The following is a 44,527-nucleotide window of genomic DNA, read 5'->3' on the forward strand; positions in this document are numbered from 1 at the left end:
CGCCTGCGTCTGCGGCACGCTGGTACCAGGTTTCGGCTTCGACCTGCTCGCCACGTTCGCTGAGTAAGTAGCCCAGGCTGGTCATCGCGCCGGTATCGCCTGCTTCTGCAGCCCAGCGGTACTTGTTTTCCTGCCCTGGTCGTCCAAACAGTCGTACCTCCCCAGCGATGTCAATACGGCGGCGCTGGGGGCGTGAGTGTCCGCCGCGGTGTAGGCGTCGTTCGGTCTCCTCGTACAGCTCGTCAAGGGTGCCGTCCGGTGCCTCGGCGGCTGCGGCCAACATCGCGCCTGTGAAAGCGGTATTGCGCTCTCCAAGCGGAGCGAAAGACGGTTCGTTGGCTGACGAGGACGCGATCGTATAGGTGCCACGCAGCTCTGTCTGCCCGCCTACCAGGCCCGGAAGGTCTGTCATGGCTTCGAAGGCGCGGCCGGCGAAACAGCAGTCCAAGATCAAGACCCGCACGCGGGCAGGGCTTTCAAGAATCTCTTCGCGCAGCGTCTCGAACGGCACTGTTGTCCAGCGGATACGGTTGGGATCGCTCCCGGTCACCGCCAAATGTAGACGACCCTTACGGTCAAGGAGCCCATGACCGGCGTAGTACACCAGCAGCACCTCCGTTGCCTCTCGGGCGGCGAGTCCAACGGCGTCCCCGACGTCGGACGGACGTGTTGGGTCGGTCACGGTCACGCACTGTGTGCCAGTGAAGGCTCCGCCACGGCCGGAAAGGATCTCAGCTAAGTCAGTAATGTTCGCGGCGATTGCGGGAATCGGGTCGAGACTGTGGTCGTAGCGGCTGGTGCCGATCAGGATCGCACGAGAACCTTCTTGCGCCCGGGGCTCGGTCACTGCTTGGTGTCCGGCGGATCGAGCAGGTCCTTCAGTTCGCGGATCACCTCTGGAGCCTTGACGCGGACAGCGTCGAGTTCGACGGTGGTTTCGCCACGGGTGACGGTGATGGTGACATTGGAGCGGCGGTGCGTCACCCATGCGGTCAGCGAGGTCATCAGCGCTGAGCCGAGCCCGCCAGCGCCGAGCGCCACCACCAGCACTTCGACGACCCCGCCGCTCATCTGTCCCTTATCGGAGGGCGCGGACCGGGGATGCACCCGGCCGCGTAAGACATCGTCGTGGCTGAACCAGTCCAGTAGTGCGAGCAACTCGTCCGGGCCGCTATCGACCCGAATCGTCAATCCTGAATTCCCCTCTGACACAGACACATCCTGCCTCAGCACTTCCCCAGCTTCGCCCGGAATCGGTACCCAGTTCACTCACACTCAACATGTTTCCTCGACACTGCCCTGAGGAGTGGACCTGGACTTCCGTTCTGAAGGAATGGACCTGTCGAGAATCGATCGTTTTCAGAACACCAGGTCCCGGTAGAACTCGCCGAGAATCCAACAGTGTCAGCCGTATGCACTGATCGGACTGCAATGTGTGTGCGCCCCCGCCTCGGAGGACGCTCCTTGTCCACGTTTCCGCTGTTGGCAGTCCGAACCGAGACGATGGCACACCGCCCGGCGCCCCAGCACGCGAACGAATTACACCCGCACGCGGGCCCTCGGGCACCATGGACTTGTGGACGCGAGCAGATCCCTGCCGGGGCCGCCACCCTCACTAGAGGATCGGTCGTACACGGGTGCGCGCCTGGGCTCATGGTCGGAGAGTGGGCCGCCGATTTTCGTGGGTGCGGTTAGATCGAGGGCGGGTTCGAGCTTCCCCGCGTCGTCGACGGCGTCGCGGCGCTGGTCGGTGATAGCGAAAACCAGCGACTGGTTCGGGCGGCATCTGAGCTCGCTCATCACTGCTCGCCCCCGCCCTCGCCCGCCAGCAGAGGCCGAACCCATGTCTCGGAGTCTTTATGACCGGATCAGCATTTCCAGCGGGTGGATCACTAGCGACTACCCATCCATGGCACTTGTCGTCGCTGAAGACCGAGACCGATGGACGCTGACCCCGCCCAGCGAAACCGAGCGATGGGCGCATCTACAGATTCCCGGCCCCGACAGGGTGATACTCCACCCTGATGCGATCGAGCGACTCGCTGCATTCGCATGGACGACGAGTTTTCTGCTCGTGCCGCAGGAGGAAACCCGGCCGTGCGGAAAGCCAACCGAACAACCTGCAGCGCACGTCCGCATTCCACCCGCGCGTGAACGCGGCGACCCACCCAGCCAACTCGCCTCCACCGGCCCCCACATCGTGCGGGGCCCTACTTCCGCAGGTCGGACCTCAGTTTCCTGACCACCTGCGGGAGTCCTCGAATGTGCTGTCACTGCACGCTCCCGTTTGCTCATACGGGAGTTCCTCATGTCCCCCGATTTTTCGGCGGGTTCGGCGTTCGATCCGAATCATGCCCTCGATCTCACCTTCTGCTTGGCCGTATTTGTCGTCGCTGGATTGATCGTTCTGCTGGTGATCGCCCTGCGCCACGCACTGGGCGCAGGCAGCGATGAGGAGCGTGACCGCGCAGAACGCATCTTTGTCGCGCTGCTCAGCGTGCTCGCCCTGTTCCTCACCGGGCTGTTCACAGCGGTAAACGCGCTCGGGGGTGCAGTGCGTCGCCGAATGGCACGACCCGATAAGTCGGATCTGTCTGACGGCACGGTCTCTGTCGAAGAGCATCCACTCGCACGGCGGGCAGATGGCCCACCTTCACAAGGAAAGATTGGGTACGGCGACAGATCCAGGTCGTGACCGCGGCTGCGCCCGGGGGCGAAGGCAGACGTCGCCGACGGCCCCGGGCGTGCCCTGACCAGGTGCTGGACCTGATCCTCGATCTGCGTGAGCAGGGCCTGTCTTACCAGGCCGTGGCTGGACATCTCACCGCACACCAGGTCCCCAGTGCCACAGGCAAAACGGTGGCCTGGGACCGGAAGACCGTATGGGACCGGCTCCACACGAACAGTGCGCTCGACTACGCCGAGAGCCGGGCGCTCCGGTTGGCAGAGTAGGGCAACACGCCGCGAATCGCGTTCTCCAGGCACATATCCCGAACCTCGCTCACCGGGGCAACCTTGGTGGCCGCCAGCGTTGTCGGCGGCGATCGAATTCCTGCGCTGGCTCGTCGGTGACACCGACTCTCTCCCCGCCCGGCCGGAAGTGCCTGTGCCGCAGCCGGAAACGAAGTCGCACCGAGCCCGCCGGAAAGTGACACCAACCTCATGAGATGGAACAGCTGGACGTCGGGCGCGCTCGCTGTCCTAAAGGCCGTCCCTCCGAACCGGCTCCGGGATCGATAGAAGGAAGGGCTGAGGTCACTGGTCGTTGTCCGAACAGCACCAGACCTACTCTGCGGATTCAGGCTGGTCGGCCTTCTGGATTATCTGGCCGCTTACGGTGGCCGACGGCCCGGAAGCGGTGAGGCTTCCGGGCCGTCTACGTGCTGCGTGGGTGGTGCGTCTGCGCGGGCATTCCGCGGTGAACCGTCCTGACCGAGGGGTGCAGTTCCTGGAGGGTCCGTTTACGGCCTGCCCCACCACGCTCGCAGCAGACCGGCACGCTCGTCGCGCACTGCCTGCGGATCTCGCACCGGTCCACAACGAGTGTCACGGCTCCCGATGATCACCTGCCAACTCGAAACAGCCCTATTGGCACGGTAAGTCGCGTACTTGGCACGGCCGGTCGCCTGAAACAGGGGCCTATTCGCGCGGCAAAACTAGGATGACTTGCAGAGCGACCGGTCGGTGTCTCAAGTGCTAGAACGGATGAGATTGCAGCTGTAACAAGGGCTTTCGCGATTCTCTAGCGCTATCGGTGTGTCGCGGGTCCTCGGGGGCGAGTGGTGCCATGCTGTCGGCCTGCGCCATGCGTGCGGATGGGAAATCCTGAGGGGGTTCAAGATGACATCGCGGGAACTGCCGCGCCACTACCACGTCTGGGACGCGTGGGATTACCGGATGGTGGTGGCGGGATGTCTGGAAGGGCTGAGCGACGAGCAGGTCGCGCGCAAGGTCGGCCGCACGGTCGCAGCGATCCGAGACCGGGCCGAATACTTCATCGACCCCGACCCCGGCAGCACCCGCTCGGCCTGGTCGCGGCTGCGCGAAGAACTAGCGCTGGACCCGGACTACGACTGGGAGCCGGTGGTGCGCCGCCATCACGACGCCGAACAACTGCCCTACTGGGACGAGGCCGCCGACGAGCTGCTCGAACGGACCTGGGCGCACGCCGCACCGGTGGTGCCAGCGGGACGCTGGCCCTGGAACCGCGCGAAACAGGAACCACCCAGGCATCTGGCCCAGCTCGAAGAGGCGCTGGGCATCCACGAGTTCGAAATCTTCAAACGCCTGCGCTACAAGGCGCTGACCACCGACATCTGCGAGGTCGTCGAGCGTCTCGGCGCCGCCGAGAACGGTGTAGTCGCCGCGCGGGCGCGCATCCTGGCCGATCGGCACGCGGTGACCCTGTACATGCTGGTCGTGACCGACGAATCCGGCGGTGTCCTGCACACCTCCCTACACCCGGACCTACCCGCCGCGGTGGCGGCCAAGGACAGCGCGGCCGCCGGGTTCGCCAAGCATCCCCTGGCCGTATGGACGATCAGCGGGCGTTCGGTCGGTGACGGCATACTGGGGGACAAGCCGCTGACCGGGTCCTTCGAGATCGCGGCCACCCCGATCGTGGATCTGGACGCGCTCGACTTCGGGGCCTGAGCCGACAGTCGGTGACCGCAGCGATGGACGAGAAGGTCCTCAGGGCAGTTCCGAAGCCCTGAGGACCGTTTCACTGTGTGGCGAGGGCTGCGGGAACAGAGATCTCGCCCGACCCGGTGCTCGGCTGTGTCAGTGCGACCATCCGGGGACACCAACAACGCAAACGAACTTACCGTTCGGTAGCTATCGCGCTGTTGATTCCACTCTAGGTCACGCCATACCGCGAAGAGTTCCTTCTCAGATGTGCAATTAGGCATTGAACAGGGAAAAACCCGCCATACGGTCACGAAAGCGGGCTCTCGAATCTCGCAGGTTCTGTCTCGCGAAACAGCTGCTGGACACGGCGTTGGACAATCGCTGCGGGTCGCTGTGCAGCCGCCTTCGGCGTGTCGAGTCCGGCACCGAAGTCGGATCCTCGACCGGTTGGACGCCAATTTCCCAACCCTGGGGCTTAAGCCGGAATTCTTCGTTTCGTTACGGGTCTGTGACGGGCAAAATGGTTTGCCGCAGGCCCCTGACGGGCAAAGTCGCGGGCCGCCTGCACCAAACGAGCGGGAACTCGTCGGCGCAGGTGTCGTGACCCCAAGTCTCGGCTGTGTCATTCGCGGTACCCCGAAGGCAGATCGATCCGTTCGTCGTGTTCTGGGCGCAATCTCCACCCGCGTAAGGGAAACGAGCAGGGCAGAGCGATCTGCCTTCGGGAATCCATTCGAAGAGAAAGGGATTCCCTGGTGATCCCTGGGTCCATCAACCCTGGACGCCCCCCAGCGCCCGAACCCCCCGCCTCAGCGGTGTCCTGGCCGGTCGCCGTCCTGGCCTCGGTGGTCGTCGTCGCCGGACTCGGCTACCACTACCTGCTGATCATGCACGGAATCGCGCCCGCACAGGCAACCCGCGACCTGCTGACGACCGCGGTGCCGCTGGTCGCCCTCGTCCTGCCGGCCAGCTCACTGGGCACCGCCGCCCGCACGCTGTGCCGGGCGGCCGCGACGATCCTGGGCAAGATCGGGAGCGGCGGCGGCGCGTGACCCTCGACCACTTACCCCCCGAGCCGGCGATCACCGCGGCCCGATTCATGGCCAGCCTGCGTCGAATCCATCGGCAGTGCGGTCTGACCGCCGGCCAGATCGCGGTGTCCTCGGGGCTGCCCCGCTCCACGGCCTACCGATTCATCAACTCCGACAACAACACCCTGCCCAAAAGCCGCGACCAGGTCCTGGCGTTCCTGCAGGCATGCCGCGCCCCCGCCCCGCAGATCAAAACCATGCTGCACCTATGGGACCACCTCACCGGCAACGGCGGCCCCGACGAACCCGCCCGCCCGATCGCTGTCTCCCCGGTCGAGATGGTGTCGGGCCTCGACCCCGCAGACGAACGAACACGCCTGGTGCGCGTCGCCGAGGTCGACCTGCTGCTGGGCGAGTTGGTGCGGCTCACTCACCAGGTCAGCCATGACAGCGCACCCGAAGACGGGCTCGAGGTACGCGTCGATCTCGGCGGCGACATCACCTGCACGTGCCCGGTGTGCACCACCCCGGTCACGCTCGGTCCCGCCGACTGCGCCGCGATCGAAGCCGCCGCGGCCGCCCCGGCACTGTGGTGGCGCCGGCGCGCCACCTGGCAGTTGCACATCCTGGTCATCGTGCTGCTGATGCTCGCGGTCTATCCCGTCACCCGGCAGGCCGCGTTCGGCTACGACGTGTTCGCGGTGATCCCGCTGCTCGTGGTCGGCGTCGGACTGCTGTTGCTGCTGTCGAGCTCGCTGAAACAGACCGGCGCCCAAGTGGTCACCGCTCCCAGGCTGGCCGCCGTGACCGCGGCCAGCCTGGGAGCAGGCGGGCTGTCCTGGCTGGCCGCCGGCACCGCCCTGATGGGGCTGCTGAGCGGGTTCAGCGTGTTCGCGCTGGCCCCGATCTGGCTGAGCCTCACGCAGCTGCCTGGGCTGTGCACCACGGTCCGCGGCCTGTTCACCCTCATCTCCGCAGGCTGGTTCGGTGCCGTCCTCGGCTGCATCGCCGCGGCGGCCGCCATCCCCCCGGCCGGCGCTGCCCTCACCGGCATCGCCGGAACTGCGGCGTCGATCATGCTGCTGTCGAGCCGCCTGCTGCCGGTACCCGTCTCGAAATCCGAACCCCTACGCTCGAAGGCCGACACATGACTGACTGCAGATCCCTTTCCCGCACCGGACAACTCGGCTACGACGCGATGATCGCCGAGAAGCTCGCCCAGCTGAAGGCAGCTCGAGTACGCGCGCAGGGCGAGCTGAAGACCACACTTGCGGCCGGACTCACCACCGCCGCGATCGAGGACCGCATCCTCGACCTCAACGACCAGATCGCTGTCATCGCCGAAGTAATCGGCGACTCGAAACCGCCTGGGAGGCAGGAGTTCTGCCATTGAACTACATCGGCAGCTGATCGCGCGGCCGTCGCTGGGCTGGTGAGGAGGCCTCGCCAGGGTTGCTCGCGTATGCCATCCATCGTTTTCCGAACACTGCGTAGGTGGCGCGAAGCGTGGTGGTGCTACTCGACCGTTGGCGGCCAATCCTGGGGAAGGATGTTACGGGGCTTCAAAGACGCATCCTGGTCCCAATCGAACCGGGGTGCCGGATCCCACGTGCGTGGACTACGGAACGACACGGTGCTTTTTCCGAAGTCCACGCGCTGAAACTCCACCACGCTCAAGAAGGCCACCTGGTCGAATCTCGTGTCGAAATCCGCGTAGCTGGAGAAGGCCGCCCCCGTGAAGCTCGTGTAGCTGGAGAAGGTCGTCCCCGTGAAGTACGCGCCGAGGGAGAAGGTCGCCTGCTCGAAGTACGTGATGTCTGAGAAGGTCGCCTGCTCGAAGCCCGCGTAGACAGAGAAGGTTGCCTTCCTGAAGTCCGCGTCGCCGGAGAAGGTCGCCCCCGCGAAGTACGCATCGACGGAGAAGGTCGCCTGCTCGAAGCCCACGTGGCCGGAGAAGGTCGCCCCCGTGAAGTCCGTGCTGTCGGAGAAGGTCGCCTTCTCGAAGTTCGTGTCGTCGGAGAAGATCGCCTGCCTGAAATTCGCGCCGAGGGAGAAGGTCGCCTCCTTGAAGCTCGTGTAGCTGGAGAAGGTCGCCTGCCCGAAGTTCGTGTCGCGGGAGAAGGTCGCCCCTGCAAAACTCGTGTGGCCAGCGAAGGCCGATGCTTCGAAGTGTGCGATGCTGTCGAAGCGCACACGGCTGAAGTCTGCATCTTCCAGATGGGCGGCGCGGAAGTCGAAGGCGTTCGTTCGCCAATCCGGGGTGCTGCCATCGCGTAGATGCTCGGCGATGACGCGAACAATGGTCTTGCGGACCTCCCGGTCGTTCTGCCGGTATTCGGTGGTTTCCTCCAGGTCGACCTTTTCGTTCTGTTTGGTCTTGGTGACGAGCTTGGTGCGCCCGGACCCGCCGTGCGCGGCGTCGTAGGGCAGACGCAGATACCCGCAAAGCACATCGATGCACTGCTGTTGGTTGGTTCCGTTGGATTCGTCGGCGACACCGGCCATCGCGTACACCCCGGCGATGCGGACCGCGACATCGCCTGAACCAAGTTGCGCGGCGGCGGCGCCGAAACGTTCGACGAACCGGTTCTGCTCCAGATCACGCTGACGCCGGTAGGCCACCACCAGCGCGACCGCACCACCGACACCACCGACGACGGTCAACGCCAGTTTGGTGACGTCGATCGGCGGGGCAAGCTGGTTGTGGTTGGTCGTGATAATCCGGGCCAGTACGAGTTGCGCGGCCACCGCGATCCCGGTCCCGGCGGCCAGGGCCAGGGTGACCGCAGTGAACAGCCGCACCCGGCCGACCCGGTGCCCTGCCCGCACGATCGACCGCTTCGCCTGCGTTCCCGCGGGGCGCACCCACCCGAACATGACCAGATTCTGCGGGAACCCGCCCTCTGACACCCCCGAATTCGCGTGCAGAAGCATCGTTTTCCGAACAGCCCCTCGGCGCTGCGAAAGCGTTGCGATTCCCCTGGTCGCGATATTTCGCTCGTAGGTTGATCGACATGAGTGCCGATACGGAGAGGGACTACTTCAACGCGCGGGGCATCTTCTTCCAAGACATGGAGAGGGTGCCAAAGGATCCGAACCTCTGCGGATGCCTCCAGGTGCGCAAGGTCGGTTCCGACTTCGATGTGAAGGTGTTCGTCCGTCCGAATCTCACCGGCAAAACACGCCGAAGGTTCGCCGATGCGGCTGAGGCCCGCTTGAAGGGGTTCGTTGCGGACGGCCCCAAGGTGAGTAAGGGTTGGCGCCCAGTGGGCGATGGTCGATGGGAGATCTGTATGGCAGTAATTCAACTGGGGTGATCAGGGAACCAATCGTTTTCCGAACACGGCAGTGGGGTCGTGCAAATCCGATAGTTGGTGGCCGACGCAGCCTAGAGATTGGCGTTGAGGCGAGTCAGCACCGCGGCCCGCTGACGGGCGACGTCGGCGACGGCAGATGGTTGTTGCGCCGCCCTCGAACGGCTGCCGTGTCGCGGGGCGGGGCGGTGCAGTCGAGGACCGCGCGGGCGTCGCGGCGGCGTGCGCGGTCAGGGTGCCGGACGGCGGTGATGCCAGCGTAGAGGCGGACCGGGCCATCGTGGCGCAGCCACCAGACCAGGCCACCGACCGCGCTCACAGCGCCGGTGCCGGTGAGGATGTGGTCGATCATGCCCGAGGTTGTATGCGGCGCCCGGCGCGCAATGCGCGGGGCCTCGCGGGTATCGGACATGTTGGGAATTCAGGGATTCCGGCCCGTGCGTGGGTTCCCGCCGCCGCATACAACCGAGGTATCCGGTCGCGGCCGGGGATATTCGACCAGGAGGGCATTCGGCCCGTGACCGTGAAGAAGGGACACATGGTGGCTGTCGATGACGAAGGCGGCGAGACCTACTACACACCTGACCTGATCAGAACCATGGCCGACCGCGGGGCTGACCACATGGTCCCCTACCTGGTCCACGACCCTGCTTGTGGCACCGGAGCCACACTGATCCAGGTCAAGTGGTCTTCGGTTCGGCATGCCAGTGGTGTTCTGACTGCCGAGATCCCGGACCTCGAACGATATTTCACCGACGAATCGGAGCCTGTTCGCGTATTGGCGGGGGTCCTGGCCGACTATCTCGCCGACGAGACTCACCGCCAGCAGTTGGCGGGCGACGCCAAGCTCTTCGCGGCGCTGCAGGCGGTCGGGTTCGAGGGTCCCGCGTGGGAAACGTTCACGCTCAAACTCCTGAAGTACGGGGCCGGGGTGCTCGAAGCGTGGATGCGCGCCGGCCACCTGCTCGGGATGTTCAAGAGCAAGGGGATCGTATTTACCCCGTCCCCGCGCGAGGCCGACCGGCTCATCTACGACACGGAATTCCGTACGTCGCTGGTCGACATAGCAGTGATGACCGCACTGCACACCTTCCGCCGTCGCTGCCTCGAAGGCAGCGGATGGCGCGCCGACGGCGGAGCCACCCTGACGACCTACTTCGCGGTCGCCTGCCTGCACGCCACTGCGAACGAGCTGCACAAACATCGGCGCGCCGACGCGCGTGCCCACAAGAGCCTCGAGGCCGCGCTGCGGCTCGAGGCTGCCAGGCCCAGCCAGGATTTCCACGTTCCTGACCCGAGCCAGGAGGCCATCGACCAGCTGATCCTGCACCAGCATATGGCCGAACTGACCCAACGCGACCGAAACATCGTGTGGGGCAAGGCATGTGGATACTCGAACCGGGAAATCGCGGAAATCTACGGCGAGTTGTCCGCGCGAGCGGTGGAACAACGCTGGTCGACGTTGACCAAGAACGTGGAATGGATCGGACGACTGGCTGGTAAGGAGTCGAAATGACCGACCACAACACCGATATCGGCTTCCGTCACAACAACTTCGTCACCGATATCGACGACCTGATCGCCGGGTCCTCGCTGGGAGGCGAGGCCGCCCGGGACATCCAGAACAGGATCTCGGACGCCCGCGCAAGCCGGATCAGCTCGGCACTCGCCGCCCGGTACCGCTGCGAACAGGCGCAGGCGGCAATGGAACTCGACGAGACGAAGGACTGTGACCGGGGACCGGACGAGACCGAACTCGCCGCGATCGTCGAGCTCCTGAAGGCGCGCAACGAACCGTGGCGAGTGGCGTGCTCGTCCGAGCAGCTCTCGATGCTCCTCGGCCCGGCCCAGCGCACTGAACAGCCGTAACCGGCACCACAATGGATTCGTATAGGCGCATTCGACAGTTCCGCAGTCCGGGCTGCGGAACTGGCGAATGCAGAGCGTCATGCCGTCACGGCTGCGGGCAGGTGGCCTGGTCAGGGTTGTGAGGGTGCGGTAGGGCTGAGTTGCATGGCGTGGTTGGCGATATTGCTGCCGACGAAACACGGGATCGGTACCAGCAGCAGGGTTGCCAGAGCCCAGACGATCAGCCGGGTGCGGGTGATCGCTGCGATGATCACGCAGCCCAGTCCGATCACGAGGACCGCGCCCATTCCCAGCAGGGATACGTTGATGCCGCGGCCGACCTCGTCCATGCAGGGACTGCTGGGCGCACACGAATCGCCCGCCATCGCGAACATCCCCGTCACCCCCGTCAGGAAGATCGCGGCCATCAAGGCCAGCACGAGGCACACGGCAGCGATCCCCTTGTCCCACCCAGGAATTCGCTGCGGCCGGGTCGGCGCGCTCAGGGCCGGGTCGGATGTCGTCGTCATGCGTACCAGCCTCGTCGCCGCACGACGCTCGGCAGATGCGTAGAACTACCCGATCGTTGTGAGTACCGCGGCGACCCGCTCGCCGCCGTCGAGTTGCTGTCTGTCTCGCCGAGTCGGTCAAGCTACCGCGGCGCACGGATGACTAGACGTCCGGCCGGTCGATATCTCCAGTTCCGCAGTCCGGCAGTCCAAACTGCCAACGAATCTATGCTCTCCTGTTGGGGTGACGTCCAGCCGCGGTTCGGCGGGTAAGGGACCGGCGTCGACTGCCCTGCCCCCGCGACCGCCGGTTGTGCGCGACCTCGACACGTCCGGACAAGACGTCACACCCGGCGGAATCTGCTGCAGCTGAAGAGGTTTCCCGCTGTCGCTCGACCTCATCCGTCTGGTCGTCATCGAGGTCGTCACCGATCGCCTCGGCCAGCCGTGCCCAACCGGCATCCGCATCGCCGCCCCGATGCTCGACCAGATAGTCGCCGAGCTCGGCGAACATCGCGGCACCGAACTGTTCCGACACATCGGTCGCGTCGCCCAGGAACTGCCGGTCCGTGCCCCGCTTGTCCGTCGCGCTCATGGGTGTACCTCCTTGGTGGATGCGGTACCGCGGTCGCGTACCTCGTCTGAGGCCGCGCTCCAGATCTCCGTGCGGCGGCGGGGATCGCTCAGCAGTGCCTTGATCTTGTGTTTCGCGGTCGAACGCTGCGCCTGCACCGTGCGGCGCGTGGTGCGCAGCGCGGTCGCGATCTGTTGGTCGGGCAGGTTCATGCGCCAGCTCAGGAACGCCACCCGAAATTCGCCGGCGGTCAGTTCGGTCGACAGCACCTGCCACAACTGGCTCATGAGCACGTTGTCGACGGCCAGGTCGCCGGTGTCGGGCACGTGCCTGTGGGAGCCTGCGTCGCTCAGCTCGTCCAAGTCGTCACCGACCAGGTCCAGTCGCCGATCCTCGGCGCGCCACGAGTCGATGACCAGGTGCGACGCGATGGTGATCAGCAATCCGCGCGCTTCGTCCACCGGCTTGTCGAGCAGGCCGTGGCGGTATCTCTTCCAGGCCCGCAAGAACGTCTCGTGGACGAGGTCCTCGGCGTTGCGGGTGTTGCCGCGTAGCGCGACCACGACGAACTTGTAGAGCTCGCGCTGATCACGACGGTAGAGCCGCTCGAACGGCGACTGCTGCCGGTAGTGAGGATCCCGCGGTACAGGGGGATCGGCGACGGTCGGCTCACTCATGAACGGATACCTCGACGACGGGCGGTAGGACCGCGACGATCGGTGGCCCCGCCACCACCGACTCGTGTGAGCGCGTGGGGATGGGGCCCACCTCCACGATATGGGACTGCACGACCCCGGCTCGGCGGGACTGATACACCACGCGGGCGTAACCAGGTGCCTCGCGCAAGATCATGCGGGTTTCGAAATGCCGCTGGCAGTGGCGGATACCGCCCACCACCGTGCGCCAGAACACCGCGAAGACCACAAGTCCGACCATCCACGGCGACAGGCTGCCCGCCAGATCACCGGCAAACCAGCACAACTTCGTCATGACCGGAACACGTCTGAGCGCCGTGAAACCTCAACGCGCCCAGGTCAACGCCCACGTCCGTGATCTTGCACTGACCGGCCGTGACCGATCGGGTGCTGATGCCATGTCCTGGTGACGGACAGGGAAGGACGCGCGATGCTGAAGCAGTTCCGCAGTCTGGCATTCCGGACTGCTGGTCCCTGACCTCGACGTACGAGTCGTCCGGCGGAGGTTCCAAACAGCCTCTGTGGACTCGGCTATCCGGAGGCAGGTGGAGTGCGGAAACCGTGTTCGGTTGGGCGGATCGAGGTTTCGACGATCCGCGCCCTCTCGCCGTCGAGTTCGATGACGATCCGCTCCCGCGGTGGTCCGGGCTTCGGGATGCCCCCTGGTGGGCGGTGGCGCATGCGTTGACTGAACTCCCGCATCCGCTCCCAGCAGGCCTGTGCCGCGTGCTGGTAGGCCTGGTCCCATTCGACGTCGATGTTGTCGAGACGGATGCTGGTCCACATCCCGCGTTCCGGGTAGTAGTTCTGCATGACCTCGTGCGAGGTTTCGTTGACCGTCACCCGCACATTGATCTCGATGTCGGCGTAGAGATCGGTGATGCGGAATTCGAGCCGCCCCTGGTTGACCAGATAATTGCACCCGAGCTTGCGGGTGGTGGGGACACCGAACTGGTAGTCGGTGACGTCGCGGCACAACAGATCCAGGTCGATGTGCTGCTGGACAGGTTTCCCGGTGGCGTCGAACGCGGGTTTGAGCTCGATATCGTCGAGGAACCACTGGTATCCCGGCTGCTCGTAGCCACGCGAATGCGCTTGGAACACAACGAAACTGCTGTAGGTACGTTGCCGGTAGCTGTAGTAGCTCTTGGCCAGGAACGGGCACGGCGCGACGTCGGCGGCCGACCATGCACCGACCCCGACCGCATGCTGGTCGATCATGGGGTCGCCGATATCGACCCAGAAATCCTTCCAAGCGTCCCCGCCGCCCACGGTCAGGCTGATCTGGCTGAAGTCCTCGTGCACGGAGTTGACACGCACGACGAACGCGCCCGCAAACGAGTGGAAATCCAAATCTCCGCTGACACTCTGCAAGTCGATCCGGCTGACGTAATGGATACGGCCGGGCCCTCCGGTGCCGGTGTAGAAGTTGACCGCGAACAGCAGCACGCTGGCGTGGTCAATGGCCTGATCGTAGAACTGGCCGGGTCGGCGCAACTCGAGGAAGTAGGTGTCACCGGACGGGATGATCGGCGGGATCACGGCCAGCACGCTGCGCCGGGTGGGCCAGTCAGCGATCGCGATGTCGAGCGCCGTCAGCGAGAACGTCTGGGGCGTGTGCTCGTAGGCGACCGACAGATAGTTGACCGAGTAGATGTTGTTGAACGCCCCGAACTGGTGGACATACATCTGAACCGCGGGAACGTAGGGGCCGACCTGCATCATCGGGTCGAAACCGGCACCGATACCGACGGGCAGACGAGCATCGAACGGTCGCACGAAGCTCAGTTCGCTGGCCGCGCTCATCGACGAGAACGGGCACCCGTATTCGTTCTGATTGCGGTCGAGTTCATGCGCGAGCCCGAAGGCGTGCCCCACCTCCTCGCAGATCGAGTCGAAGCCGCTCTGGATATCGAAGACGGCGGCCGACACCACCCGTGGGGTGCCACGCCCGGACTCCAGGCGGAAAGAGCCGCCCCCGAACAGGTCGGTGCCTTGCGCGAACCAGATGAACACCTTGTCGAACGGTGCCCAATCGGGATTCTCGGCTACGGTGACCGCCTTCAACACACCCAGCACCAAAGCGGTGCGGACGGTGTCGTTATCGCCCTGCGGCGGCCGCGGATCATTGAGCACCACCGGCGCGAAGCTGTGATAACTGAGATCGAACTGCCCGAACGAGGTCTTCGTCCAGAAATGCGCCAGGCTGTACGGAACGTTCGGATCCATGAAATTGGCGACATCGGCATCCGACCAGATCCGCGCCGCTGGAGTGCCAGTGAACCGGGCACGAATGAAAGCAATCATCGGGACTCCCTCCCCCACGTTGAGTGTCCCCGAGCGGAAATAATGCTACGCCCGACCCGCCTACCTGCGGAATGAGTTCGCCCTCGGTGCTTTTCCCGATATCGGCAGTCCGGCAGTCCGGACTGCGGAACTGGAGAAGCCGCGTCCGACACCCGTCTATCTCACCAGTCTGGCAGCCCAACCGAACACCGACGGTTGCTGCACGCGTCTGGGCTGACCCGGCAAACCGTGTAAGAGGGCTTACCACGCGCCGTGGAGCGGCGGCGCTGGTCACAGCGTTGCGCATAGGTGACAAAGACCCTCGACCGTGACATCAAAAGTAACTGGCTGGTTCCGGGGCGGTCAGCGATGGCATGCTGGCGATGCCCTCGGTGCAGCAGAGGGACGCGCGGATGGGACCAGAAGTGCCGTGCGGGTGGTGCCGGTGTTTTCCGAATCCTGGGCTGCACCCGACGCTTTGGGAGTTCATGAGGGACACGAGGGGTCGCCCCGAGCTTCTGTCATAGTGCGCGCAGGACCTGCTTGCTCAGGGCAGGTTCGGCGGATCAGAGTGGGCGGGCCATCGCGCCTCGGGGACTTCGTTTCATGTTCCGTGAGGAGTATCCGGTGTCCTGCTGCGCGCCTGTGCGGTCCGCTGCGTATTCGAGTGTCGAGACGGTTCGTGTCAGTGCCAGCCCTCGCGAGGGCGGACTATTAGCCACGGTCCCGGTCAGCATCGGCAACTCCCCCACTCGGTGAACGAGCTGCCGCGGACCGCGGCCGCCCGCATCGCCCAGGAACTGAACCTGGTCCTGGACATCAAACACCACCGGCTATCCGCGGTCCGTGACGAATTCCTGCAGATGACGCACACGGCGTGGGTGCGGACCGGGGAGTCGCAACATCAGATCGCGAAACGCAGCGGGCTGGCAGTCGCGACAGTGAACAACTTCGCCGCCGGGCCGCGCCCGCGCGATCCGGCGAAGACGAACTACGACTCCTGGCCTCGGCCGGACACGCTCAGAAAGTATCTACGGGCGTGCGAATTCACCCCCGAGCAGGTCGATTTCGTGCTGGACCGGCTCAAAAAGCTCAAGAAGCAATTCCCCAACGCTCGCAAGATCCTCGCTTCGGCAGATCCGGTGTCCTGGCGTGATGGCCTCGTCGCGCGCGAGATCCGGCTGTGGGTGCCCTCACCGGGCGAGCTCGCGTTCCGCGAAGCCGTCCGGCTGCAGCCCGCACCGTGGCAGCAGGACTGCTGGATGGTGATGCTCGCCTACAGCCTGGTCGGGATCGAGATGCTCGATCGCGCCGCCCCGGCCGCCGCAGGTGTCCCGGTCCCGGTGGAGGCGACCCGACTACGCGTGGGCGACATCATCATCGACCGTGCCGGCGCCACCCTGGGCCTGTACAAGGGCGTCGGGCTCGTGCTGACCGGCACTCGCGGCGCAATCCGGCTGAGCGCGCTCAGCGCCACCGCCGTCGCCCGGCGACTGCCCGGCTGGCCGGCCGAGCCTGTGCCGACCCAACCAGGACTCCAGGCGCTGACGGTGACCGACAATCTGCCGCGTGGCCGGTTTCCCGGGCAGCAAACCGATTTCGTTGCTGCCGCGTTCCGGGCGGCCGGAGTCGAGTTGCCTGATAACGCGTTCACGACCACCACGCTGCGCGCCTACCCGCTCGAACGCTCCCAGCACCGCCGCGGCGACATCGTCGTCACCGTCGACGGCGACATCGGTCTGTACGCCGGCGACAACAAACTGCTGTATGTGGGTGCCGACGGTCGCGCCACGACCTTGACCCTCCGACACCATCACATCGTGGCCACCCGCCGCGCCGTGCTCCGCCCGGGTTCCACCCCACGCTGCGCGGTCATCGACATCGCCGGTACCGGCACCGGCTTCTACATGGTGCCGCGGCTGCGGCAGAACACCGAAGAATCGCACATCGCCGGGATCGCCGACGCGGTCTCCAACCCGCAGGCCCTCGACCACCGCCCGCCGCCAGATCCCGGGGATTCCGCGCCGGTGCAACTGCCGCCGGCCACCACCACCGACCATTTCGTGGCCGCGGCCCTCACCCTGGTCAGCCCCGAAGCGCTGCGCGACGCCGTGCGCACCTACATGGCCGACATCACCGGCGACGCCGACCCGGTTGCCGCGATCATCGCCCAGATCGACGACCACGCCACCCATCAGCCGGTCCCCGACTTCGCACCGACGACTCTTGAACAGCACGTGGTGGCGGGCAACGAAGTCACTGCCCCCGAGATGTTCGACGAACAGGTCGGGGACGGACAGGTCCTGCACTGGCACAAGACGATCGGTGACGTTGTCGACGTCGGTGAACCGCTGCTGCACCTGGCGGCACCCACCTTCGCCTTCGACATGCCCTCCCCGGTCGGCGGAACCATGCGCGCGATCATCGCTCCGGTGGGATCCATCGTGCAGGCGAACATGGTGCTCTGCGTGATCGCGTAGCCATCGGCCACCTCGTTCGCAACCGGCCTTCGTCACCGCGGCCGTGGTGGGGCCGCTGCGCCGCCCGTGCACACGGGCCAGCACGCGAGAAGGCCTGGCAAATGCCGGCGCATCGACGACGGAACTCTGGTGAGACGCAATCACGGATGGTGCTGGCGAGTGTCCAAACATGCGGATGGAACCCGATTTCTGTGTCCGTTTCCCTTTCTCTGTCGAGAAGAGATGACGCTGGCGTGAGCCCTTGTTTGCCGACAAGCGCCCACCGGCTGTCCCTGACGTTCGGCCGCATTCCCAATTGCGCGATCCCGGGACGACTGACCGAACTTTCATGCACCTTTCGTTCAGTCGCCTGCCATTGAACACCAGGCTCCGGTGATTAACAACCCCGGCAACTGGCCGGTCTAAATTCAAGATCATTCAACCTCTCTTCGCTGGTGTACAAATCTGCAGGTAGAGTGTGCTTTTGAACGTCCAAAACATGTTTTTGAACATGAGGTTGTGGACGGTCTCGCGGAATTTGAACACATTTGAATACCCTCGGAACGCAAAAGTTTCAATCCTAACTCCGAACGGGCTTCCGGGACTATCTCAATCTGCTAATAAAAGAAATAGGTGCACTGTTGTGACGGCCGGGATGGATGTGATTCAGTGAATGCCGAGTTTCCAGGCAGTGGAACTCGGGGTGTTTGCGGGATTGCCGTACCGCAAGCTCAGCTGGACAACTGAATAGCAAGCACTAGGCCGCATTTCCCAATTAGTGAACAAGCGCGGATCTTCAAGAGCGCCGGTATCCACCGCCACCCACCGTGGATCCGTGCTGTTCGGAACGGAGCGACATCTCAATGCACCTCCACATGGGCACGATCGCCTTCATCTTCGGCACGATCACCCTCGTCGCCGTCATCAGCGGGCTGCTCACCTACCTGATGTTCAGAGCCCGGAAGCTGAGCATCGCCGCCGCCGCGCTCGGCGCGTTCGCCGCCGTCGGCTCGGTGCTGATCATCAGCTGCACCGCCCTCATGGCGCTGGCCTCCCTCGTCTGACATCGACCGCGGGCCGGATCCGGTCGGACCCGGCCCGGCGGGTCCTGCTCGACGCCCGGCGACCGGATGGGATTCGACATAGGTGTCGGGCCACCCAGGGGTTATCGGTGACGTGCATCACAATTTGCCGCAGATTGCTGCTGTGGACTGGTCCAGAGCCCCAAAGGGTGAGGTCATTCATCTACTGATGGGGTTGAGAATGGAAAACCGCAGTACGGCAGGTGTACACACGAGATTGGCTGTCCTTGTCGCGGTGCGCGACGAGGACACACCCGCGCCAGGGCGGGCCGGGGCCGGGCGCAGGATCGCGGCATGGCTGACGGGAAGGTCCGCGCAACCACACTTCGCGGTCTCCCGCGAGGCCGGCCTGCAGGAAAGCGCCGCCGCGACGCGATTGGTCGTCATCCCGGACAGCCCAGCCCTGCGTGCGCGCTTCGGTACAGACCGCATACCGTTCGTCGTCGATTCTCGATTGCCCAGTGCAGCGCTGCGCATCGTCGCCCGCTACGCCGAGTTGCATCGCATCGACCTCGTCGATGCGGCACCGCTCAAGCGATGGTTCACCTTTCGGTCCAGTCACACGCTCACGCGCGATGCAGCGATTGGTCACCTGCTCTCCACGTGGCCGGTCCTTGTCGGCACCTGCGAGGCGTACCAGGAAGCCCACGAGGCAATGACCGCCTATGTCTTCGACGGTGACGAAGACAAGGCGGTCGCATTCGCCAAGAAATGGTCCTTGACCATTCAGAAGCGGTCCGCCGTACTCGACGGTCTGGTGGCCATCGACTGGGATGGCGTCGAACTGTGGCATACCGGCAAGGTCATCAACGCACTGAATCGGCATATCCGGACCGCGCGCGACAACGCGATCCCGCTGCACCGCCGCAAGATCCACTACCAGCGCATCACCTACATCGACAACCACGACATCCCCGACGCACCGAACCCGGTCGAAGACCACCTCACCGACAACGACGTCATCGGTCACAACCCATGCATCGACGTGCTCCTGGCCGACTTCACCCCGGAGGAATCGAGAACCGTCGCCGCATACGTCTTCAACGGACCACAAACGACCTGGCTGGAAGCAGCAATGCTGGCCAAGGCGGACAAGCCTGGTTTCGCGGAACGAGTTCGTCGTCGAGTTAAGCGAGCAGCCGAAAAACATCGACGCACCGCACACAGCGAGATGTGCCGACATGCAGACGGTGGCCGCCCGGAGAACGCGCAATGAGAATCACCGCGCTCATCATGGCGCTCACCCAGTCGAACCTGCCGGCCTGGCTGTGCACGATCGTGCTCCTCACCGCCGCGATCACCATGGTGATCACCGCCTGTGCCCGCGCGAAGGCGAAAATCGTTCGTGCTCAGGGAGAATCCAAGTACACCGTGGCCAACTATGAATCAGGGCTCAGGTTCAGGCGCTGGAGGCTGCAGCGCCGCGAACGCTGCTTCGGCCACTGCAGCCGGCACCGACGCTAACCAGCAGAGGGCCTTCGCCAGTTCCGACTGTGGACAGTCGGAACTGGCGAATCCCCAACGGCCAGTAGGGGAGTCCGGATTGCGTGACTTCCCAGCCTGCCTAGGGCTCGTCGTCATCGTGATCGTAAGGATCCGAATCCCATTCCAGATGAGGAAACAGAGCGATCCACCGTCGAAGGGCCGCCGGATCCAGAAGCGTGCGCGCGGTCCTGACGTCCGAATCCGACAGCTTCGCCTCGACCGACACCTCGTGAGGTTCGTCCTCGGCGGCGGGGGAAAACCAGTGCGCCACATCCACCACGGTCAGCGCGAGTCCACCGGGCGCCACATCGAAATGCATGGTTTCACCGATCCGGGGCACCGCGATCCCGTTGGCCACGAAACGAATAGTGCTACCGACGATCTCGCCGGCGGCGTTGGGAACCTCGATCCACACCTTGAACCGGACCAGCCCAGGCGTCGCGGAGTTGCAGGCGTCCGTGGCTGCCTCCCGCTCGACGTGGTGGAGGGATTCCGTGTCGGTCAGTCCCAGTTCTGCCGGATCGAACTCCCCGCCGCAGCCCAAAGCTGGCCTCCCACGTCGATCGGCTGGACTACATCTATGAACTGCTAGTTTCCGCTCAGACTGGTTGCGTTGCGGGTGTTTTCGGCTTCTGCGTGCATCTCCGGGCCAGGATTGAACAACAGTCTGGACTGTTAGACTTTCGGCGGCCAATCCTGCGGCTCGACGTTGCCGGGTTTCTGACCTACATCCTGGTCCCAATCGAAGGTCGGCGCCGGCGGACCCCACTGCAGTGGGTTCACGAACGAGACAACAGCGGCACCGAAATCTGCCCCTTTGAAGTCGGCGGTGCCGGAGAAGGTCACACCTCCGAACGTCGTGGTACCGGAGAAGACCGTGTGGTCGAAGTCTGTGTCACCCGAGAAGGTCGCACCCCCGAAATCGGTGGTGCGGGAGAAGGTCGCGCCCCCGAATCGGGTGTCGCCGGAGAAGGTCGCGCTCACGAACGTGGCGCGGCTGGAGAAGGTCGCACCCCCGAAGTCGACGCTGCCGCAGAAGGTTGTGCCTTTGTACCCGATGCTGTTGGTGAAGGTCGCGCCCCCGAAGTTGGCGCTGCCGGTGAAGGTCGCGCCGCCGAAGTCGGTGAAGTCGGAGAACGTCGCGCCTGCGAACGTGGCGCTGTCGGAGAAGGTTGTGTCAGCGAACCAGGTCGTTTTGGAGAAGGCCGCCCCCATGAAATCGGTGGTGGCGCAGAAAGTCGCGCCCTCGAACCAGGCGCTGTCGGAGAAGGCCGCCCCCTCGAAATCGGCGGTGTCGCAGAAAGTCGTGTGCCCGAACCAGGCCTCGCCGGAGAACGTCGTCTCGCCGAAGTAGGCGCTGCCGGAGAATGTCGCCCACAGGAAGTCGGCGCTGCCGGCGAACGTCGCGCCATCGAAGCGAGCAAGGCCAGCGAAGGTCGTGCCATCGAATCGGGCGGCACCCGAGAACCTGACGGCACGAAAGTCGACGTCTTCGAGGTGCGCGGTTCGGAAGTCGAAATCGCTTGTCGACCAACTGTACTCAGCATTCAGTCGGAGATGATCAGCGATCACGCGGACGATGGTCGCGCGTACCTCTCTGTCGTTGTGCCGGTATTCGAGATGGCGCTCGGAGTCGTCGGCGCGGGTACCGTCCGCGGTCGCGCGGTGATGCTTGAGGACCAACTTGCTCTGATGGTTGGACCCGAGCTCGGGACTGTAGGGCAGACGGAGATAGCCACACAGGACCTCGATGCACTGCTGACGACGCCGATCAGCGGATTCGTCAGCGACACCCGCCATGGCATAGACCCCGGCGATGCGGACAGCGACATCGGTAGCACCGAGTTGCGCGGCCGCAGCACCGAAGCGTTCGACGAACCGGCCCTGCTCAATATCGCGCTGCCGCCGGTAGGCGATCACCAGCGCGACCACACCACCTACTCCGGCCACCACGGTTAACGCGATGCGAGTGACGTCGATCTGGGCAGCGGGTTTGGCCGTATCCACCGGCGTTACCCACCGGAGGAATCCATCGGCGGCGACCGCGATTACCAGCCCTCCACAGAGCGCTGCGAAGATCGCCGGAAACAGACCGACTCCCCTAGTGAAGCGACCAATTGCCTTGTTACTCTTTCCCGCCCACGCGAGCACCATTCGATTGTGCTAGAAGTCACGCCTTCGCTACTCGCGATTTCGCCGGCGGCGAGAGAGATGACCGTCGATCCGGTACAGCAGGAGCCTGAAACCATCCTGCCCGCAGAGCCTGTCGGTCGGATCCGTGAGACTCCAGACAGGCGATGGCAGGTCTATTTGGCAACCTTGAATGGGCGTTCGGATGCGGCCGGTGTGCCGAAACGGGTGGCGAAGTCGTCCCACCAAGCCGACGGGTCGGTGTGCAGCGCAGCGTCACGGAGCGCCTGACCGGTCGCTGTCGTAATCATCGGAATCATCGACTCGATATAGCGCCCAATGGATTTCGGAGCACGACCAGCTTCCTGGTATTCGCGGGCAGTCAATAGCAGCTCAAGTTTGTCCGCGTCACGGGAACACATCGCTTCTTTGCTGGCACCAGGCCGTTTTGACGACTCGTGCTCGGCGATGGCGCCGCGGATTCTTTCGGCCAACTCGACAGGCAGGCTGGAAGTTTGGTCGGCCGCTACCTCTGTCGCAGGCACGGTCTTCACATACGGTTTGCCCACCGCGTCCACGTCGCCGTAGCGCGCCTCGGGAACATCGTGGAAGAGGCCCAACACCGCTGCTCGTTCGGGATCGGCGCCTTCTCCGACTGCGATCACGAATGCCAGTACCGCGGCACGCCAGCTGTGGGCGGCCACATTCTCGCCGTCGCCGATGCCGATTCGACGCCACCCTGACCGCGACACCATTTTCAGGTGCCCAAGCTCGTAGGCGAAGACGGCCGTTTCGGTGGCTCCTGTGGTCGCGTCGCTCATGCTGTGCTCCCGATGAGGTAGTGGACTTTGTTCGAGTCGCTGCCGCGCCTGAACGCTGGCCACCGACAACACCTTTGCCGAAAGGCTGGACTGCCTGCAGTTTATTCAGCCAAGCCCGACGGCGGGCCTCAGTCTGCTCGAGTTGCGATGCTTCGCAGAGCGTTTAGGGCATGTCGTCAGTTGGTACTGAGCGGCGGCATAGCCAGCCGATCGGTGTCGGCCTGCTCGGGCCTCTGGACACGGGCGAGCCTATCGATAATCAGATGGTTCGCGGCGATGTCGTCCAGCACGCTGGAATCGGTTGCGACAGTGCGGTTTCGAAACAGGAAGGTGGATAGCAGGACAGCTGCTGTCGAGAGTCGGATTGGTGCCATGTCTTCACGATCTGGCGACACCCGGGGACGTTTGAACCCAACAAGAGGGACATCTTGGGCCATTTGGATGGTTGTGGCAATAGGCGGAGGTGCTTGGCTAGCGTGTTGGTATGGAATCAGCGTTCTCGGACCTTCTGGCGCCGCTTTCGAGCACGCGGCGAGCTCACACCCTGGAGGTGGGCCGGAAGGTTCGAGGTGTCGCGAGTCGTTTGCCGGAGACCGTGCGTGACGACGCGGTGACCGCTGCCTATCTGCATGACGTGGGATACGGGTTCCCCGCAACCGGATTTCATCCAATCGACGGTGCGAATCTGCTTTCGACCCGGAGGTTCTCCGCGGCCGTATGCAATCTTGTGGCCTTCCACTCGGCCGCCGTCATCGAAGCCGAGGTGCGCGGTCTCGATGCCCAGATTTTTGAGCCATTCGCGCTCGCCGATGCGCCGGACATTGATGTCGCCAGCGACTTCGTATGGTGGGCGGACATGACCACGGGCCCAACTGGGGAGACGGTCACCATCGACCGGCGACTCGCTGAGATTCGAGAGCGATACGAAGAAGGCAGCGTTGTCAGGACCGCGATCGATCGGTCTGAGCCGCTGCTACGAGCTGCGGTTCAGCGCGCCGAGGGGTCGATGTAGGGAGCGGTGTTCGTGATCGCCCAGTCGATGCGTTTGCGCTGACTGGGGTCCATCGCGAGACCGGGAATCTTGTCGACGGGCACCCACTCGACTTGTGTGCTTTCGCTACTGGGCGTCGGCACCCCGCCGATCGGCTCCGCGCGGTAGATGATGGTGAACTCTTGCCGAACCTCGTCATTGCTCGTGTAGTGGATGACGTGTGTCGGATCGGTGAAGATCCCTACGATTCCCGTCAGCTGGACATCGACGCCGGTTTCCTCCTGCGTCTCCCGCACGGCTGTGTGGCTGAGAGATTCGCCGGGATCGTGTGCGCCACCGGGCATCGACCAGTTGCCGTTGTCGGAGCGACAGATCAGGAGAACGGCGTCGTCGCGGCGGACAAAGGCGCCGGCGCTCGGCCGGACACTATTGGCAGCTGGGGCGTTTGGGTCCTGGTGGTAGTCGATGCGGCGTCCCATGGCGTCAGAGTACTGCTGGCCGCGCGACTGCCCAGACTGCTTCAAATGATTCCTGGTAGTAGTCGAACAGCTTCCCGTTCGGGACGTGCTGCAGGTGCTGCACCGGTGATTTCGCCGCATACGCGCCGTAGCTGTGGGTGTTGAGCAGCATGGAGTCATCGAATCGGTAGATGCTGTTGTACAGCGGCGTTTGATGGATACGGATGTCTACGCGCGCCAGGTCGTGGACTTCCCAGAGGTACTCCAGCGTCGAGCGGCACCGTTGCGGGAGCGACGGAAGACCTTCCTCCCGGGCGCGCTGACGAACAGCCTCACATCCGCTGTCTCCGAGCAGGATCCGAACTTCAGCACCCATCTCGGATTTCAGGCGGACGACGTTGACGAAGTCGAGCGATTCGACGAGGAATCCGCCTGCATAGACGAGAACCTCGATGTTCCGTGACGCCTGGCGCATGAGCGCCCTCCAGATCTCATGCGGAACTTCGGAGCGTGTTGGCCAGATCTGAACGACTTCGGACATGGAGACATTCGCGCGACTCCCGGCCAACAGCTCCGGCCACAGGTACGTCTCATCTCGTTCCAGCTCTGCGGCGACCTTCAAACGCATGCCTGGGTGAGGGATTCGACCCTGTGTAACCCAGCGCTCAACGGTTTTCGTACTCACCTTGAGCGTCTCGGCGAGAGCGTGATTGGTGAGACCCCGGGCGGCCAATGTGCCCCGAAGGCGGAGATTCGACACGCTCCCAAGGCTAGCCAGTGAATGTCCCTAAGTGTCCCTCTTTCGGGATTTAAGCGTCCCTGCATGTCGCGGGATCGTAGGAGACATAGCTGAAAAACCTGGTCCGGACCTAGGTGTTTGCCATTCCCGTACTGCTGCCACAGTACGAGTAATGGACTGTTGACAGTTTGAAAGTCTAGACTGTTGACAGCTTGAAACCGCCTGGGAGGAGCTTCCGTGCTGTGCGACCAGAAACAGACCGTTGAGCCTGTTAACCCCTGCCATCTGCCGACGCGCCGTGGCGCGGGAAGACGGTGAGGTCATGGCTCGAACTCGTTCTCTCGCTTCCACTTCCGCAAGAACTTCCACCGTGATCGTGCAGGAGGCGGAGCGGCCCTCGCTGGGCCGTGACTGCCTGGTCTGCGCCGGAGTCGTTGTCGGCCTCGGTATCTGGACTCGCCCGCTGTGGCCGGCCGACACCGTGCACCGGGTCGAAACCCTCGTGGTGCCGATCGCGGCCGGCACGCTGATGGTGCTGACCGCGCTGGTGCTCATGGCGATGGCGGTCGCGTCGGCATCCGGGCGCGGCTGGCGATATCAGCTGTATCGGCGCCGCTGGATCAAAGCGCTGTCCAAGACCAGGCTGACCGACGAGAAGCGCGACGAGCTGCTCGCACCGAAGTTGAAGTCGGTGACCAGCGACGGCACCGAGGACGTGCTACGCATCCGGATGCTCGATGGCCAGTCACCGAAGGACTGGGACCTGCGCGCCTCCCGGCTGGCCACGGAGCTCGGCGCGGCATCGGGCCGGATCGCCTGGCGGCCGGACCGCATCGACGAGGTCGAGCTGATCCTGGTTCGCCCGCAGGGCAAGCGTGCCCGCGCGGAGGCGGCCGAGACCCGCCAGGCCCGCAAGATCCGCTTGCAGCCGGGGACGGAGGCGGCGTGATGGGCGAGCTGATCGGCATTCTGATCCTGGTGGCCATCGCGATGGTGCTGCTGGGCGTCGCGACCGCCTATTACACCGCCGAGAACCTGGGCTACTCCGGTGCGACGGGCGTGACCGCCGTACTGGTCGTGCTGGTGCTGGCCGCGGCGCTGATTATCTGGGCCAAGTGGTCGGCGCGGCTGGCGCGTGAGCGGGCCGAGGCGGCCGAGGTCGCCGACTGGGCGGCGTGGGTGCTGACCTTCCACGAAGACCTCCAAGACGTGGTGACGACCCTGTCCTCGCCGTGGGAGGCGTGCAAGAAGTGGACCAAGGTCGGACTGGGGCGGCTGCCCGACCCGGCGAAGGGCGACCCGGGCGAATACCCCGAGCTGGTGGCCTCGACGAACTCCTACCCCGCCGACCGTGGCCTGTTCGAGGTACCGGTGGGGCTGCGGCTTCGGATCGCCATGACCGACGGGCAGGAACGCAAACACTACGAGGAGAAGCTGGCGCGCCTGGCCGTCGCGCTGGAAGCCGACGCGGTGCGGGTGGTCGCGGCCAAGGGCCGCCAGATCTGCCTGGACATCCGCTACTTCGACCCGATCGCCGATCCGGTCCCCGTGCCGGTCCCGGTCGAACCGGTCGATCTGGCCAAGCTGAACGCCGGAATGCGCGACGACGGCGATCCCTGGCCCGTCCCGCTGGACGAGCGCAACATCCTCGGCGTCGGCGAGCCCGGGTCGGGCAAGTCCGGGTTCGTGCGGGCCATGGTGTGCGCGGCCTCGCCCGCCGCCCGCGACGGCTACCTGGTCAACATCATGATCGACCTGAAGTTCGGGGTGGAGGCCGCCAAGCTGCGCAAGCTGCTGCACGGCACTGCCACCAGCGAAGAGGCCGCCCTGGGCCTGTTGCGCTGGCTGCGCCGCGTCGCCGTCGAGCAGCGCGGCCGCCACATGGAACGCCACGGCCTCGACAAGCACGTGCCCACCTACGAGGCACCGTTCTTCCACCTGATCATCGACGAGATCGCCGAACTGCTGGACAACCCGGAAACCCGCAAGGAGTTCCTGCGGCTGCTGATCTCGATCGGCCGGCTGGGGCGCGCGCTGAAGTTCTCGATGTCGGCCTACACGCAGCTGGCCAACAAGCAGATCCTCGACATGCTGCGCGACCTGTTCCAGGTGCGCGTCGGCATGCGCCTGAACTCGGCCGAGCAGATGGTGATGGTCTACGGCGACCACCGCGCCCACGAACGCGGCGCCGACAACACCACCATCCCGATCAGCGGCGCCCAGGGCGTGGCCTACGTCGTGGACGACACCTCCGCGCAGATCGTGCGGGTGCGCGCCTACCAGGTCACCACCGAGAACCTGGAGTGGTTCGCCCAGCACTACCCGCCCGCCCGGCACCCGGAACTCGAGGCCGTGCTCGCCGAGATCACCGGCACCGCAACCGGATCCAGCGCCGACACCGGCTCCCCGATGGCCGCCGCGACCGCCGAGGTCACGGCACTGCCCGAGCGGAAGCGCCGCTGGGACTCCGACGAGCTCCCCGAACTGCCGGAGGTCTTCGCCGAGATCGACGAGGAAGCCGAGGCCCTGTCCAACAAGATCGGTGAGGCCATCGCCTCCCTCGACCCCGAGGAATGGCCGGTCGGCAAGGACACCGCGGTCGGATCCGCCCCCGAGAACGCCGACGACGCGCAGGCCTCCGACGCCACCGTGCTGCCCCTGCAGGGGCGCCGCAAGCGTGGCAGCGACCTCGCGCCAGTTCTTCCCGGCGACCCCGACGGCGACCAGGACGACGTCGTCGACCTCTACGGGTGGGAGGACGACGGCTGGGACGACCTGGGCGGCAACGGCTCCGGCGACGAAACGGCCTGACCCGAAAACCGCCGCCTCCAGACTGTTGACAGTCTAGACTGTTGAAAGGTTGGCAATCCTGTATCCCCCAGACTCCCGTCCCCACAGCGGGCGGGTCAGCAAGAGAACACCAGTTCAGGAAGGAAACCCGACCCATGACCATCACGATCCCGGTGGACATCCCCCTCCCCTCGGTCCAGCTGCCGGATGTGGAGATGCCGTTCTGGCCTGCCCCGATGACCGCGACGACCACCGAGCTGGCGCCGACGTTGGTGGCGGAGTGGGCGATCAAGCTGCCGCGCGGCACCTGGTGGCGCAAGCTGTCCACCCGCGTCGCCGACCCGAACGGCACCACCCCGACCGTCTTCCACGACCGTGGCCGCGCCGAGGACGAACTGTTCGACCTGACCTGCCAGGCCGTGAGCCAGTTCGGTGTCCGCCGCCGCGACTACCAGCCCACCCTGATGGTCCGCAGCGTCGCCACCACCTCCGACGGCATCCTCACCGTCGGGCAGTGGCGCACCGCCGCACCGCTTCCGGCGACGAGCACGGCGCGGTGAGCACCATGACGCTGCTGCACCCGTTCCGCCACCGCCCCCACGAGGTCGACGAGCTGGCCCAGCTGCGCCCGCAGATCCTCGCCCGCGCCAAGAAGGTCAAGACCGTCCGCGAATTGGCGGTCCTGATCGACGACGTCATCGACGCCCTCGACCACCACCGCCTGGCCGCCGCGCCCGAGGACACCGGGCCCTGCGTGGTCACCGGCGTCGCCTCCGCTGCCGCTCTCGCCTGACAAAAAAAGGGGGGACGTCCCAGCCAGCGTGAACCTGGCTGGGACGTCCCTCTCCAGATCATCACAGAGAGGACTTCCCCGATGCAAAACCCCACCATCCCAGCCGAATCCCTGCTCGCCGGCCACTACGCCGCCATGCTCGCCCAGCTGAAAACCAACCTCGCCGAGCTGGGCGACGCCGACACCCTGCTGCAGCGTGTCGTGGCGCTGGCCGACTGCGTCGATGACCTGCACGTCGCGGTCATCGACACCATGGAATCCCCGCTGCACGGCCCGACCCTGATCGACAAGATCCGCGCCCAGGCCCCCGCCGAGCTGCATCACCTGCTCGGTGAGACCGGAAGCGAGGCACCGTGAGCGCCGCCGTCATGAGATCGGCTGCGCCGCAACCGGGTTCCCCCGAAGGCGCGTCGGTGACCAACCTGCAGTGGCGTGACCGGGCAGACTGTCGCAGCCACCCCTCGGAGCTGTGGTTTCCCATCGGCAACGACACCGGCGAGACCGGCAAGAAGATCTGCCGCGGCTGCCCGGTCCGGGAAGCCTGCGGGCGCGAGGCCATCCGTGTCCGCGAAACCCATTCCATCGCCGCCGGTTTCCGCTGCTCGGATCCCGCCGAGCGCCAAGAGCTGCGGATCTGGCTGGGCCTGGACTCGCCCCCACGCGAGAGCCGCACCTGCATCCAATGCCGAAAGGAATTCACCACCCGCAACCAACGCCGCCGCACCTGCCCCGACTGCCGCGACCAGGTCGCGCTCGCACCGGTGACCCGCCATGTCCGGCGCCTGCGCGACGAGGCCCGGCTGACCTACCGGGCCATCGCGCTGCGCGCCCAGGTCAGCGCCTCCAGCGTCGTCAAGATCGCCAACGGCCACCCCGACGGCGACTGGCAGCACGTCGCCCGCGACGTCGCCGACCGCCTCCTTGCCCTCCCTCTTCCCGACACCACCCCGAAAGCGAAAATCGCATGAGCACACCAGGACCGGGAGCTCGACTCCTGCGCGGTATCCCCAACGACGACACCCAAGACCCGGCCGAGGATCGCGCCGCCCGGCCCGTTGCGGACATCTCCGCGGTGCCCGGCAGCGCGGCCACTGATGCCGCGTGCTGGGCCACCGCGCTGCTGGACTTCCTCACCGCCGTGGACGCCGGTTCGATCGACGACTGCTTCGCCGCCGCCTATCTCGGCCGGACCGCCGCGGACGCGCTGATCACCGCAGTCGAGGACCTCGACAACGCCGGAGCCGGAACCCGCGCGGACTCCGCGCTCCTCACCGAATTCCGGCAGCAGGTCGGCGTACACCTGGCCGCCGCGGTGGAACGCTTCGCCGCCTCCCTCAGCAGCCAGACCGGCGGTGAATCCCGATGAGCATCAACCCCTTCCCCGCCGCAGGCCCCGACCCCGTCCCCGAACCGCGGTCGTGCTGCGACCAGCCCATGGCCAAGGTGCCCGGCCGCGCCGCCGATCGCGGCATCGGCGTCGAGCACCTGGCGCTGTGCCACGAATGCGGCCACTACGAACCGTGGGACTGACCAGCGCCCGAACACCCCTGCACATCCACCGATCGAGAGGAGCAACAGATGAAATCGCTACGCCGCCAACGCCATCCGCAACCGGCCACCAGCAGGCAACACCAACTGCTGCTGCAACCGGCCCCGGCCGAGTCCGCCGCCGCCGAGCGTGAGCTGCAGACCGGGGCCTGCGCCTGCGGGCTCATGCCGCAGACCCCGGCCTGGGATCTCGCCCCGATCGAGGGCGCTTTCACCCTGCACCTGCACTACATCGACGCCGTCGCCGAACTGCGCCGCACCCAACTCGCCTTCCAGGAACGGAGAAACCAGCGATGAGATTGCTGAACATCTATCTCTACCGCCGCTTCGTGCGCCGCGAAGCCATCCTCGCCCGCACCGAACCCGACACCGTGCGCTGCCACCTCGAGAACGCCTTTGCCGAACCCGATGCGCTGCGCACCGTCGTCCTGCGCGACCGCGTCGGCGGCCCGTGGTGGCTGCTCGGCACGTATGGGCCGATCCGGTACCTCGATATCTCCACCCGCTGCCCGCGCTGCGGGGAACCGCGCGGCGTGCCCCGCCGGCGCGGTCGCACCGACACCTGGACCAACCCGTGCGGGCATCGCGACCGGACCCGTGAGGTCGTCACGGAGGCCGACGCGATCATCCTCGGTGCCCGCCGCGACGCCCAGCTCCAGCGAATCCTCGCCCGCCCCAGCGCTTCCGAGGGAGCCAACCCCCATGCCTGACACCCTCGCGGTCCTCGACTGCCCCGTACTCGAGCTGCCCCTCGCCCCCGACCCCGGCGAACAGATCGTCTACGTCGCCCCGGTCTCGGTGCGCGCACTGTTCGTCGACGACACCTACCAGCGCGAGCTCGACGAGCCGCGCGCGAAAAAGATGGCCCACGAATGGGATCCGCGCCTGGCCGGTGTCATCGACATCTCCGACCGCGGCACCACCGCCGCGGGTACCGGGGGCCGCTACGCCATCATCAACGGCCAGCACCGATGGGCGGCCGCCACACTGCTCAACCCGGACATGATCCTGGTCGCCAACGTCCACACCGGCCTGGACCTGGCCGACGAGGCCCGCCTGTTCTACGAGATCGACGCCCGCACCCGCCGACTGACCGGCTGGGACCGGTGGAAATCGCGCCGCGGCGCGGGCGATCCGGCGGTACTGGCGATCGAGACCGTCGTCGCCGAGGTAGGGCTGCGCGTGGACCAGGCCCCCAAAGACGGCAACATCCGCTGCGTCTCCACCTTGGAGAAGGTGCTCGGTGTCGGCGGTGAGCTGCTGGTGGAGAACACGCTGCGGCTGATCGTCGAAGTCTGGGGCCACCGCCTCGACGCTGTCGACGCGCCCCTGATCGCCGGGATGGCGCAGATCCTGCACAGCTACGAGGACCAGCTCGATCACGAACGCCTCGGCGACGTGCTGCTCGACCTGGCGCCGCGGCAGATCAAGGCCCGCGCCCTGGCCTTGCGGGAGACCGAAACCGGACAGGTCGGCAAGCTGGCCGCCCTGGTGATGATCGGCGCCTACAACTCCGCCCGCGGCCCCAAACTCGACCGCACCCAGCTCGGCCGCCGCCCCGCGATCGCGAAAAACCAGCGGCACACCACCTCCGGGAAGGACAGCGCCCGATGAGCGCCCTCGAATCCGTCGAATACCTCCTCGCCCACCTCGATTTCGACCACGACCCGCCCTGCGACGGCAACCATCACGGCGCCCAGGTCCGCCCGGCCGCGCGATTCCGCTGTGACCAGCACGGGTGCGACGTCTTCCTCTACTGCGCCAGCTGCGAGCACCGCGAACGCACGCAGATCGAGCAGACCCTCGCCGCCGGCGGCACCCTGACCTGCATCCACTGCGCCCAGGATTTCGAGTCGTTCACCGAATGCGTGCAGGTCGCGCCGATTCCACCGTCAGGAGGTGCTCGATGACGTCGACAACGCCGGCGGTGAACCTCGAGCTGGTCTCGCGGATGCCGTGGCTGCTGCCCGAACCCGAATCGATCTGGTGCATCACCGGCACCTACGGCCACGGCCGCGGTCAGTTCCGCGGCATCCTGGCCATGGTCGCACCGTTCGACACCACCGACGGGCACGTGCTGTTCATCCCGATCCACCCCTGCCTGCACGAGGATCCGACCTCACCGTTCCGGTGCATCGCGCCGAATCAGATCTCCCACGCGCACCGGCTGGTCCTGGTGGACGCCGAACGGCCCCACCTGGCGTACTTCCTGGCCGAGCAGGACCTCGTCGACTGCGGTCGGGAGGAGCGATGAAGCGGGGCACCACATTGGAATGCCTGTGCGGCGCACATCTGAACGAAGTCGACACCGACGGCGGCCTGGCCCTCGTGTGCCCCGACTGCGGTGCCGCGGAGAACTGGCCGGAACACCTCACCGAGTCCACCAACCAGCGCCGCGAGGAAGTGGCATGACTAGCGCCGAACCCGCGCCCTCCAGCCTTGAGGAGGAGTGGCTGGTCACCCTCACCGGGCCGGTCGGCAACACCTACGTGTGCCTGACGTGCACCGCCGCCGAAGCTGCGGCGTACGTGCGGCTGGTCCGTGCGGTCGCGGCCACGATCACCGACGACACCCAGCCCGGCATCCGAGTCCAGCCCCTCGACGATGCCGGCCCCACCGAACGTGCGCGCCTGATCTATGCCGACCGGGCACGCTTGCGGGCCGCGCTGAACTACCGACGCACGGCCTGACCACTGATCCACCGATTCAAGGAGATCCGAGAATGCGCGCCACCGTCTATCCGCCCTACCCGTCGTTCGACGGTCCACCACCCATCCATCAGCGGCCCACCACGAACATTCCCGCAGCCTCGCGCAGCGAGGATGCCACCGCCGTGGTGGTGGCTGTCGTGAGCATCGTCGCGGCCGCCGCGTTCGTCGCCGGATTCCTGCTCGGCTGGCAGGAGCGAGAAGCGCGACCGTGAACGCGGGTCGCCCCGGCGTGAACCCGGGGCGCCCCTTCCCCACTCGGCCAATTCATAGACTGTCGACAGTCTGGACTGTTAGACTGTTGTAAATCGACGGACCGGATCAGCGGGTCGGACATCGTGAACATGCCCGACCCGCTCCCACCGAGACGAAAAGGGCCCCCACCCATGCGCGACTACTCCGAAACCACCGTCCGCACCCTGCTCGGCCTCCCCGCGGACGACCACCGCATCACCCTCCGTATCGACACCGACGGCCGCGAATTCCGCGACACCTGGTGCGACGTGCAACCCGACGAGCCCGCCGCCGTGCACGTCACCTACTGGCGCGCCACCGGCACCACCCCCGACCCCGAATGGGACGAGATCACCCCCACCTACAGCTGGAATGTCGCCGCCGCCCAGATCGCCGCCATCCTCACCGACCCCACCGTCAACCCCGACGCCGAAATCCCCATCGTCGTCAACAGCTGGTACCTGCTCTACGCGCTCAAAGACGCCGCGTGACAGGCCTCGGCCGAGAACCCGGCACGACACCCTGACACCCTCCAGGCCCAGTGTCGCCCGGCTGCATAAGCGGGCGACACCGGTCAGCAACCCGACATCCCGACACGGAATCCACTGTTCGGCAGCACCTCTCTATGGACATCGTCGGCCGAAGGAAGCCATGACCATGCGCACGATCGAGCACACCCAGCCCGGCCCCGTCCTGCTGGTGCTGCATATCTCCGCCGGAACGGTGACCGTCACCGCGGACCCTGAATTCACCACGGCCGCTCTGACATTGGCGCCACTCACCGACGGCGACACCACCGCCGAACGCGCCGCCGCCAGCACCACGGTGTCGCACCGCGGCGCCCGCCTCGACGTCCGAGTCCCCGCCACCCCGACCGCTCCCCAGGTGATCGGGCTCTCGCTTCCCGGACTGACCATCACCGGCGGCACCGTCGTCGCGGGCACCATCGGCGGCCACGGCAATAGCGGCAAGGTCACCCTCGGCCCGACCGGGCTCGCCACCACCAGCGGCGCCGGCCTGGCCGCCGACGTCCGCCTCCCGGCCGGATCCACCGTGCGCATCACCGCCGACTCGGCCGCTGTGATCCTCGACGGCCCGCTCGCCGACGCCGAAGTCGTCACCACCTCTGGATCGGTCGACATCACCGGCGCCGCCGATGTCTTCGCCTCCACCGACTCCGGCGCGATCCACCTGTACGTGCCGACCGGCGGCCGCGCCTACGCCCGCACCGGCAGTGGCAGCATCGACATCACCACCGCGCCCGACGTTCCCGCTAATGCCCTCGACGTGGCCTCCCGCACCGGCCGCATCCGCATACGACCCACCCCGGGCCCCGCCAGCGAACTGTAGGGCGCCCGCTCTACCCCGCCCGGAATCCGGGCGGGGTCGACGCCTGTCTCTGGGTTGCTACCTCCGCGCGGGGGCATGGTGCAAAAGGTGTGTCGGAATTTCTCGGCGGTTGCCGCCACCTGCCTCGGCGGTCACGCGCGGCTCGCCGTGTTGCTGAACTGTGTCGGCGAGACCGAACGCGCCGCCGCCGACCTGCTTCATCGGCCGACCATCCGAGACCGGGTCGAAGCGGAGGAATCCGTACAACTAACAGCGCCACACCTCTTGCACCATCGGGCCGCACCCGCCCTCGCGGCCGCTGGAATTCGTTGGGCTGCACCGGTCTCGACACAGGTGCGCGCAGCAATTGCTGCGATGGACTGACAACAGTCTGACAGTCTATGCTGTCGGCATGACGCGGAGACTGGTGGTGGGGATCCTCAAAGGTGGGGCCGGCAAATCCACCTCGGCCTCCCAGCTAGCCATCTGGCTGGCCATGCTGGGCCTGGGCCCGGTGCTGGCCGGAGACGCCGACACCGACCAGACGACCTACGAATGGATGATGGCCGTCCGCGACAAACTGCAGGAGATGTCGAACGGGGATCCGAAGTCGAGGATCGATCCGGTCGACCTGACCCACGGCCGCACCCGGCGCCTGCACGAGCTCGAACGGACCTACCCGTTCTCGGTCATCGACATCGAGCCCAAACGTGAAGAGCTGCTGCGCGAAGCGCTCTGGCGCCCCGACAAACAGCCCACCGATCTGATCATGCCGATGAAGCCCTACCCGCCGGACGTGCGGAAGGTGCCGCAGACGATCGCCCTGGCCCAAGAGGTGGATCAGCACAACCCGGTGCACCCGCGGGCGCTGCTGGTGCAGGTCCGCCTCGGCACGAGCCATGCCCGCGACATGCCGGAGATGCTGGACGACAACGGGATCCCGCGCTTCAAGACGCTGATCACCCTCAAAGAGTCCATCGGCTACAGCCTCAACACCACCTTCGTCGACAACGGCTACGCCGACGTACTCGAGGAGCTCGGCATCACCAACTTGAAGCCGCCCAAAGCAGCAGGAAAGGATTAACCCCCATGGCTGACCGCAGCACCCGCGCTTCGGCGCTGCACGATGCGCTCAACAGCGGAGCGAAGATAGCCCCTGCGCAGACCCCGACGACCGACAAGTCCGACTGGCTGACCTGGACGCTGAAGATGCCGCCCCAGCAGGCCGACGACTGGGACGCCCTGGTCACCAAGCTCGCCGCCGAGACCGGCCGCCGGGTGCGCCGCGGCGGCCGCTCCGACAACGGCGTCAACCGCCGCGACATGGTCGAAGCCCTCGTCGACCTCGCCGAGCACGACCGCGAGGTGTGGGACAAGCTGGTCGACAAGATCCGCTTCTGGCAGTCCAGGTAAACCCGCAGACCCTGCCATCCGCTGTGAGGCCCGGAAGCGCATGCTCCGGGCCTCACAGCTGTCAGCGCCCGGCGACTACTCTCCCCCACCACCTGGCAGCTCAGCTTCCACCAGCTCGGCCTCGTCGATCCAGCGGGCGAACAGGCTCAGCGCGCACAGCCGCTCCAGCGCCACCTGCTCGTCCAGCTCCAGTTCGTCATTCGGCAAGTGCCCGACCGGATTGCGGATCGCCGCGAAGCACCCGCCGCCGAACTCCATCACCCCGCGCCGCATCGATTCAGCGGTCTGCTCATTGCTGATGCCCGGGTACCGCAACCGGGGCTTCCCCGGCTTGGGGTCCTGATCGGTGAACGCCTGCTTGACCAAGTCGGACTCGGAGACGTCGCGGCGACCGACCTTCGCCTGCAGAAGCGAATTGACCGCCTTGGAGGCCGCCAGTACCGCCTCGTGGCGATGCCCGGTCGACCACTGTGCCGACGCGGCCTTCCAGATCAAGGGATGCAGTGCCGAGGCCGTGATCCGCGGAGAGGTGTCGGCGCCGCCGAGCCGCGCGATGACCTCGACATGATTGGCCAACCGCGCCAGCAGCCGGCGCGCGGCATCACGTTCGGCCTTGAACTCATCGTTGCTGCTGCGACTGTTCTCCGACTGCCACTCCGGATACAAGCGAGTCAGGATCGGCCGCACGGTCTCGGCCATCGCGATCGTCGCCTCGCGCCCGCACTGCGGTGCGGTCTGGGTGGTTATGACGCCATCGCCGGATTGATTGACCGGCTTGGTCTTCGCGACGAAATCCTCGAGCTGCTGCTGGACCCAGTCGACATCGATTCCCTCAAGGTTCACGCCGGCCATCTTCACACGCCGAGCCGACATCGCAGGCCGCACTGAAGAGGCCCCACCTGTGCGGCGCGCCCGGTCCAGGCGGCGGGAATTGACACGTCACGTGCGGCAACTAAGACAACTCTAGACTGTCAACAGTCTGGAAGGCTAGACTGTTGACAGTTGGATTCTGTCGATCTGGGAGGACCGCCATGACGCACATCAAGCCCGCGAACATCCGCACCCCGCAAGCCTTTTGGGCATTCCTCGGCCGCAGGATCACACGCCAGCCCGGCCAGCTTCTGGCCCACGTCCTCCGCGCACCCCTCCCGTTCCTGGGCATGTTCATCGCCGCGGCCGCCATGCAGATCGCCCTGATACTGACCCTCGGCCATGCTCCCGCCGACAGCCTCATGCCCACCACCGTCGCCGCCCCGCACGGGACCTGCGTCATGTTCTGCACCCACTCCGAACCCGGACCCGACAACCTCGCAGATGGGCAGCCAGGCGGCGCGGCCGCCATCGCCCACCAGACACCCGCCGGTGCAACCTCGACCGGCACCTGCTGGATGTTCTGCTCCGCCCCCACCGGCTCCGGCGTACTCGCCTCCGCCTCGGGAACACCCAGCGCCAGCACCATCCCCTGGCGGATGGATCTTTAGTGCCGCACCGGGATTTCGCCCTCACCAGCACAGAACTCGCGGCGAGCACCGTCGACCGCGACTTGTCGTCCCGGTGTTTACTTCACCGATTCGGCACAAAACGAGACCATGAGAACCGTTGCACCACAGCAAGATCGGCGGACGTGCCGGTGGACTCGCACATCACGGAGCCGCCGCGCCAAGAGCGAGGGGACAGGGGGACGATCAGCATGCTGATCCTCAACGGTGATCGGCCGAAGATGTCAGGCGCGGAGCGCACCGTGCTCGGCTGGCTGCAGTCCAGCACCATTCCGGGACTCGCGATCTCCGGATGCCATGTGCCCGACCGCGACGGCCGCCACAGCCAGGAAGCCGACCTGGTGATCTTCACCCCCGAAACCCTCCTGTGCATCGAGGTCAAAGGCATCCTCCAGCGCTACTCCAGCGGCATACTCTCGTGCGCGGTGAACAACCGCTGGCAGCTGGCCGGCACCATCGGCGACCCCATCCATGTCCGGAGCGGCGACACCAACCCCCTCGAACAGCTGGCCGGCGTCACCTACGGCCTCAAACACCTCGCCGCCCAAACCACCGGCCAAGAGATCTTCGTACAAGGTCTGGTGCTGATCATGTCCAACGCTGGGACCATCACCCTGGACAAGGGACCGATCCCGATGCCGACCGGCCGCGACGTGCTCCTCGGCGACACCTCCTCCGATCTGACGAACTGGCTGACCGGCACCACCCGCCGCCGCCCCCAAATCTGGACCGCCGAACGGATACTCGGTGTGCTCGCCGCCCTCGGCCTGGCCGACGCCGTCACCCACGCCGACCTCATCGAGGCGGGCTTCCCTGCCTCCCCCGCGCCAGAAACGAACGACGAGGCCATCGTCGTGGACCTCTTCCCTACCCCGACCGCCGAACCGCCTCGCCCAGCCGCCCCGCTGCCCCGCCCGACCCGACGCAGCACTCAGCAGGATCTTGGTCGCTCCCAAACGCAGTCCCGAAGCGAAGCGGGAATTCCCGTCTTCTACGACCCTGCGCGCGAGACTGGCCGCCGCCCCGCACCCATCCGTTCCGCAGTCCTGGCCGGGGCTGCCCTCTGCCTGTTCACGGGTGGCGCCTGGATCCTGGGAAACACCGCCGCCCACGGCCACTCCCCGCGCAGCACGGTGGTCACGCAATCCACCACGCAGACCCCTGGGGAACCTGTAGTACCCGCACCTGTGGTTCCGACAGCCACCGCTGCGCCTCTGTTCACCGTCCCTGCCCAGACGGCCAAGCCCTGCTACCCCTTCCAACCTGGATGCTGACCTGCCCAATACCGGCATCTGGGCTTGTGATGAGAGCGGCGTGCCCGTCCCCATGGTCGGCTTTTCCTACGTTGGTTCGCCCTATGTGGGTCGACCCAGCCGCTTAAGAAGAACAGGAAACGAGAACACCATCAATCAGAATGTGCTGTGTGAGCCGTCGGACACCGATTCGGTCATGGCAGCTGCTGACCAGTTTCCAACGTTGCAGCCCACGGGTGGGATCGGCGCAACTCGGCCCAGCGAGCTTCGATCGTCCTCACGGAGACATTGCCTACCATTTGGGCGATTTCGGCGTTCGTGTAGCCGGAGAGATTGCCCCACAAGATCATTCGATCCCGTTCGGGGAGATCTTGTAGGTCTTGTTCGCCTACCGCCTGAGTAATGGTGTCGTGCAGGATGTCCTCGGTCGAACTCACCACGGTGACCAGCGCCGAAGGATACGTCTCCCGGAGCTTTGTCATCTGGTCGGTCACACGGCGGTGCGCTCGGAATTGCTGTGCCAACGCCAGAACGCATCGGTTGACGAAATCAGAGTTCAGGCTTGTGTCCCTTGCCAGACGCCAACTCCGGGGCGTGTCCAATTCGGCCCGAAGCTCGTGCAGTGCTTGGACAATCGCCATGCGGATGAGGTCTTCGCGTAGCTTCCGATCGGAGAGAAGTTGGTCCAGTTCAGCTTGGGACGGCGTAATGCCCGGGATCCCAAGTTGAGCAGCCACCACGAAGATATACCCGCTCTGCAGCCATGCCTTCAAAACGGCTGTGGCATAGCGGGCCAGGGCCCCGGACAGCATCTCCCAGGCGACGCTGTCACCTCCGGCAACCGCGAGAAGAAGAGCCACATCGGCATCGCTGCGTTGCATACGGTTGTTGAGCTCGGCGCGCGACAGCGCAGCCTCCCATGCGTCCCACCCGGTGTTCTGGGCCGAGCCGAAGATCGTGAACAGCGTCTTCAGCCGGTCAGAGGTGATTCTCCGTCCTTGACCGATTTCGGCGATAACGCTGCGGCTCAGCGGAGAGAGATCGTTGTCTTCGGCGATCGCGGCGGCGGCCGCCCGGATCGTCAGGCCGGCGGCCTCGCGCTCGCGCGTCAGCTCCGCCCCGAGCTCGGCGAACGACGTGACCGCAGCCAGGCTTTCCTCGGTCACACGTTCGCTGCGATAGGCGGGGTTCGTGCACAGCACCTGCGATTCGATGATTTCGCGCCCGGACATATGCGGAGCCGGAAGACCCTGCGCCGCTAGACGTTCGCGAAGTGCCGCGTAGATGGCACCAACGGTGAGGTAGCGGCCTGCGCCCTCGACACCCTCGGCGAGGATCGAGAGCAGTGTCCCGGTGAAACTGGTGTAGGGGGAATCCTTGGGTGCCATCGCCGCGGAGTACGGTCCGGTGGAAGCGATCACCGCGGTCCCCATGCCGAGTCTTGTCAGCCCCGACAGTGGGCCCATCAGCTCGTCCACGGCGCGGCCGGAGAAGCAGCAGTCCAGAATGACAAGCCGATGCTGCGCCCGGCTTTGAATGACTTCGCGGCGGATCTGTTCGTATCGGATCCCGGTTAGGTCAGCATGATTGGGTGAGGTATCCCCGATGGCCAGCACCAGCTCGCCGTAATCGGTAACCAGGCCGTGGCCAGCGTAGTAGAGCAGAAAAAGGTCCTCGGCTTGATCCGCCTGCCGAAGCCCACGGTAGAGGTCGAACCTGCTCGGGTCTTCCAGAACAGTGATGTGGTCGCCGCTGACGGGCCCTCCAGGTCGACCCAACTGCTCGGTCAGCCCAGAGAGCCCGCGTCCGACACTGGGGAGATCAGGCAGGGCCGGGTCTTCGAAACGCGACGCGCCGATCAGCGTTGCGTAGGACGTGCGCAGCTCCGGAAGAACAGAGTCCCGCTCGCCGTCGATGACCAGATCCACCACCGACTCGGGTGCGTACACCGGTGCCCAAGCGGCGGCGGCGGACAGGAAGGCCGACTTTCCAGTACTCGTGTGGGCGACGATGTGTGGGCGTTCACGGTAGACCGCCGGCAAGTTCGGCATCGCGTCGCGCCCGCCGTCGGAGTGCTTCGCCTCGATCAGCATGACGGTCGGCAACACAGGGGTTAGGTCGTGGTGTTGCCATGCACGTTCCCAAAGTCCGTTGAGTTCGTCGAGGATTTCGTCCTCACTGCGGCGGGCGTGGCGATTCTGAGAGTGCAGCCAGTCCACCACCGAGAACAACAAGTCGCCATTGGCAGGTAAAGAGTTACCGATCAGCAGCTTGTGAACGGTGGTGTGACTGCATGATTCGCCCCGCGAGGTCAGCGCTTCGGCGATCTTCCGCATCGGCGGGCTGCCTGCCGAGGCGTGAATACGGTGCACAAACACCATGAGGTCGCGATATGGACCCTCCGGCAGGTCGGGGAAACGCAGTCGGCGCGGCACTGTCCATCCTCCCAACAAGATTCGAGGCCAGAGTGGTCATGGTCCTGGTTTGTAAATCTATATCAAGTCCATGTCCTCGATACGGCACAATCATGGTATCGGCCGGGCGTTCCGCGACGCCACCGAAAGGCCGCCAGGCACACGGCAATACGGAAGCCCAACCATGACCACCACCATCAAGATCTTGCTGATCGTGATCGCGGTACTTTTCGGGATCATCGTCGGCCTCGTCACCGGCATGCTGTCCAAATCCGGCGGAACGCCGGCCGGTCTGGCGGTCCGGCACGGCGGCATCGCCTTCGGCGGCTCGGTGACCCTGAGCATCGGACTGCTCACCTTCGCCGCTCACTAGCCTGGCACCCCCCGGCGATCACGATGGCCTCCAACAACATCGGCGAACCGGCACGGTCACCGACCCGTGCCGGCGGGATACGGCGCGGCCGCATGGCCGAAGCCGCCTTCACCCGCATCGGCAATGACGTCTGCCGCGACACACGACTGTCGCTGAAAGCCCGCGGCCTGTTCGCTCTGCTGTCCACCCACGCCGACGGTTTCCAGGTCAGCGTGACCAGACTCGCTACCAGACTCGACGGCCGCGAAGCCGTCATGTCTGCGCTCGCAGAACTGGAGCGCTACGGCTACCTGACCCGCCGCCGGATCCGCACCGCCGACGGCCGACTCGGCGCGGCGGAGTACTACATCACCGACTCCCCAGACCCGGACCACAACGCCGACACCTCCGCGGAACCCAGCTCGCCTCGTCCAACTGCTCGCAAGGGAAAACGCCCATCGACTCCAGAGTCGGATTTCCCGATGCTGGAGTCACCGGCACCGAACACCACCGAAGAAACACCGCGCTCGTCACCCCGGCAATCGCACTCCTCCGTCATGCCGCTCCCCTCCTCTGCCGGCGCACGGATTCTGCAGAACCTTCGGGTCGCCGGAAAGCCGGTGCCCGCCGCGGTGATCGCCGCGCATTCCGACCGGATCGACGACCTGCTGCGTTCGTGGCCCGAACAGGCACTCATCGCCCACCTCGGGGCCGAGTGCGCTGGGGCTGGCGTGAGGAATCCGATCGGCCTGCTCATATGGCAAATCAATCAAATGCCGGCGATGCCAACCAAGAAGGTCTGCGCGGCGCTCGAAGAGCCGACACCACGACAGCCGTGCATCGACTGCGGCAGTCCCCGCCCCGGTGGGATGCTCACCGTGACCCGCAATGGCGTCGAAGCCGCGCAGCCCTGCCCCCGCTGCAACCACCGTGCCACCGGATCCAATCACCTGATCGAAGAACCAACCGGATCGCCTAAGCAGACGAAGGAAAGATCTGCGTAGTATCGGCGAGTTTCTTCCTATGTGTGGATTATTTCTTTCCGGTACGCGCACGGCTGGCCCGCATCCGACAGGCACCCGAACATGTTTTTCGAGGCCGACCGGTGCCAGGCTGGGCAATCGGCTCGCCGCACACCACGCAGCAACTGCTGTCCCGCAGTACCGCGGCGCCCGATCGACCCTGTTGTGACAAAACTCCGTCCGCCGGCTCGGTCCTGCGTGACGAAACTTCACGGGCGGGGGAAGAATCCGCGCGCACCGCGATCTCGGACCAGGACACACCCGGTGTCTCGGAACCCGAGATGGAACTGCCGACCGTGCCGCCGTCATCGCCCGCTGCGGCCGCCGGCACCGCAGCGACACCGAGCTCGATCTCCGGCGCGGCGTCCAGGTCCTCGAGGGTGATAGTCAGGCGCGGATTCTCGCGGTCGACAATGATGCGCTGGCTGGTCTCCACCACGTGCGCGGAATGGTCGTCGGGCAACACCCCGATGGCCACCAGGGCGTCGAGTGCGGCCTTCAGGAACGGCCCCAAAGCATCCGAGTCCCGCCGCCGCGCATCAGGGGCGTACCAGGTGACACTCACCCGAGTCCGGTTGAGCCGCAGACCTTTCCGAAGCTGCTCACGTGCCCGCCAACCCACCTCGGCGGCGGCCTCGGCCTTAGCCTTGCGCACCGTTGTCCAGTGCATTCGTCGCTGATCATTGGAAGTCATCGGCGGTCGACGCAGCGGCAGCGTGACCACATGAACACCAGTCCGGACTGCCAGACTGCCGCAAGTCCGGACTGTCGAACTGCCGTTACCGTCTCCGCTGGTCATGCCCAGTTCACCCGCCTACTCGGACTGGTCGATCGGCTGGCGACCAGTGAGCGCGTACGCCTCCCGCAGCATCTCCTGGGTGTTCTTGACGATCCCCTGGTAGTACTCGTGCAGCTCCTTGATCTCACGCCGGTGCTGCTCGCTGCGCGCCTCCTCCTTCGTATCCCGCCGGGCGAGCTGCTCGCTCAGCTGCTTCACCTGATTGCGCAACCCCTCCGCCTCCCCCTGCGCGCGAGTGTTGGCAGCCTGCGCTGCGGCGATCTTCTCCTCCGCCTCCCGATGGGTCTCCTCCGCTTGATGGAGGACGGTGTCGATCGCCTCGTTGGCCTCCGCCTGGACCTGCTGAACCTTCACACGGGCCTCCTCGACCTCCGCCTTGGCCCGTGCGACCGCGGAGTCCGACTCCTGCCGGGCCTTCCTCATCTCGGCCACGGCGTTGTCGCGCTCGATGGCCATCTTGCGGCGGGCCTCGACGTGCTCGGCGCTACTTTCTTCCGCGATTCGGCGTGCGGTCTCAGCCCGCGCGATCTTTTCCGCGGCACTGGCATTGACCTCGATCACCTCTTGCTCGGCAGCGCCGGCGGCTCCCGCCGCGGCCAGTGCCGCGACAACCTGCGGCGCGAGCGTCTCGGCAGAGTGCGTGATCGCCTTCGCGGCAATCTCGAACTGTGCGACGAGACGATCGACTCGCGACACAGCTTCGGAGACCAGAACGGGCTGCTCAGAAGCGTTTTCGCGGATAGTCGGGGAAGGTTGAAAGTCTGGACTGCTAGCAGTCTGGACGGCTGAAATGCTGGCAGAGAGCTGTTCGTGCAACTGCAGCTCCTCAGAATCCGGCTCAGACTCGGGGGGCGGCGTGAACGGGAGCTCCGGGACGGGCGTCAGGGTACGCTCGCGTCGTACGGCAGGGCTCGGCGGGGAAGCCGCCTCCCGTTCGGCGGCCATGCGCTTCACATCTGCAGTGGTGAGGCCGAAGCGCTCGCGAGCAAGTGCCGCATTCTTTCCCGTGTGCCGTATTCCGTCCACGACCTGGTCGCAATACTTCGGTTTCGAACCCAGGACGTGCTTGACGATCACCGCATTGGGGCACAGATGCTCCCGAGACGTCGGAAATGTGCACCATCCAGCCTGCTCACCAGGGGGAATGCGGTCCTCCAGCGGTACCCGGACACGCCCGTAGTTCTCCACCATCACGCCTCACATCCTTCCGTCTGATATCGTACCTTCCCGATGAATCCTACCAGAAAAAAGGGAAGAAAGGAAGGGAAAGAATGAGAAGGAAAGAAGAAAAGAAAAGTAAGTACAGAAAGAACTGTTCTTTC

General features: G+C 65.6%; 55 protein-coding genes. 37 read left to right on the plus strand and 18 right to left on the minus strand.

What is annotated here, in order from left to right; all coding sequences use genetic code 11:
- Positions 1 to 847 (minus strand): caspase family protein (locus ACFXHA_RS43405; protein ID WP_379366940.1); only part of this gene is annotated, 847 nt, incomplete at its 3' end.
- Positions 844 to 1,191, minus strand: coding sequence for a hypothetical protein (locus ACFXHA_RS43410; RefSeq protein WP_379366942.1), 348 nt, complete (start codon positions 1,189 to 1,191; stop codon positions 844 to 846). The genes ACFXHA_RS43410 and ACFXHA_RS43405, both read right to left, overlap by 4 nt.
- 1,117 nt (positions 1,192 to 2,308) lie before the next feature.
- Here ACFXHA_RS43410 and ACFXHA_RS43415 point away from each other — a divergent pair.
- The 5 genes from ACFXHA_RS43415 (at position 2,309) to ACFXHA_RS43435 (ending at position 7,053) form a co-directional block, all read left to right on the plus strand.
- Positions 2,309 to 2,695, plus strand: a complete 387-nt coding sequence (locus ACFXHA_RS43415) for a hypothetical protein (RefSeq protein ID WP_379366944.1) — start codon at positions 2,309 to 2,311, stop codon at positions 2,693 to 2,695.
- Between the two features lie 1,145 nt (positions 2,696 to 3,840).
- Positions 3,841 to 4,653 carry a hypothetical protein gene (locus ACFXHA_RS43420; protein WP_379366946.1) on the plus strand — a complete coding sequence of 271 codons (813 nt, stop codon included), beginning with the start codon at positions 3,841 to 3,843 and terminating at the stop codon, positions 4,651 to 4,653.
- Between the two features lie 731 nt (positions 4,654 to 5,384).
- Positions 5,385 to 5,681: a hypothetical protein gene (locus ACFXHA_RS43425; RefSeq protein WP_379366948.1), complete on the plus strand. Its 297-nt coding sequence runs from the start codon at positions 5,385 to 5,387 to the stop codon at positions 5,679 to 5,681.
- Positions 5,678 to 6,811 carry a hypothetical protein gene (locus ACFXHA_RS43430; RefSeq protein WP_379366950.1) on the plus strand — a complete coding sequence of 378 codons (1,134 nt, stop codon included), beginning with the start codon at positions 5,678 to 5,680 and terminating at the stop codon, positions 6,809 to 6,811. The genes ACFXHA_RS43425 and ACFXHA_RS43430 overlap by 4 nt, the downstream gene beginning before the upstream one ends.
- Positions 6,808 to 7,053: a hypothetical protein gene (locus ACFXHA_RS43435; protein ID WP_379366952.1), complete on the plus strand. Its 246-nt coding sequence runs from the start codon at positions 6,808 to 6,810 to the stop codon at positions 7,051 to 7,053. Before ACFXHA_RS43430 ends, ACFXHA_RS43435 begins: the two co-directional genes overlap by 4 nt.
- A 122-nt stretch (positions 7,054 to 7,175) precedes the next feature.
- Here ACFXHA_RS43435 and ACFXHA_RS43440 read toward each other — a convergent pair whose 3' ends face one another.
- Positions 7,176 to 8,525 carry a pentapeptide repeat-containing protein gene (locus ACFXHA_RS43440; protein ID WP_379366956.1) on the minus strand — a complete coding sequence of 450 codons (1,350 nt, stop codon included), beginning with the start codon at positions 8,523 to 8,525 and terminating at the stop codon, positions 7,176 to 7,178.
- A gap of 149 nt (positions 8,526 to 8,674) precedes the next feature.
- Here ACFXHA_RS43440 and ACFXHA_RS43445 point away from each other — a divergent pair, with 149 nt between their 5' ends.
- A complete protein-coding gene (locus tag ACFXHA_RS43445; RefSeq protein WP_379366958.1) occupies positions 8,675 to 8,977 on the plus strand; it encodes a hypothetical protein in 303 nt (100 codons plus the stop codon).
- 94 nt (positions 8,978 to 9,071) lie between these two features.
- Here ACFXHA_RS43445 and ACFXHA_RS43450 read toward each other — a convergent pair whose 3' ends face one another.
- A complete protein-coding gene (locus ACFXHA_RS43450; RefSeq protein WP_379366960.1) occupies positions 9,072 to 9,326 on the minus strand; it encodes a hypothetical protein in 255 nt (84 codons plus the stop codon).
- A gap of 186 nt (positions 9,327 to 9,512) precedes the next feature.
- Between ACFXHA_RS43450 and ACFXHA_RS43455 the strand changes: the two genes are divergently transcribed.
- Positions 9,513 to 10,490 (plus strand): hypothetical protein, encoded by a 978-nt coding sequence (locus ACFXHA_RS43455; RefSeq protein ID WP_379366962.1) that lies wholly within the window; start codon positions 9,513 to 9,515, stop codon positions 10,488 to 10,490.
- A complete protein-coding gene (locus ACFXHA_RS43460; RefSeq protein ID WP_379366963.1) occupies positions 10,487 to 10,843 on the plus strand; it encodes a hypothetical protein in 357 nt (118 codons plus the stop codon). The genes ACFXHA_RS43455 and ACFXHA_RS43460 overlap by 4 nt, the downstream gene beginning before the upstream one ends.
- Before the next feature lie 110 nt (positions 10,844 to 10,953).
- Here the strand turns inward: ACFXHA_RS43460 and ACFXHA_RS43465 are convergent, their stop codons facing one another.
- The 5 genes from ACFXHA_RS43465 to ACFXHA_RS43485 all read right to left on the minus strand — a co-directional run bounded on the left by ACFXHA_RS43465 (position 10,954) and on the right by ACFXHA_RS43485 (position 14,907).
- On the minus strand, positions 10,954 to 11,352 hold the full coding sequence (locus tag ACFXHA_RS43465) for a hypothetical protein (RefSeq protein ID WP_379366965.1): 399 nt from the start codon (positions 11,350 to 11,352) through the stop codon (positions 10,954 to 10,956).
- A gap of 205 nt (positions 11,353 to 11,557) precedes the next feature.
- Positions 11,558 to 11,926, minus strand: coding sequence for a hypothetical protein (locus ACFXHA_RS43470; protein ID WP_379366967.1), 369 nt, complete (start codon positions 11,924 to 11,926; stop codon positions 11,558 to 11,560).
- A complete protein-coding gene (locus tag ACFXHA_RS43475) occupies positions 11,923 to 12,582 on the minus strand; it encodes an RNA polymerase sigma factor (protein ID WP_379366969.1) in 660 nt (219 codons plus the stop codon). The genes ACFXHA_RS43470 and ACFXHA_RS43475 overlap by 4 nt, the downstream gene beginning before the upstream one ends.
- The gene (locus tag ACFXHA_RS43480; protein ID WP_379366971.1) at positions 12,575 to 12,895 is read right to left on the minus strand and encodes a hypothetical protein; all 321 of its coding nucleotides are present in this window, start codon (positions 12,893 to 12,895) and stop codon (positions 12,575 to 12,577) included. Before ACFXHA_RS43480 ends, ACFXHA_RS43475 begins: the two co-directional genes overlap by 8 nt.
- Before the next feature lie 236 nt (positions 12,896 to 13,131).
- A complete protein-coding gene (locus tag ACFXHA_RS43485) occupies positions 13,132 to 14,907 on the minus strand; it encodes a hypothetical protein (RefSeq protein WP_379366973.1) in 1,776 nt (591 codons plus the stop codon).
- Between the two features lie 734 nt (positions 14,908 to 15,641).
- On the opposite strand from ACFXHA_RS43485, the gene ACFXHA_RS43490 reads away from it, so the two are divergent.
- The 4 genes from ACFXHA_RS43490 to ACFXHA_RS43505 all read left to right on the plus strand — a co-directional run bounded on the left by ACFXHA_RS43490 (position 15,642) and on the right by ACFXHA_RS43505 (position 19,891).
- Positions 15,642 to 17,366: a biotin/lipoyl-containing protein gene (locus ACFXHA_RS43490; protein WP_379366975.1), complete on the plus strand. Its 1,725-nt coding sequence runs from the start codon at positions 15,642 to 15,644 to the stop codon at positions 17,364 to 17,366.
- 842 nt (positions 17,367 to 18,208) lie between these two features.
- Positions 18,209 to 18,409: a hypothetical protein gene (locus ACFXHA_RS43495; protein WP_379366977.1), complete on the plus strand. Its 201-nt coding sequence runs from the start codon at positions 18,209 to 18,211 to the stop codon at positions 18,407 to 18,409.
- A gap of 253 nt (positions 18,410 to 18,662) precedes the next feature.
- Complete coding sequence (locus tag ACFXHA_RS43500; RefSeq protein WP_379366979.1) at positions 18,663 to 19,643, plus strand: hypothetical protein; 981 nt, start codon at positions 18,663 to 18,665, stop codon at positions 19,641 to 19,643.
- Positions 19,640 to 19,891, plus strand: a complete 252-nt coding sequence (locus ACFXHA_RS43505; RefSeq protein WP_379366981.1) for a hypothetical protein — start codon at positions 19,640 to 19,642, stop codon at positions 19,889 to 19,891. Before ACFXHA_RS43500 ends, ACFXHA_RS43505 begins: the two co-directional genes overlap by 4 nt.
- A gap of 100 nt (positions 19,892 to 19,991) precedes the next feature.
- On the opposite strand, the gene ACFXHA_RS43510 is transcribed toward ACFXHA_RS43505, so the two are convergent.
- The 3 genes from ACFXHA_RS43510 to ACFXHA_RS43520 form a co-directional block, all read right to left on the minus strand.
- On the minus strand, positions 19,992 to 20,456 hold the full coding sequence (locus ACFXHA_RS43510; RefSeq protein ID WP_379366982.1) for a hypothetical protein: 465 nt from the start codon (positions 20,454 to 20,456) through the stop codon (positions 19,992 to 19,994).
- Positions 20,457 to 20,587: 131 nt separating this feature from the next.
- Complete coding sequence (locus ACFXHA_RS43515; protein WP_379366984.1) at positions 20,588 to 22,066, minus strand: pentapeptide repeat-containing protein; 1,479 nt, start codon at positions 22,064 to 22,066, stop codon at positions 20,588 to 20,590.
- 152 nt (positions 22,067 to 22,218) lie between these two features.
- Positions 22,219 to 22,863, minus strand: a complete 645-nt coding sequence (locus tag ACFXHA_RS43520; RefSeq protein ID WP_379366985.1) for an HD family hydrolase — start codon at positions 22,861 to 22,863, stop codon at positions 22,219 to 22,221.
- 484 nt (positions 22,864 to 23,347) lie between these two features.
- Between ACFXHA_RS43520 and ACFXHA_RS43525 the strand changes: the two genes are divergently transcribed.
- Positions 23,348 to 23,875, plus strand: a complete 528-nt coding sequence (locus tag ACFXHA_RS43525) for an HD domain-containing protein (protein WP_379366987.1) — start codon at positions 23,348 to 23,350, stop codon at positions 23,873 to 23,875.
- On the opposite strand, the gene ACFXHA_RS43530 is transcribed toward ACFXHA_RS43525, so the two are convergent.
- Positions 23,851 to 24,333, minus strand: coding sequence for an NUDIX hydrolase (locus tag ACFXHA_RS43530; protein ID WP_379366989.1), 483 nt, complete (start codon positions 24,331 to 24,333; stop codon positions 23,851 to 23,853). The two genes, ACFXHA_RS43525 and ACFXHA_RS43530, sit on opposite strands and share 25 nt — an antisense overlap.
- 4 nt (positions 24,334 to 24,337) lie before the next feature.
- On the minus strand, positions 24,338 to 25,072 hold the full coding sequence (locus ACFXHA_RS43535; protein ID WP_379366991.1) for a helix-turn-helix domain-containing protein: 735 nt from the start codon (positions 25,070 to 25,072) through the stop codon (positions 24,338 to 24,340).
- 349 nt (positions 25,073 to 25,421) lie between these two features.
- Here ACFXHA_RS43535 and ACFXHA_RS43540 point away from each other — a divergent pair, with 349 nt between their 5' ends.
- The 20 genes from ACFXHA_RS43540 to ACFXHA_RS43635 all read left to right on the plus strand — a co-directional run bounded on the left by ACFXHA_RS43540 (position 25,422) and on the right by ACFXHA_RS43635 (position 35,866).
- Positions 25,422 to 26,000, plus strand: a complete 579-nt coding sequence (locus ACFXHA_RS43540) for a hypothetical protein (RefSeq protein ID WP_379366993.1) — start codon at positions 25,422 to 25,424, stop codon at positions 25,998 to 26,000.
- A complete protein-coding gene (locus tag ACFXHA_RS43545; RefSeq protein ID WP_379366995.1) occupies positions 26,000 to 27,862 on the plus strand; it encodes an FtsK/SpoIIIE domain-containing protein in 1,863 nt (620 codons plus the stop codon). The genes ACFXHA_RS43540 and ACFXHA_RS43545 overlap by 1 nt, the downstream gene beginning before the upstream one ends.
- A 134-nt stretch (positions 27,863 to 27,996) precedes the next feature.
- Entirely contained in the window at positions 27,997 to 28,401 is a 405-nt protein-coding gene (locus ACFXHA_RS43550) for a hypothetical protein (protein ID WP_379366997.1), read from the plus strand.
- Complete coding sequence (locus ACFXHA_RS43555; RefSeq protein WP_379366999.1) at positions 28,398 to 28,634, plus strand: hypothetical protein; 237 nt, start codon at positions 28,398 to 28,400, stop codon at positions 28,632 to 28,634. The genes ACFXHA_RS43550 and ACFXHA_RS43555 overlap by 4 nt, the downstream gene beginning before the upstream one ends.
- Before the next feature lie 81 nt (positions 28,635 to 28,715).
- Positions 28,716 to 28,991 carry a hypothetical protein gene (locus ACFXHA_RS43560; RefSeq protein WP_379367001.1) on the plus strand — a complete coding sequence of 92 codons (276 nt, stop codon included), beginning with the start codon at positions 28,716 to 28,718 and terminating at the stop codon, positions 28,989 to 28,991.
- Positions 28,992 to 29,047: 56 nt separating this feature from the next.
- Positions 29,048 to 29,602: a WhiB family transcriptional regulator gene (locus ACFXHA_RS43565; RefSeq protein ID WP_379367002.1), complete on the plus strand. Its 555-nt coding sequence runs from the start codon at positions 29,048 to 29,050 to the stop codon at positions 29,600 to 29,602.
- The gene (locus tag ACFXHA_RS43570) at positions 29,599 to 30,000 is read left to right on the plus strand and encodes a hypothetical protein (RefSeq protein WP_379367004.1); all 402 of its coding nucleotides are present in this window, start codon (positions 29,599 to 29,601) and stop codon (positions 29,998 to 30,000) included. The genes ACFXHA_RS43565 and ACFXHA_RS43570 overlap by 4 nt, the downstream gene beginning before the upstream one ends.
- Positions 29,997 to 30,164: a hypothetical protein gene (locus ACFXHA_RS43575; protein ID WP_379367006.1), complete on the plus strand. Its 168-nt coding sequence runs from the start codon at positions 29,997 to 29,999 to the stop codon at positions 30,162 to 30,164. The genes ACFXHA_RS43570 and ACFXHA_RS43575 overlap by 4 nt, the downstream gene beginning before the upstream one ends.
- A 48-nt stretch (positions 30,165 to 30,212) precedes the next feature.
- Positions 30,213 to 30,479, plus strand: coding sequence for a hypothetical protein (locus ACFXHA_RS43580; protein WP_379367008.1), 267 nt, complete (start codon positions 30,213 to 30,215; stop codon positions 30,477 to 30,479).
- The gene (locus ACFXHA_RS43585; RefSeq protein ID WP_379367009.1) at positions 30,476 to 30,892 is read left to right on the plus strand and encodes a hypothetical protein; all 417 of its coding nucleotides are present in this window, start codon (positions 30,476 to 30,478) and stop codon (positions 30,890 to 30,892) included. Before ACFXHA_RS43580 ends, ACFXHA_RS43585 begins: the two co-directional genes overlap by 4 nt.
- The gene (locus ACFXHA_RS43590) at positions 30,885 to 31,796 is read left to right on the plus strand and encodes a DUF6551 family protein (protein WP_379367011.1); all 912 of its coding nucleotides are present in this window, start codon (positions 30,885 to 30,887) and stop codon (positions 31,794 to 31,796) included. The genes ACFXHA_RS43585 and ACFXHA_RS43590 overlap by 8 nt, the downstream gene beginning before the upstream one ends.
- Positions 31,793 to 32,092: a hypothetical protein gene (locus ACFXHA_RS43595; protein WP_379367013.1), complete on the plus strand. Its 300-nt coding sequence runs from the start codon at positions 31,793 to 31,795 to the stop codon at positions 32,090 to 32,092. Before ACFXHA_RS43590 ends, ACFXHA_RS43595 begins: the two co-directional genes overlap by 4 nt.
- Positions 32,089 to 32,436: a hypothetical protein gene (locus ACFXHA_RS43600; RefSeq protein ID WP_379367015.1), complete on the plus strand. Its 348-nt coding sequence runs from the start codon at positions 32,089 to 32,091 to the stop codon at positions 32,434 to 32,436. Before ACFXHA_RS43595 ends, ACFXHA_RS43600 begins: the two co-directional genes overlap by 4 nt.
- Positions 32,433 to 32,594, plus strand: a complete 162-nt coding sequence (locus ACFXHA_RS43605; RefSeq protein WP_379367017.1) for a hypothetical protein — start codon at positions 32,433 to 32,435, stop codon at positions 32,592 to 32,594. Before ACFXHA_RS43600 ends, ACFXHA_RS43605 begins: the two co-directional genes overlap by 4 nt.
- On the plus strand, positions 32,591 to 32,872 hold the full coding sequence (locus ACFXHA_RS43610; protein WP_379367019.1) for a hypothetical protein: 282 nt from the start codon (positions 32,591 to 32,593) through the stop codon (positions 32,870 to 32,872). The genes ACFXHA_RS43605 and ACFXHA_RS43610 overlap by 4 nt, the downstream gene beginning before the upstream one ends.
- Positions 32,873 to 32,904: 32 nt before the next feature.
- A complete protein-coding gene (locus ACFXHA_RS43615) occupies positions 32,905 to 33,105 on the plus strand; it encodes a hypothetical protein (protein WP_379367021.1) in 201 nt (66 codons plus the stop codon).
- Positions 33,106 to 33,276: 171 nt separating this feature from the next.
- Positions 33,277 to 33,615: a hypothetical protein gene (locus tag ACFXHA_RS43620; protein ID WP_379367023.1), complete on the plus strand. Its 339-nt coding sequence runs from the start codon at positions 33,277 to 33,279 to the stop codon at positions 33,613 to 33,615.
- 160 nt (positions 33,616 to 33,775) lie between these two features.
- Positions 33,776 to 34,474 (plus strand): hypothetical protein, encoded by a 699-nt coding sequence (locus ACFXHA_RS43625; protein WP_379367025.1) that lies wholly within the window; start codon positions 33,776 to 33,778, stop codon positions 34,472 to 34,474.
- A 391-nt stretch (positions 34,475 to 34,865) separates the two neighbouring features.
- Complete coding sequence (locus tag ACFXHA_RS43630) at positions 34,866 to 35,537, plus strand: hypothetical protein (protein WP_379367027.1); 672 nt, start codon at positions 34,866 to 34,868, stop codon at positions 35,535 to 35,537.
- Between the two features lie 5 nt (positions 35,538 to 35,542).
- Positions 35,543 to 35,866 carry a hypothetical protein gene (locus tag ACFXHA_RS43635; RefSeq protein WP_379367029.1) on the plus strand — a complete coding sequence of 108 codons (324 nt, stop codon included), beginning with the start codon at positions 35,543 to 35,545 and terminating at the stop codon, positions 35,864 to 35,866.
- Positions 35,867 to 35,941: 75 nt separating this feature from the next.
- On the opposite strand, the gene ACFXHA_RS43640 is transcribed toward ACFXHA_RS43635, so the two are convergent.
- Positions 35,942 to 36,718, minus strand: coding sequence for a TIGR02391 family protein (locus ACFXHA_RS43640; RefSeq protein ID WP_379367045.1), 777 nt, complete (start codon positions 36,716 to 36,718; stop codon positions 35,942 to 35,944).
- A 179-nt stretch (positions 36,719 to 36,897) separates the two neighbouring features.
- Here ACFXHA_RS43640 and ACFXHA_RS43645 point away from each other — a divergent pair, with 179 nt between their 5' ends.
- Positions 36,898 to 37,347 (plus strand): hypothetical protein, encoded by a 450-nt coding sequence (locus ACFXHA_RS43645; RefSeq protein WP_379367030.1) that lies wholly within the window; start codon positions 36,898 to 36,900, stop codon positions 37,345 to 37,347.
- A 209-nt stretch (positions 37,348 to 37,556) separates the two neighbouring features.
- Complete coding sequence (locus tag ACFXHA_RS43650; protein WP_379367032.1) at positions 37,557 to 38,639, plus strand: nuclease-related domain-containing protein; 1,083 nt, start codon at positions 37,557 to 37,559, stop codon at positions 38,637 to 38,639.
- Positions 38,640 to 38,812: 173 nt separating this feature from the next.
- Here ACFXHA_RS43650 and ACFXHA_RS43655 read toward each other — a convergent pair whose 3' ends face one another.
- On the minus strand, positions 38,813 to 41,053 hold the full coding sequence (locus ACFXHA_RS43655) for a caspase family protein (protein ID WP_379367034.1): 2,241 nt from the start codon (positions 41,051 to 41,053) through the stop codon (positions 38,813 to 38,815).
- Between the two features lie 163 nt (positions 41,054 to 41,216).
- Between ACFXHA_RS43655 and ACFXHA_RS43660 the strand changes: the two genes are divergently transcribed.
- On the plus strand, positions 41,217 to 41,405 hold the full coding sequence (locus tag ACFXHA_RS43660; RefSeq protein WP_379367036.1) for a hypothetical protein: 189 nt from the start codon (positions 41,217 to 41,219) through the stop codon (positions 41,403 to 41,405).
- Between the two features lie 92 nt (positions 41,406 to 41,497).
- Positions 41,498 to 42,388, plus strand: a complete 891-nt coding sequence (locus ACFXHA_RS43665; RefSeq protein WP_379367038.1) for a hypothetical protein — start codon at positions 41,498 to 41,500, stop codon at positions 42,386 to 42,388.
- 28 nt (positions 42,389 to 42,416) lie between these two features.
- On the opposite strand, the gene ACFXHA_RS43670 is transcribed toward ACFXHA_RS43665, so the two are convergent.
- Both ACFXHA_RS43670 and ACFXHA_RS43675 read right to left on the minus strand, forming a co-directional pair.
- Positions 42,417 to 43,130: a hypothetical protein gene (locus ACFXHA_RS43670; RefSeq protein WP_379367040.1), complete on the minus strand. Its 714-nt coding sequence runs from the start codon at positions 43,128 to 43,130 to the stop codon at positions 42,417 to 42,419.
- A gap of 90 nt (positions 43,131 to 43,220) precedes the next feature.
- Positions 43,221 to 44,399: a hypothetical protein gene (locus ACFXHA_RS43675; RefSeq protein WP_379367042.1), complete on the minus strand. Its 1,179-nt coding sequence runs from the start codon at positions 44,397 to 44,399 to the stop codon at positions 43,221 to 43,223.
- Between the last annotated feature and the right edge of the window lie 128 nt (positions 44,400 to 44,527).

Source organism: Nocardia sp. NPDC059240 (genome assembly GCF_042753865.1).
Taxonomy (GTDB): Bacteria; Actinomycetota; Actinomycetes; order Mycobacteriales; family Mycobacteriaceae; genus Nocardia.

Excerpts from the sequence above, each read along its gene's own strand:
- ACFXHA_RS43590 (WP_379367011.1), top strand. The coding sequence starts at position 30,885 with ATGCCTGACACCCTCGCGGTCCTCGACTGCCCCGTACTCGAGCTGCCC.
- ACFXHA_RS43615 (WP_379367021.1), top strand. The coding sequence starts at position 32,905 with ATGCGCGCCACCGTCTATCCGCCCTACCCGTCGTTCGACGGTCCACCA.
- ACFXHA_RS43610 (WP_379367019.1), top strand. The coding sequence starts at position 32,591 with ATGACTAGCGCCGAACCCGCGCCCTCCAGCCTTGAGGAGGAGTGGCTG.
- ACFXHA_RS43505 (WP_379366981.1), top strand. The coding sequence starts at position 19,640 with ATGAGAATCACCGCGCTCATCATGGCGCTCACCCAGTCGAACCTGCCG.
- ACFXHA_RS43620 (WP_379367023.1), top strand. The coding sequence starts at position 33,277 with ATGCGCGACTACTCCGAAACCACCGTCCGCACCCTGCTCGGCCTCCCC.
- ACFXHA_RS43600 (WP_379367015.1), top strand. The coding sequence starts at position 32,089 with ATGACGTCGACAACGCCGGCGGTGAACCTCGAGCTGGTCTCGCGGATG.
- ACFXHA_RS43495 (WP_379366977.1), top strand. The coding sequence starts at position 18,209 with ATGCACCTCCACATGGGCACGATCGCCTTCATCTTCGGCACGATCACC.
- ACFXHA_RS43465 (WP_379366965.1), bottom strand. The coding sequence starts at position 11,352 with ATGACGACGACATCCGACCCGGCCCTGAGCGCGCCGACCCGGCCGCAG.
- ACFXHA_RS43520 (WP_379366985.1), bottom strand. The coding sequence starts at position 22,863 with ATGAGCGACGCGACCACAGGAGCCACCGAAACGGCCGTCTTCGCCTAC.
- ACFXHA_RS43545 (WP_379366995.1), top strand. The coding sequence starts at position 26,000 with ATGGGCGAGCTGATCGGCATTCTGATCCTGGTGGCCATCGCGATGGTG.
- ACFXHA_RS43515 (WP_379366984.1), bottom strand. The coding sequence starts at position 22,066 with ATGGTGCTCGCGTGGGCGGGAAAGAGTAACAAGGCAATTGGTCGCTTC.
- ACFXHA_RS43650 (WP_379367032.1), top strand. The coding sequence starts at position 37,557 with ATGCTGATCCTCAACGGTGATCGGCCGAAGATGTCAGGCGCGGAGCGC.
- ACFXHA_RS43470 (WP_379366967.1), bottom strand. The coding sequence starts at position 11,926 with ATGAGCGCGACGGACAAGCGGGGCACGGACCGGCAGTTCCTGGGCGAC.
- ACFXHA_RS43560 (WP_379367001.1), top strand. The coding sequence starts at position 28,716 with ATGCAAAACCCCACCATCCCAGCCGAATCCCTGCTCGCCGGCCACTAC.
- ACFXHA_RS43480 (WP_379366971.1), bottom strand. The coding sequence starts at position 12,895 with ATGACGAAGTTGTGCTGGTTTGCCGGTGATCTGGCGGGCAGCCTGTCG.
- ACFXHA_RS43635 (WP_379367029.1), top strand. The coding sequence starts at position 35,543 with ATGGCTGACCGCAGCACCCGCGCTTCGGCGCTGCACGATGCGCTCAAC.
- ACFXHA_RS43530 (WP_379366989.1), bottom strand. The coding sequence starts at position 24,333 with ATGGGACGCCGCATCGACTACCACCAGGACCCAAACGCCCCAGCTGCC.
- ACFXHA_RS43660 (WP_379367036.1), top strand. The coding sequence starts at position 41,217 with ATGACCACCACCATCAAGATCTTGCTGATCGTGATCGCGGTACTTTTC.
- ACFXHA_RS43475 (WP_379366969.1), bottom strand. The coding sequence starts at position 12,582 with ATGAGTGAGCCGACCGTCGCCGATCCCCCTGTACCGCGGGATCCTCAC.
- ACFXHA_RS43575 (WP_379367006.1), top strand. The coding sequence starts at position 29,997 with ATGAGCATCAACCCCTTCCCCGCCGCAGGCCCCGACCCCGTCCCCGAA.
- ACFXHA_RS43450 (WP_379366960.1), bottom strand. The coding sequence starts at position 9,326 with ATGATCGACCACATCCTCACCGGCACCGGCGCTGTGAGCGCGGTCGGT.
- ACFXHA_RS43570 (WP_379367004.1), top strand. The coding sequence starts at position 29,599 with ATGAGCACACCAGGACCGGGAGCTCGACTCCTGCGCGGTATCCCCAAC.
- ACFXHA_RS43625 (WP_379367025.1), top strand. The coding sequence starts at position 33,776 with ATGACCATGCGCACGATCGAGCACACCCAGCCCGGCCCCGTCCTGCTG.
- ACFXHA_RS43605 (WP_379367017.1), top strand. The coding sequence starts at position 32,433 with ATGAAGCGGGGCACCACATTGGAATGCCTGTGCGGCGCACATCTGAAC.
- ACFXHA_RS43485 (WP_379366973.1), bottom strand. The coding sequence starts at position 14,907 with ATGATTGCTTTCATTCGTGCCCGGTTCACTGGCACTCCAGCGGCGCGG.
- ACFXHA_RS43580 (WP_379367008.1), top strand. The coding sequence starts at position 30,213 with ATGAAATCGCTACGCCGCCAACGCCATCCGCAACCGGCCACCAGCAGG.
- ACFXHA_RS43595 (WP_379367013.1), top strand. The coding sequence starts at position 31,793 with ATGAGCGCCCTCGAATCCGTCGAATACCTCCTCGCCCACCTCGATTTC.
- ACFXHA_RS43665 (WP_379367038.1), top strand. The coding sequence starts at position 41,498 with ATGGCCGAAGCCGCCTTCACCCGCATCGGCAATGACGTCTGCCGCGAC.
- ACFXHA_RS43645 (WP_379367030.1), top strand. The coding sequence starts at position 36,898 with ATGACGCACATCAAGCCCGCGAACATCCGCACCCCGCAAGCCTTTTGG.
- ACFXHA_RS43550 (WP_379366997.1), top strand. The coding sequence starts at position 27,997 with ATGACCATCACGATCCCGGTGGACATCCCCCTCCCCTCGGTCCAGCTG.
- ACFXHA_RS43415 (WP_379366944.1), top strand. The coding sequence starts at position 2,309 with ATGTCCCCCGATTTTTCGGCGGGTTCGGCGTTCGATCCGAATCATGCC.
- ACFXHA_RS43435 (WP_379366952.1), top strand. The coding sequence starts at position 6,808 with ATGACTGACTGCAGATCCCTTTCCCGCACCGGACAACTCGGCTACGAC.
- ACFXHA_RS43525 (WP_379366987.1), top strand. The coding sequence starts at position 23,348 with ATGGAATCAGCGTTCTCGGACCTTCTGGCGCCGCTTTCGAGCACGCGG.
- ACFXHA_RS43445 (WP_379366958.1), top strand. The coding sequence starts at position 8,675 with ATGAGTGCCGATACGGAGAGGGACTACTTCAACGCGCGGGGCATCTTC.
- ACFXHA_RS43460 (WP_379366963.1), top strand. The coding sequence starts at position 10,487 with ATGACCGACCACAACACCGATATCGGCTTCCGTCACAACAACTTCGTC.
- ACFXHA_RS43420 (WP_379366946.1), top strand. The coding sequence starts at position 3,841 with ATGACATCGCGGGAACTGCCGCGCCACTACCACGTCTGGGACGCGTGG.
- ACFXHA_RS43640 (WP_379367045.1), bottom strand. The coding sequence starts at position 36,718 with ATGGCCGGCGTGAACCTTGAGGGAATCGATGTCGACTGGGTCCAGCAG.
- ACFXHA_RS43455 (WP_379366962.1), top strand. The coding sequence starts at position 9,513 with ATGGTGGCTGTCGATGACGAAGGCGGCGAGACCTACTACACACCTGAC.
- ACFXHA_RS43585 (WP_379367009.1), top strand. The coding sequence starts at position 30,476 with ATGAGATTGCTGAACATCTATCTCTACCGCCGCTTCGTGCGCCGCGAA.
- ACFXHA_RS43630 (WP_379367027.1), top strand. The coding sequence starts at position 34,866 with ATGACGCGGAGACTGGTGGTGGGGATCCTCAAAGGTGGGGCCGGCAAA.